Origin of the sequence: Lachnoclostridium sp. An131 (assembly GCF_002160825.1) — a bacterium.
GTDB lineage: Bacteria > Bacillota > Clostridia > Lachnospirales > Lachnospiraceae > Laedolimicola.
The window spans coordinates 57,672-115,342 of sequence record NZ_NFLI01000007.1 but is presented as its reverse complement, the minus strand read 5'-3'; the positions used below and the strand labels follow the sequence as shown (position 1 = coordinate 115,342).

General features: G+C 50.9%; 54 protein-coding genes (2 of these 54 cut by a window edge). 3 read left to right on the top strand and 51 right to left on the bottom strand.

Annotation, left to right across the window (positions count from 1 at the left end):
* The 4 genes from nusB to B5E77_RS07355 all read right to left on the bottom strand — a co-directional run.
* Positions 1-418, bottom strand: partial view of a transcription antitermination factor NusB gene (gene nusB, locus B5E77_RS07370; protein ID WP_087164786.1) — the 5' portion only. Its footprint begins 35 nt before the window's first position; 418 of the gene's 453 nt are visible here — the first part of the coding sequence; its start codon is at positions 416-418; its stop codon lies off the left edge, out of view.
* Between the two features lie 179 nt (positions 419-597).
* A complete protein-coding gene (locus B5E77_RS07365; protein WP_087164712.1) occupies positions 598-984 on the bottom strand; it encodes an Asp23/Gls24 family envelope stress response protein in 387 nt (128 codons plus the stop codon).
* Between the two features lie 117 nt (positions 985-1,101).
* Positions 1,102-2,688: a peptide chain release factor 3 gene (locus B5E77_RS07360; protein ID WP_087164785.1), complete on the bottom strand. Its 1,587-nt coding sequence runs from the start codon at positions 2,686-2,688 to the stop codon at positions 1,102-1,104.
* 108 nt (positions 2,689-2,796) lie between these two features.
* Entirely contained in the window at positions 2,797-3,732 is a 936-nt protein-coding gene (locus tag B5E77_RS07355; RefSeq protein WP_087164711.1) for an AraC family transcriptional regulator, read from the bottom strand.
* Positions 3,733-3,875: 143 nt separating this feature from the next.
* Here B5E77_RS07355 and B5E77_RS17000 point away from each other — a divergent pair, with 143 nt between their 5' ends.
* Positions 3,876-4,052, top strand: a complete 177-nt coding sequence (locus B5E77_RS17000) for a hypothetical protein (protein ID WP_162609668.1) — start codon at positions 3,876-3,878, stop codon at positions 4,050-4,052.
* Between the two features lie 204 nt (positions 4,053-4,256).
* Complete coding sequence (locus B5E77_RS07350) at positions 4,257-5,003, top strand: GTP pyrophosphokinase (protein WP_087164710.1); 747 nt, start codon at positions 4,257-4,259, stop codon at positions 5,001-5,003.
* 154 nt (positions 5,004-5,157) lie between these two features.
* Here B5E77_RS07350 and B5E77_RS07345 read toward each other — a convergent pair whose 3' ends face one another.
* The 37 genes from B5E77_RS07345 to mtaB all read right to left on the bottom strand — a co-directional run bounded on the left by B5E77_RS07345 (position 5,158) and on the right by mtaB (position 45,449).
* Positions 5,158-7,104 carry a PTS beta-glucoside transporter subunit IIBCA gene (locus B5E77_RS07345; RefSeq protein ID WP_087164709.1) on the bottom strand — a complete coding sequence of 649 codons (1,947 nt, stop codon included), beginning with the start codon at positions 7,102-7,104 and terminating at the stop codon, positions 5,158-5,160.
* Between the two features lie 145 nt (positions 7,105-7,249).
* Positions 7,250-8,683, bottom strand: a complete 1,434-nt coding sequence (locus tag B5E77_RS07340) for a glycoside hydrolase family 32 protein (protein WP_087164784.1) — start codon at positions 8,681-8,683, stop codon at positions 7,250-7,252.
* A 29-nt stretch (positions 8,684-8,712) separates the two neighbouring features.
* The gene (locus B5E77_RS07335) at positions 8,713-9,693 is read right to left on the bottom strand and encodes a LacI family DNA-binding transcriptional regulator (protein ID WP_087164708.1); all 981 of its coding nucleotides are present in this window, start codon (positions 9,691-9,693) and stop codon (positions 8,713-8,715) included.
* A gap of 318 nt (positions 9,694-10,011) precedes the next feature.
* Positions 10,012-10,569, bottom strand: coding sequence for a hypothetical protein (locus B5E77_RS07330; protein WP_087164707.1), 558 nt, complete (start codon positions 10,567-10,569; stop codon positions 10,012-10,014).
* A gap of 121 nt (positions 10,570-10,690) precedes the next feature.
* On the bottom strand, positions 10,691-11,074 hold the full coding sequence (locus B5E77_RS07325; RefSeq protein WP_087164706.1) for a DUF6483 family protein: 384 nt from the start codon (positions 11,072-11,074) through the stop codon (positions 10,691-10,693).
* A gap of 5 nt (positions 11,075-11,079) precedes the next feature.
* Entirely contained in the window at positions 11,080-11,676 is a 597-nt protein-coding gene (locus tag B5E77_RS07320) for an HD domain-containing protein (protein ID WP_087164705.1), read from the bottom strand.
* A 67-nt stretch (positions 11,677-11,743) separates the two neighbouring features.
* The gene (locus B5E77_RS07315; RefSeq protein ID WP_087164704.1) at positions 11,744-12,640 is read right to left on the bottom strand and encodes a DNA-methyltransferase; all 897 of its coding nucleotides are present in this window, start codon (positions 12,638-12,640) and stop codon (positions 11,744-11,746) included.
* A 4-nt stretch (positions 12,641-12,644) separates the two neighbouring features.
* Positions 12,645-13,550 (bottom strand): HindIII family type II restriction endonuclease, encoded by a 906-nt coding sequence (locus B5E77_RS07310; RefSeq protein WP_204248028.1) that lies wholly within the window; start codon positions 13,548-13,550, stop codon positions 12,645-12,647.
* A gap of 34 nt (positions 13,551-13,584) precedes the next feature.
* Positions 13,585-15,243: a nucleoside kinase gene (locus B5E77_RS07305; RefSeq protein WP_087164703.1), complete on the bottom strand. Its 1,659-nt coding sequence runs from the start codon at positions 15,241-15,243 to the stop codon at positions 13,585-13,587.
* Between the two features lie 86 nt (positions 15,244-15,329).
* Positions 15,330-16,100, bottom strand: a complete 771-nt coding sequence (locus B5E77_RS07300) for a Nif3-like dinuclear metal center hexameric protein (RefSeq protein ID WP_087164782.1) — start codon at positions 16,098-16,100, stop codon at positions 15,330-15,332.
* Between the two features lie 13 nt (positions 16,101-16,113).
* Positions 16,114-16,845: a tRNA (adenine(22)-N(1))-methyltransferase gene (locus B5E77_RS07295; RefSeq protein WP_087164702.1), complete on the bottom strand. Its 732-nt coding sequence runs from the start codon at positions 16,843-16,845 to the stop codon at positions 16,114-16,116.
* 4 nt (positions 16,846-16,849) lie between these two features.
* Positions 16,850-17,959 (bottom strand): RNA polymerase sigma factor RpoD, encoded by a 1,110-nt coding sequence (rpoD, locus tag B5E77_RS07290; RefSeq protein WP_087164701.1) that lies wholly within the window; start codon positions 17,957-17,959, stop codon positions 16,850-16,852.
* 38 nt (positions 17,960-17,997) lie between these two features.
* Positions 17,998-19,764: a DNA primase gene (dnaG, locus tag B5E77_RS07285; protein ID WP_087164700.1), complete on the bottom strand. Its 1,767-nt coding sequence runs from the start codon at positions 19,762-19,764 to the stop codon at positions 17,998-18,000.
* Positions 19,765-19,779: 15 nt separating this feature from the next.
* Entirely contained in the window at positions 19,780-20,787 is a 1,008-nt protein-coding gene (locus B5E77_RS07280) for a deoxyguanosinetriphosphate triphosphohydrolase (protein ID WP_087164699.1), read from the bottom strand.
* Between the two features lie 127 nt (positions 20,788-20,914).
* Positions 20,915-21,487 carry a DUF5662 family protein gene (locus B5E77_RS07275; RefSeq protein ID WP_087164698.1) on the bottom strand — a complete coding sequence of 191 codons (573 nt, stop codon included), beginning with the start codon at positions 21,485-21,487 and terminating at the stop codon, positions 20,915-20,917.
* On the bottom strand, positions 21,484-23,505 hold the full coding sequence (locus B5E77_RS07270; RefSeq protein ID WP_087164697.1) for an alpha-amylase family glycosyl hydrolase: 2,022 nt from the start codon (positions 23,503-23,505) through the stop codon (positions 21,484-21,486). The genes B5E77_RS07275 and B5E77_RS07270 overlap by 4 nt, the downstream gene beginning before the upstream one ends.
* A gap of 168 nt (positions 23,506-23,673) precedes the next feature.
* The gene (locus B5E77_RS07265) at positions 23,674-24,678 is read right to left on the bottom strand and encodes a DUF4349 domain-containing protein (protein ID WP_162609667.1); all 1,005 of its coding nucleotides are present in this window, start codon (positions 24,676-24,678) and stop codon (positions 23,674-23,676) included.
* A 58-nt stretch (positions 24,679-24,736) separates the two neighbouring features.
* Positions 24,737-25,699 (bottom strand): immunoglobulin-like domain-containing protein, encoded by a 963-nt coding sequence (locus tag B5E77_RS07260; RefSeq protein WP_087164695.1) that lies wholly within the window; start codon positions 25,697-25,699, stop codon positions 24,737-24,739.
* The gene (locus B5E77_RS07255) at positions 25,686-26,240 is read right to left on the bottom strand and encodes an RNA polymerase sigma factor (protein WP_162609666.1); all 555 of its coding nucleotides are present in this window, start codon (positions 26,238-26,240) and stop codon (positions 25,686-25,688) included. Before B5E77_RS07255 ends, B5E77_RS07260 begins: the two co-directional genes overlap by 14 nt.
* Positions 26,241-26,355: 115 nt before the next feature.
* Positions 26,356-26,904, bottom strand: a complete 549-nt coding sequence (locus tag B5E77_RS07250) for a hypothetical protein (RefSeq protein ID WP_087164693.1) — start codon at positions 26,902-26,904, stop codon at positions 26,356-26,358.
* A gap of 194 nt (positions 26,905-27,098) precedes the next feature.
* Positions 27,099-28,553, bottom strand: coding sequence for an IMP dehydrogenase (guaB, locus tag B5E77_RS07245; RefSeq protein ID WP_087164692.1), 1,455 nt, complete (start codon positions 28,551-28,553; stop codon positions 27,099-27,101).
* A 501-nt stretch (positions 28,554-29,054) separates the two neighbouring features.
* Positions 29,055-30,677: a chaperonin GroEL gene (gene groL / locus B5E77_RS07240; RefSeq protein WP_087164691.1), complete on the bottom strand. Its 1,623-nt coding sequence runs from the start codon at positions 30,675-30,677 to the stop codon at positions 29,055-29,057.
* Between the two features lie 32 nt (positions 30,678-30,709).
* Complete coding sequence (locus B5E77_RS07235) at positions 30,710-30,994, bottom strand: co-chaperone GroES (protein ID WP_087164690.1); 285 nt, start codon at positions 30,992-30,994, stop codon at positions 30,710-30,712.
* Positions 30,995-31,379: 385 nt separating this feature from the next.
* Entirely contained in the window at positions 31,380-32,153 is a 774-nt protein-coding gene (gene codY / locus B5E77_RS07230) for a GTP-sensing pleiotropic transcriptional regulator CodY (protein WP_087164689.1), read from the bottom strand.
* Between the two features lie 200 nt (positions 32,154-32,353).
* Complete coding sequence (gene topA, locus B5E77_RS07225; RefSeq protein ID WP_087164781.1) at positions 32,354-34,423, bottom strand: type I DNA topoisomerase; 2,070 nt, start codon at positions 34,421-34,423, stop codon at positions 32,354-32,356.
* A gap of 113 nt (positions 34,424-34,536) precedes the next feature.
* A complete protein-coding gene (gene dprA, locus B5E77_RS07220) occupies positions 34,537-35,655 on the bottom strand; it encodes a DNA-processing protein DprA (RefSeq protein ID WP_087164688.1) in 1,119 nt (372 codons plus the stop codon).
* 3 nt (positions 35,656-35,658) lie between these two features.
* Complete coding sequence (locus tag B5E77_RS07215; protein WP_242963659.1) at positions 35,659-37,200, bottom strand: YifB family Mg chelatase-like AAA ATPase; 1,542 nt, start codon at positions 37,198-37,200, stop codon at positions 35,659-35,661.
* Between the two features lie 581 nt (positions 37,201-37,781).
* Entirely contained in the window at positions 37,782-38,399 is a 618-nt protein-coding gene (gene sigK, locus B5E77_RS07210) for an RNA polymerase sporulation sigma factor SigK (protein WP_087164687.1), read from the bottom strand.
* Between the two features lie 162 nt (positions 38,400-38,561).
* On the bottom strand, positions 38,562-39,797 hold the full coding sequence (locus tag B5E77_RS07205) for a peptidase U32 family protein (protein WP_087164779.1): 1,236 nt from the start codon (positions 39,795-39,797) through the stop codon (positions 38,562-38,564).
* An 8-nt stretch (positions 39,798-39,805) separates the two neighbouring features.
* Positions 39,806-40,462 carry an O-methyltransferase gene (locus B5E77_RS07200; protein WP_087164686.1) on the bottom strand — a complete coding sequence of 219 codons (657 nt, stop codon included), beginning with the start codon at positions 40,460-40,462 and terminating at the stop codon, positions 39,806-39,808.
* Positions 40,463-40,861, bottom strand: a complete 399-nt coding sequence (locus tag B5E77_RS07195) for an endolytic transglycosylase MltG (protein WP_087164685.1) — start codon at positions 40,859-40,861, stop codon at positions 40,463-40,465. It abuts the gene before it with no gap.
* Between the two features lie 10 nt (positions 40,862-40,871).
* Positions 40,872-42,536 carry a ribonuclease J gene (locus tag B5E77_RS07190; protein ID WP_087164684.1) on the bottom strand — a complete coding sequence of 555 codons (1,665 nt, stop codon included), beginning with the start codon at positions 42,534-42,536 and terminating at the stop codon, positions 40,872-40,874.
* Entirely contained in the window at positions 42,533-43,012 is a 480-nt protein-coding gene (locus B5E77_RS07185; protein ID WP_087164683.1) for a Fur family transcriptional regulator, read from the bottom strand. Before B5E77_RS07185 ends, B5E77_RS07190 begins: the two co-directional genes overlap by 4 nt.
* 21 nt (positions 43,013-43,033) lie before the next feature.
* Complete coding sequence (locus tag B5E77_RS07180; protein ID WP_087164682.1) at positions 43,034-43,297, bottom strand: DUF1292 domain-containing protein; 264 nt, start codon at positions 43,295-43,297, stop codon at positions 43,034-43,036.
* 3 nt (positions 43,298-43,300) lie between these two features.
* A complete protein-coding gene (gene ruvX / locus B5E77_RS07175) occupies positions 43,301-43,753 on the bottom strand; it encodes a Holliday junction resolvase RuvX (RefSeq protein WP_087164681.1) in 453 nt (150 codons plus the stop codon).
* Between the two features lie 41 nt (positions 43,754-43,794).
* Positions 43,795-44,052 (bottom strand): IreB family regulatory phosphoprotein, encoded by a 258-nt coding sequence (locus B5E77_RS07170; RefSeq protein WP_087164680.1) that lies wholly within the window; start codon positions 44,050-44,052, stop codon positions 43,795-43,797.
* A 92-nt stretch (positions 44,053-44,144) separates the two neighbouring features.
* Entirely contained in the window at positions 44,145-45,449 is a 1,305-nt protein-coding gene (gene mtaB, locus B5E77_RS07165) for a tRNA (N(6)-L-threonylcarbamoyladenosine(37)-C(2))-methylthiotransferase MtaB (protein ID WP_087164679.1), read from the bottom strand.
* 106 nt (positions 45,450-45,555) lie between these two features.
* Here mtaB and B5E77_RS07160 point away from each other — a divergent pair, with 106 nt between their 5' ends.
* Positions 45,556-45,789 carry an HPr family phosphocarrier protein gene (locus B5E77_RS07160; RefSeq protein WP_087164678.1) on the top strand — a complete coding sequence of 78 codons (234 nt, stop codon included), beginning with the start codon at positions 45,556-45,558 and terminating at the stop codon, positions 45,787-45,789.
* Between the two features lie 278 nt (positions 45,790-46,067).
* Here the strand turns inward: B5E77_RS07160 and B5E77_RS07150 are convergent, their stop codons facing one another.
* The 10 genes from B5E77_RS07150 to plsX all read right to left on the bottom strand — a co-directional run.
* Entirely contained in the window at positions 46,068-47,258 is a 1,191-nt protein-coding gene (locus tag B5E77_RS07150; protein ID WP_087164676.1) for a DUF6688 domain-containing protein, read from the bottom strand.
* Positions 47,259-47,382: 124 nt separating this feature from the next.
* On the bottom strand, positions 47,383-47,964 hold the full coding sequence (locus tag B5E77_RS07145; protein ID WP_087164675.1) for a manganese efflux pump MntP: 582 nt from the start codon (positions 47,962-47,964) through the stop codon (positions 47,383-47,385).
* Between the two features lie 319 nt (positions 47,965-48,283).
* Entirely contained in the window at positions 48,284-48,946 is a 663-nt protein-coding gene (locus tag B5E77_RS07140) for a hypothetical protein (protein ID WP_087164674.1), read from the bottom strand.
* A 276-nt stretch (positions 48,947-49,222) separates the two neighbouring features.
* On the bottom strand, positions 49,223-50,071 hold the full coding sequence (locus B5E77_RS07135) for a tyrosine-type recombinase/integrase (RefSeq protein WP_087164778.1): 849 nt from the start codon (positions 50,069-50,071) through the stop codon (positions 49,223-49,225).
* Between the two features lie 185 nt (positions 50,072-50,256).
* Positions 50,257-51,468 (bottom strand): threonine ammonia-lyase, encoded by a 1,212-nt coding sequence (gene ilvA, locus B5E77_RS07130; protein WP_087164673.1) that lies wholly within the window; start codon positions 51,466-51,468, stop codon positions 50,257-50,259.
* Between the two features lie 15 nt (positions 51,469-51,483).
* The gene (gene ftsY, locus B5E77_RS07125; protein ID WP_087164777.1) at positions 51,484-52,416 is read right to left on the bottom strand and encodes a signal recognition particle-docking protein FtsY; all 933 of its coding nucleotides are present in this window, start codon (positions 52,414-52,416) and stop codon (positions 51,484-51,486) included.
* An 89-nt stretch (positions 52,417-52,505) separates the two neighbouring features.
* Positions 52,506-56,066: a chromosome segregation protein SMC gene (gene smc / locus B5E77_RS07120; RefSeq protein ID WP_087164672.1), complete on the bottom strand. Its 3,561-nt coding sequence runs from the start codon at positions 56,064-56,066 to the stop codon at positions 52,506-52,508.
* 9 nt (positions 56,067-56,075) lie between these two features.
* Positions 56,076-56,765, bottom strand: a complete 690-nt coding sequence (rnc, locus tag B5E77_RS07115) for a ribonuclease III (RefSeq protein ID WP_087164671.1) — start codon at positions 56,763-56,765, stop codon at positions 56,076-56,078.
* A gap of 184 nt (positions 56,766-56,949) precedes the next feature.
* The gene (acpP, locus tag B5E77_RS07110; RefSeq protein WP_087164670.1) at positions 56,950-57,183 is read right to left on the bottom strand and encodes an acyl carrier protein; all 234 of its coding nucleotides are present in this window, start codon (positions 57,181-57,183) and stop codon (positions 56,950-56,952) included.
* Between the two features lie 4 nt (positions 57,184-57,187).
* Positions 57,188-57,671, bottom strand: the final stretch of a protein-coding gene (plsX, locus tag B5E77_RS07105) for a phosphate acyltransferase PlsX (RefSeq protein ID WP_087164776.1). It continues 530 nt past the right edge of the window; the window shows 484 of its 1,014 coding nt (coding positions 531-1,014); the start codon falls outside the window, past its right edge; its stop codon occupies positions 57,188-57,190.

Here is a 57,671-nt window from a genome sequence, read left to right as displayed (position 1 = left end):
CCGCAGACTTCTTTTCTTCCTGCTTTCCGATTTTTCCGAGAACACCGTTCACAAAGGCAGGAGAACCGTCCCCGCCAAATCTCTTCGACAGCTCTACCGCCTCGTTAACCGCCACGCCCACAGGCACATCCTCGTCAAACTCCATCTCATAGACCGCCAGACGGAGAATCGCAAGGTCTGCTTTTCCCATACGCGACACCTTCCATCCCTCCGCAGTCTCTCCGAGAAGCCTGTCGATCTCCGGCAGCTTCTCCATGATCCGCTCATATTTTTCTTCCATATAGGCCTGATCCTCCGGGGAAAGCTCCGGCAGACTCTCAAAAAACAGCCTCATCTGCTCCGGCATCTCTTCTCTGTCATTGAACTCTACCCGAAACAGCAGCTCAAAAATGTGTGTTCTTAACTCTCGTCTTTTCATATTCTTCCGTCCTGATTTTTCCTGATTGTACAACTGGAGCGCCGCCGGAAAGCAGCCAGCCGCGTCCTCCCTGCTGTCCGCGGGAACAAAGAGAGGCAACTAATACTAGCCGCCTCTTCTGTAATATGCCATCCGGCAGGGTATCCTTCACCGCAGGACTGCAAAACTCCCGCGCCTGATTATTTTGCCTTGTCCATACTTACATTGACAATGCTGATATTGACCATGGAAACCTCCAGGCCCGTCATGTTCTCGATGGCGGTTTTCACGCGATCCTGGACCTTTTCAGACACCTTCATAATGCTGTAGCCGTAATCAATATTCAAAGCCAGATCCACGTCCACATTTCTGTCTGTCACCAGAACCTTAACTCCCTTGGACAGATTTTTTACGCCCAGCTTTCCAATCAGCTCGTTCGTAATATTTCCGGCCATGGAGGCCACTCCCTCCACCTCAGTAGCTGCAAGGCCTGCAATCGTAGCCACTACCTCGTCTGCAATCTGCACCTCTCCCAGCTGCCCGTCGGCATGTATCATATGAACGCCTCTTTTTTCTTCCTTTGACATTTCAAAAACCTCCTGCTATTCCGGTAATCATCGATTCTTTTTCTGTCTGGCCTGAGGGCCGGAACATATTTTTTCTATTTTCTCATTCTATCATACTTTCTGAAAAATGGGAATACCTTAACGGCCAAATTCCGAAAGCTCCAGGCCCGGATTGCGCTCCAGAGTCATGCCCACGCTCCAGGCATTTACCCAGATCAGAAGAGGCCTTCCCTTCAGGTCCTTGATCTTCTTCATATCTGAGGTTCCCTTCAGCTTATCCATGTCGATATCCTCATTTTCAATCCAGCGGATATGCTCATAGGGCAGCGGCTCCAGCTTGATCTCCACATTGTATTCATTCTGCAGGCGGTAAACCAGCACGTCAAACTGCAGCACGCCCACGACTCCCACGATGATCTCCTCCATACCGGTATTGAATTCCTGGAAAATCTGGATCGCGCCCTCCTGTGCAATCTGCTCGATTCCCTTCACAAACTGCTTGCGCTTCATCGTGTCCACCTGGCGCACTCTTGCAAAATGCTCCGGCGCAAAGGTAGGGATTCCTTCGTAGCGGATCGTCTTTCCCGGCATGCAGAGCGTATCTCCAATGGAAAAGATGCCCGGATCAAAGACGCCGATAATATCGCCTGCGTAGGCCTCCTCCACAATCTTGCGGTCCTGGGCCATGATCTGCTGGGGCTGGGAAAGACGTTGCTTTCTTCCTCCCTGCACATGATACACCTCCATACCCGCCGTAAACTTTCCGGAGCAGATACGCAGGAACGCAATTCTGTCTCTGTGCGCTTTATTCATGTTGGCCTGAATCTTAAATACAAAGGCTGAAAATTCTTCCTCCATCGGATCGATCAGCCCTGTATCCGACTGCCGCGGCAGCGGAGAGGTCGTCATCTTCAGGAAATGCCGTAGAAAGGTTTCTACACCGAAATTGGTCAGGGCAGAGCCGAAGAATACCGGCGACAGCTCTCCTTTGCTCACCAGCTCCTGATCAAATTCCGCCGACGCCCCGTCCAGAAGCTCGATATCCTCCAGCAGCTTTTCCTTCTGTCCCGGCACAAGAATCTTTTCCAGATCCGGATCCTCGATAGACAGATCCAGCTCCTCGCCTTCCTTTGTTCCTTTCTCTGTGTCAGAAAAAAGCAGCACCTTTCTCTCATTCCGGTCATAGACGCCCTTAAACTCCTTTCCGGAGCCAAGGGGCCAGTTGATCGGACAGGTAGCGATGCCAAGCTCATTTTCAATATCGTCCAGAAGCTCAAAGATATCCATCGCATCCCGGTCCATCTTATTGATAAAGGTAAAGATCGGAATATGACGCATGGCGCATACCTTAAACAGCTTCCGTGTCTGGGGCTCCACGCCCTTGCTTCCGTCGATGACCATGACGGCTGAATCCGCGGCCATCAGCGTCCGGTAGGTATCCTCCGAGAAATCCTGGTGTCCCGGGGTGTCCAGAATGTTGATACAATAATTATCATAATTAAACTGCAGCACGGAAGAGGTCACCGAGATACCTCTCTCTTTCTCAATCTCCATCCAGTCAGACACAGCATGCCGGGCCGTAGCCTTTCCTTTTACAGAGCCGGCCAGGTTGATCGCGCCCCCGTAAAGCAGAAATTTCTCTGTCAGCGTCGTCTTTCCCGCATCAGGGTGGGAAATAATCGCAAAGGTTCTTCTCTTTTCAATCTCTTTCACATAATTCGCCATTTTTTTCATTCATCCTCATTTGATTTCACAGCCCTCATCTGCAGCCGCTTGCGCCCGGACAAGCAGGACACACAAAAAGCAGCCCGCCTTAAGAGGGCGCAGCTATTATCAGTATACACATTTTTCTGCCATTTGCAAGGGCTGTCTTGCCGCCTGCAGCTTTTCCTGTCTCCGGTACGCTCCCGGAGTCATACCGCAGAGACGCCGGAATATCTTTCCATAATATGCGGCGCTGGAAAAGCCTGTCTCCGCCGCCACCTCCATGACGGAAAGCTGCGTATCTCTCAACAGCCTTTTGCTCATTTCCGTCCTGTACTCCAGCAAGTACTCAAAGGGTGTCTTCTGCATACAGCTTTGAAAACAGCGCAGGCACTCCCTGCCTCCCACATGCGCGGCCGCCGCAATCTCGTCCAGAGTAATCCTTCTCTGATAATTCTGCCAGATAAAGGCCAGCATAGTCTGAAGCCGCTCCTGGCGCGCCAAATCCACAGCAGGCCTTTCATATTCTTCTATAGAAGAGAGTTCTCCCAGAAGCAGCAGCCAGATCTCTGAAAACAGGTTCCGCGTCTGGAATTCCGTATCCTTCCCATCCTGCAGACTGGCCGCCTCCCGGAGCCTTGCCAGAATCCTCTGCTGTCCCTCGGTCCTGCCGCGCAGCTCCAGAATCTCCAGGCTGCGGTTTTTCAGCACCGGATCCAGATATTTTGTCTCAAAGACACTTTTAAAATGCCCTCCCAGAAACGTCTTGTGCAGCACATGGGAATCCGTCAGACAGCGGCTTTCATCCTCAGCGCATCCCATGCTGCACATCACATTCGTATTGATAAAAAATCCCTCACCCTTGCCAAACTGCCAGGTGCGCCCGGCAGTCCGAAGCCACATCCTGCCCTCCCGGACATAGAAAAATTCTATCTCCTCGTGCCAGTGCCAGGGAATCCTCGTGGTCTTCAGGTTCACTCGATGAAGCACATATGGATATTCCACTGTAAGTCCTTCTATGCTTTCAAGCAAATCTCTGTTTAATCGGATCGTGCTGATCTCCATATCCGTCTCCTTACTTCTATTTTAATTACTTTTTTGTCAATATAATTATAAAATTTATCGCTATCTATATTTTATTCAGCATTTTAATTCATTATAATTATATCATAAAAAGGCAGTAAGTAAAGCCGGAAGGGGGAACGCTCTTGTATTCCATATGGTTTCATCAAATCAAAACCCTGGCCGGACGGGAGCCTGGAATTCTGGATTCCCTGACGCCGGAGAAGCTGGAAGCAGGCTATTCTGCAAAAAAGGAGGCATACCATGAATTTTATCGTACTGGCGCTTATTTTTCTCAGCCTGACAGGGCTCAGCATTTTTGAGGAAGGGCTGAAAAAGGGATAGAGCAAAAGTAAACTGAAAGTGAATTATTTTAAATGATTCTAAAAAGACCATAAACTCTCTTTTTCTGTTCTCCGGAATGTGCTATACTTGGAAAAGCAGGTTTTCCCGCTGCCGGAAGGCTCCCGCTTTCCCTGCAGCGGGAAAACCTAAAATCAGAAGTATGAAACGAACGGAGAAGCCTTATGGAAAACGAACTTCAGAAAACCTTCCTGGATACCACGAACCTTCCTGATATCCAGACCTATTTTGTCAATCAGGCTTTTGAATTTCAGGAGCTCATGATGCGGTACAGCTGCGCCATCCGCGAGGTCCGGACCAAGCTTGAGGTCTTAAACGATGAGCTGAGCATCCATCACAAACGCAATCCCATCGAATTTATCACCTCACGTATCAAAAGGCCTATCAGCATCGTAGAAAAGCTTCAGCGGTACGGAGAACCTGTCAGCGTGGAGTCCGTAGAAAATGCTTTGAACGATGTGGCAGGCGTGCGGGTAATCTGCTCCTTTATTGACGATATTTATGCAGTAGCCGATATGCTTCTGCGGCAGGATGACGTAACCCTCATCAAAAAGAAGGATTACATTCAGAATCCCAAAGACAACGGCTATCGGAGCCTGCATCTTATCATTGAGATCCCGGTCTTTTTTTCCAACCAGAAAAAGGCTATGCGCGTGGAGGTTCAGATCCGCACGATTGCTATGGATTTCTGGGCCAGTGTCGATCACACGCTGAAATACAAGCAGGATGTGGAAAATCCGGAAGAGGTATCCAAAGAATTAAAGGAATGCGCAGATATCATTGCCCAGACAGATGCCCGGATGCTCGCTATTAAAAACAAAATTTATTCCGACAGTAAGCATACAGAGACGTCAGAGGAAAAGCTGCGAAAGCTGACAATCCCGCTGAACAGCCGGACAAACCACAGCTGACTCCAGAATATTTCTCGATTCTAGCCGTCTCTCTACCCTTACCCTGACATACAGACTTCGCCGCGGACAGAAAAGCTGTGTTCTGCCCGCGGCGTCTCTATTTCAAACTCAGCGTCGGTGTACCAGGGGACAATAAGAACCCTTCCTCCACCTTCTATTCTTCCGCCTTCAGGATCGCCTCCTGCTCTTTCACCACTCCAGTCTTCAGAATCTCTACCTGCTCCGGAGCAGATACCAGGACTGCCGTAGTCAGATCGTAGCCCGCTGCCCTGATGGCATCCATATCAAACTCCAGCAGCTTGTCGCCCTTCTTCACAGCCGCGCCTGATTCCCTCAGGGCGCTGAAGTATTTTCCGCCAAGTTCCACCGTGTTGATTCCTACGTGAATCAAAAGCTCTACCCCTGTCTCGCTCTCCAGGCCGATGGCGTGCTTTGTGTCGAAAAGCATGGCAATGGTTCCGTCAAAGGGAGCTACAACCTCACCCTTTGCAGGGATGATGCCGACACCCTGACCAAGGACTCCGGATGCAAAGGTTGGATCTGCGATTTCTGTATAAGAGACAGCCGTGCCCTCCACGGGAGCGTACACAATGCCTCCCTTTTTAACAGGCTCAGAGTCTGCTCCCTGTTCTCCGGCCGTCTCTTCCACGGCTGCCGTCTCTGTTTTCTCTGCCGCGGCGGCGTCTGGCTTTCCGTCCTCCGTGTTCTTTACATCCCCTTGCGGATCCTTATAGCCGAACAGCCAGGTCAATACAAAGGCAACCGCCGCAGAAATCAGAAACATGATAATGTAGTTAAGCGGATCATGCAGGCAGAGCAGCAGACCAAAGATACCGGTTACACCCGTTCCCGTAGCGCCAAGGCCCACGATGGAGGCATACAGGGCTCCGCAGGCTCCTCCTGCCGCACCGCAGATAAAGGGCTTGAAGAAACGCAGGTTTACACCAAAGATAGCTGGTTCCGTGATTCCCATGAAGCAGGACATCGCAGAGGGAACTGCCATGGATTTTGTCTTCTGGTTCTTTGTCTTTAAGGCTACAGCCAGAGCAGCTGCGCCCTGGGCGATATTGGCTGCAGAAGCCAGCGGCAGCCAGTAGGTCAATCCGTAAAGTCCAAGCTGTCCCACGTCAATGACCGTATACATATGATGCACGCCCGCCACGACTGTCAGGGAGTAAAGACCGCCCATAATGAAGCTTCCAATACCGAAGGGCAGCGTGATAAGCTGCTGCACGCCATTGATAATCGCATTTTCAATGGTTACAAAGATAGGTCCAATGACGGTAAAGGTCAGATATCCTGTCACAAACACGCTGACCAGCGGTGTCACAAAGAGGTCAAACATGGCCGGAACAATCTTATGAAGCCTTTTCTCAATCCAGCACATGACAAATACGGCGATGATAACCGGGATGACATGGCCCTGATAGCCTACCAGGTCTACCTCATACAGGCCAAACCATACGGAAAGAGTCTGCTGTACGCCTTCTGTCGCCACGGTCCAGGCATTCTGCAGATTCGGGTGAATCATCATCATACCGATCACGGCGCCCAGGAAAGGATTTCCGCCAAATACCTTTGCCGCACTGAAGGCAATCAGGATCGGCAGGAAGGTATAGGCCGTATTCGCAAACAGGTTTGCCAGTGTAAAAAGGGAGCCTGACGTGTCGATATTCAGGAAGCCGTTGTTTACCATAAAACTCAGGGCTTCCATGATTCCCATCAGAAATCCGCTGGCTACGATAGCCGGAATGATTGGCACGAAGATATCGCCCAGGGTTTTTATAGCCCGCTTAAACAGCGGCTGCTTCTGAGCGGCGGCCTCTTTCGCTTCCTCCTTTGTCATACCACTCATGCCGGAGACGGTCAGAAATTCATCGTACACCTTGTTGACGGTTCCGGTTCCCAGAATAATCTGGAGCTGGCCGGAAGCGCTGAATACCCCCTTGACTCCGTCGACGTCTTCCACTGCCTTGGCGTCGCACTTTGCGTCATCCGCGAGCACCAAACGCAGACGTGTCGCACAATGAGCCACGGACACGAGATTTTCCCGTTTTCCGACTTTTTCGTAAATCTCTTCTGCTGTCTTTCTGTAATCCATTATTTTACTCCCCTTTTCTTATATTTTGAACTGCCAAGCTCCTTCTCCACGCCCTTCTTACATCTGTCCGCTTTGCAGTCATGTTCTTTCTCTCATTCCCTGCCGGAACCTTAACGCAGGCATTTCACGCTGTCCGCATTATTTTTCATTCTGGCTGTTCTTCATCCTGACGCAGGCGGATCCGTCCTTCTGATCCCGGAGCCTGAAGCTTTACGCTCACGCCCTCTGTGTCCGGGTAAAATCTGGTGGAAAAGACATCCTTTCCTCCGTTTAGATATACCTCCACGCATGAAACATCCACAAGTATCCGCAGATCCGCCAGCTTCTCCACCTTTCTTCCCCGCTTTGTGCGTCCCGCTCCCAGTTTCTGGTCCGTGAACTCCATCCAAAAGATCCCTTCTGCCTTTTCCCAGAAAAGTGCAAGCCCTCCGGCCAGCGTAAGACGGACACTCTCTCCCACTCTTGAGAATTCCAGTTCAAAGCAGTCTCCCAACACATGTGAATACGCATTCTCAAATGAGATAAAAAAATTCCACCACGTATCCAGCTCCCGAACCGGATTTTGGCAGAGAATCCCATCCTTTACGGAAAGCTCTCTTGGAAGCGTCAATATATGCTGCCAGCCGTCCTCGAGGGAACGGTTGGTGTAATATTCATCCACATCCGGCATTCCCATCCAGCCGATTTGAATTCGTCTCCCATCTTCCGCCTCAAAGCTCTGAGGCGCGTAAAAATCAAAACCGGCGTCCAGCTCCCGAAACGCTCCGTTTACCGAAGCTGTCCGAAAATCATCCTCCAGAAAAACCGTCACGCTCTGATATACATTGTTGTACTTCAGCCCGTCCGCCTCCACTCCCTGAGGCGATATACTGAGCACCGTATGTCCGTCCACATGATAGAGATCCGGGCATTCCCACATATATCCAAAGGCTTTTTCTGTCTCCAGCCGGTTCCTGTATTTCCATTCCAGACCATTCTCGGACTCAAAGAGAAGCACTACGCCTTTGTCCTCTGCTGTTCTGGCTCCCTGCACCATATAATAACGGCCGTCCTGTTTCCAGACCTTTGGATCCCTCACATGACAGGTCAGGTCCTCAGGATAATCCCGGTTTGTCATGATAAGCTTCTTTTCTCCGAAATGGATTCCATCCCTGCCTGCCACACGGACAGTATTCGACTCCCTGCCTGTATGAATGTAATCATGCTCCCCTGTCTGCTTCACATTTCCAGTATAATACAGGGAAATCTGGCCATTCTCTACAAGAGCCGAGCCAGAATAGGCTCCATGGCAGTCAAAGGGCTCATCCGGGGCCAAAGCGATTCCCTCAAAGCTCCATCGAAGCATATCGAGGCTGGTACAATGCGCCCAGAATTTTAATCCTCCCTTTGCGTCAAACGGCGAGTACTGATAAAATACATGATACACGCCCTGGTACTGGCATAACCCGTTTGGATCGTTCAGCCAGCCTGCCGGAGGCGAAATGTGAAGCTTTGGCCGCCACCTCTTTTCTTTGTTTTTCCGGCTTCTTTCCAGCTCCTGCGCCACAAGCCGCTCCCATGTGCGATAAAGTACATTCATAAACGTTCTTCCTTTCCCTAAGATTTCCATTATCTGTTTTCCACTGCTGAGCTTCCTCTGACTATCAGCCTGGCCTGCATCGCCTCGTCCATAGCCTCCTGAGCATCCGGATGCGCGATTTTCCAGAGCAGGCGCTGCACCGCTTTCACAGCCATCTCCTGATTCGGCTGTGATACGCTGGAAAGCCCCGGATACAGAAATCCGCACGTATAGGTATTGTCAAAGCCCACCAGGCTCGCACGCTGCGGGATCTCCACTCCCAGCTCCTGCAGAATTCCATGGATCTGAATGGCCCGCCTGTCATTGTAAGCAAAAATGCCGGTTCTTCCGGTGTGTTTCTCAAAATGACTCTTTAAAATTCTCCTGATTTTTTCCGGATCCTTTGTCTCAATGCATGTGAGCCGTGTTTCGCAATCCGGTTCCGCCTTTATCAAAGCATCCAGAAATCCTTCATACTTCCCATCCCCTGCAGTCCCTGCAAAAATATAAGACTCGCAGCCAAGCTCCTGAAGATGGCGACCCACCTGCCCGCCTGCCTCTATGTGATCCACATACACACAGTCCATGCCTTCCGTTCTCCTGGTAACCGCCACTGCCGGTATATCCAGCTTCTGCATTTCCTGCCGGAATCTCTCCGAATTTTCCTCTACCGGAACAAGGATCAGGCCGTCCACACGATAACGCCTCATAACGTCCAGACATTCTTTTTCTTTATTCCAATCGTAATCAGAATTAAACAGAATTACACTGTAGCCGTTTTTCTTCGCTTCCTGCTCCAGATATTTTTCCAAATCTGCAAAGAAGGAATTAGAAATATCTGTAAATACAAGTCCAATCAGCATGGTCCTGCTTCCAGCCAAACTTCTTGCTATGACATTCGGCTGGAAATTATGCTCGCGCGCACACGCCAGTACACGCTCACGCACCTCAGGATTCACCGCCTGATTTCCATTCAGCACTCTGGAAACTGTAGGCTGGGATACTCCTGTCAGCTTCGCTATCTCAGTCATTGTAATCACGCCTCTGTATCCCCCTTCCCGGTTGTTGTAATTTTGCCGGACTATTTTTTGTTTTCTCCCCTTTTCTCGGTCAGAAGTGTCTGTGAATACGTATTCACATCTTGATTCTATAGTAGCATTGCCATTTTTCTCTGTCAATCTGCAGATCAAACAAAGTTTATATTGAATTTTTGGCTATTTTCCACATATCACAGCAGCTCCGGCGTGAAAAGCCGGAGCTACCCTCCTTACAGGCATTATAATACCGCGGGCAGTTCTGCCCGCGGCTTTCTCTTCCGTATGCTCATAGACATTGCATGAATTTCCTGGCTACGCCAGCCTCTTCAGTTTCTCACTGTGTTCCTGAACCACTTTTTTTAATACATCTATGTCCGCCTGCATGGTTTCGATTTGATCTGAGCCCTGCACGTATCTTTTGTAAGTAGAGGTGTAGCATGCCTCGATATTCTGCAGCCTCGGCAGCATATCGTTTTCCATAAAAAGCTCTATCCTTTGTGCTTTTTCTTCCAGAGAAACAGCCCGGACCTCCAGACCTTCCACCTTGCCCTCCAGCACTGACACACGGAATTCCAGCCTCTCGACCTTCGTCTCCAGCCTGGTTACACGCTCTTCCAGTGCCGTCACTCGTTCCTCCAGCCTCGTCATGCGCTCTTCCAGTACCGTCACTCGTTCCTCCAGCCTCGTCATGCGCTCTTCCAGTGCCGTCACTCGTTCCTCCAGCCTCGTCATGCGCTCTTCCAGTGCCGTCATGCGTTCCTCCAGTGCTGTCATGCGCCCTTCCAGTCTCGTTACTGCCTCTTTCAGCGGTTTTAACTGTTCCCCAAAAACCTGGGAAATTGCAAGCAAATCTTCTTTCGTCAGCGTCATAGGCCTCCTCCTCTTCTGAGGCGGCTGCTCGCTCAGTATATGCAACGTCTATTCGTAGTAGTATCCTACTATAAACCGACATATTTTGCAAGATAAAACTGCATATTTATGGAAAAAATATTTACAGCTCTGAGAGAAAGGCCTCTGCCATCTCAGAAAGTCCCTGAGACTGCAGCGCATCCTCCAGTCCTGCCTTGATCTCCTCCCGGCTGAAATCATGTGCTTCCAGGAAATCATTGCTCTTCTCATTCAGATGGGAATAAAAGAGCAGAGCCAGGGCCAGCTCCTCTCCTCCTCCATCCTCCAGAAGCTCAGACAGCCTGTTTTCCGCTTCATTTATTTCGCCGTTATCCATCAGGTTCAGAAGCTCCTCCAGCGCGCAGCGACGCTGGGCGTCCTTTAGCATCTCCACAGAGGGCATGTCCAGATCTGTATGAAAAATCACCTTTAAAAGCGCCCGTATCAATTCTTTGATCAGGCGCATAATATAATCCTGTTCTACCATAAGACTTATTCCTGCAGACCCAGCGCTTTCATCTCCTGCTCCACGGATGCTTCACAGGAGCGCATGGCGAGAATCGTCTGCTCGAAAAGACGGTCAAGCTCCCAGCCAAGCCGTTCAGCCCCGGTGCGGATTACATCTCTGGAGCATCCGGCTGCGAAGCGCTTGTCCTTGAATTTCTTTTTCAAGCTGGAGACCTCCATATCCATTACGCTTTTCGAGGGGCGCATTCTGGCGGCAGCCCCGATAAGACCCGTCAGTTCGTCGGCCGCAAACAGAACCTTTTCCATTTCATGTACAGGCTCCACATCTGAACAGAGTCCATAGCCGTGGCTGCACACTGCATGGATTACCTCTTCCTCTGCTCCGCCGTTTCTCAAAAGCTCCGGAGCCTTTACGCAGTGCTGCTCCGGATAAAGCTCAAAATCAATATCATGCAGCAGTCCCGCAATTCCCCAGAAGTCTTCCTCGTCTCCATAACCAAGCTCCTTTGCGTACCAGCGCATAACACCTTCCACGGTGAGCCCGTGCTGGATATGGAAAGGCTCCTGATTGTATTTCTGAAGAAGCGCAAGAGCCTCTTCTCTTGTCAGTTTCGTCTTCATATTTTTTGCCTCCGCAATAATACTTATTTTCCGGTCAAATCTGGAAAGTTACTCCTATTTTACCATATTAACTTTCTAATCGTTGTATGATGCTTTTATAATACTCCTGATTTATTTCAAATCCAATATATTCTCGATTAAGATTTTTGGCTGCCACAAGCGTCGTTCCACATCCGCAAAATGGATCCATTACAACCTGCCCCTCTATTGTTACCATCGAAATCAATATCTCCATTAACCTCACTGCTTTTTGAGTAGGATGTAATCCTCTGTCCGACTTTTGAGTCCGCACCTTCAAAATATTGGAGCATTTTTCTAATCCATCGTTTAATTCTGTCATTTCTTTAAGTTTCCATTCATTAAAAGCTCCCAAATTGAATTTCAGTATATTATCTGTCAAGGTACTCCCTTGTGGATATGGTTTCATAAACCATAAGACAGGTTCAAACAATGGTCGTAAATTTCCAATTTTCCATCCCTCCCATCTTTTACTGTTTTCTTCATCATTTCTCCTGTCAAAAACACAGCTGACCCTTTGCGCTCTATACGCTGCCGAATCTTTTTCCCATGCAAGCATATCTTTGAAAATAAATCCTTCATCCTCTAAAGCGCAGATACAACGATGTGCCAGCCTTCTTCCAGCAAACACAAAACAGCTTGCTCCCGGTTTTAGGACGCGGTACCAATCGCCAGACCATCTTTTACACCACTCATAATATTCCAACGGTATATTTTTATCTGCTTGCGACCATCCATTTAATGGTTTTCCCCTAGATTTAAATATATTTCCACTTTTCTCCTGAGCCGGGCTTTTCCCCAACAAACCACAATTAGTATTTTTATGTATTACATCCCATGCTTCATAATTGATTCCATATGGAATGTCAGATATTATAAGATGTACTGACTCATCTTCTACATTCTTTATTAATTCAATAGAATCTCCCAGTTCAACTCTATTCATAATATCACTCCTGTGTTTTTAGTTTGCTCAAATACCCCTTTATTGCACCTATCTTTTCATTCAGTTTTTTTGCCGCAATCAATTCTTCTATTGCTTTTTCTCTGCTGTACTCCTTTATTTTTTCAATTTCCTTTTCCCAAAATCCTATTTCGCAACGTCCTCTATATAAAATGAACGTCTTGTATTTTTCCAGATCCTGATGATATCTGGGCATGTCTATGCCTATTTTTTTCGCAATAAGCTCATCCATCTTAGGTAAAAAACACATCTGGGCATTCGCATACGCTAATTTCTTATCTCTTGCCATCATCTGAGAAGCATTCCACAACGATTCCAATGAAAAAATCTCCGTTTCTTTCACATTATATTTTAGTAGAAGAGAAAGATGCTCCCATGTTAACAGGCACACATTATGCTCCAATGCTTTAGAATATATCTGGCTCTTTGTCTGCGGATACTGAAAATAAGGAGCTACCAGAACTGCATACTCATTTTCCGATCCCCTCCAGTCACTCAAATTGCTTACTTTGAAATCTTTCTGATTTTTAGCTGTACGACTTAATCTAAAGCATTTTGCATCAGCAACCAGACTGTAATTATATCCCCGTATGCTTTCAGCTAAAATATCTGCACTATCTGCTCTCTCATCCAATGCACGCGCCGCCAGCCCCAGCTCTCTAAAACAGCGTGCCAGAATTATATCTGAAGCCTTTGAATACATTTTTTCTTCTGACGAATCATGCTCTATATTCTCTGGGATCATCCCTATATTTTTTGTGATTTCACATAAATCGTCATAGTTCACATTATCGACTAGTTCTCTTATTTTTTTAACAGCTTCTTTAAAATCACCCTTGGATATCGTATGAATTAACTGAACCATCTTCAAAAACATGTTGTTTTTCCCCATTTATTCATATCTTGATTATGAAAGTTTCCTAAATTTACAGCCGGAAGCAGCCGCCTCCGATGAATTCGCGCAGCAGCGAATTATCCGGAATCACCGTACTGTCCACACCCAGAAAATAATCCAGGAACTTCAGGAGCCGCTTGGCCTCCAGATACTCCGGCGCATCCCGGTCAATGCCAAACAAAATCGGTTCCGCATACTGCTTGAGCACTGACAGCTCATAGATCAGGGCGGAATTAAACATTACATCCGCATCTTCCTGATACGGGAAAATGTTCTCTTCCTCACCCCGGCGCACAGAAGGCCACATGGCAATCGTTTTTGCAGCACTGGCTCCCCTTGTGCGGGCGTCGCGCACCATGCGGCGGATCAATCGTCCGTCCGTGGTAGGAATCCGGTTGTGCTCATCTACATTCAACTGGGTCAGGGCGCTTATGTAGATTTTGAATTTGCTTTCTTTGGGTAAGCTGTGGGAAAGCGCGTCATTCAGGCAGTGAATTCCCTCGATAACCAGGATATCCTCTTCACCCAGCGTCAGGTAATCGCCATGATACTCTTTCTTTCCTGTCTTGAAATTAAAGTTCGGAATCTCTACAGTCTTTCCTGACAGGAGCTCGCACATCTGCCTGTTAAACAGTTCAATATCGATTGCGCCCAGGCACTCAAAATTGTACTCTCCGTTCTCGTCCCTCGGCGTCATTTCCCGTTCCACGAAATAATTGTCCACCGCAATGGGATGAGGCTTCAAGCCCGCCGCCGAGAGCTGGATAGAAAGCCGGTGGGAAAAGGTCGTCTTTCCGGAAGAGGACGGGCCAGCAATCATAATAAATTTCTTGCCGGGATCGTCTGCAATCCGGCTTGCGATCTCCGCAATTTTGCGCTCCTGCAAGGCTTCCTGCGTCATAATCAGGTGCTGCATGCCGCCTCTGGAAATGCAGTCGTTCAGCTCGCCCACCGTAGAGATGCCCAGCATGTCGCTCCACTGTGTCGCTTCCTTCAGCACCTGAAAAATCTTATGCTGCGGCTTAAACGGCGGCACCTTCTCCGGCTCCGCCATGGCAGGAAACTGCAGTACAAAGCCTTCATCATATAAGTAGAGATCAAAATATTTCAGATATCCCGTATGGGGCACCATGTAGCCATAATAGTAATCCTCAAAGTCTCCGATGCTGTAAAGATTCACGCGGGACGCGCGGCGGTAGCGGAACAGCCGTTCCTTGTCATACATTTTGTGCTCATGAAAAATCCGCAGAGCCTTATCTGTACTGACATTCGTCTTTTTAATTGGAAGCTTTTTCTCCACATATTCCCGCATCTTTGTCTTCACAGCTTCCAGAAATTTCTCATCCACCGTGACGCTTCCTTCTATCGTACAGTAATAGCCGCTGCTGATTGAATGCTGTACCTGGGCTCTGGTAACCGCATCATGTCCGGCCACCTTATAGACAGCCTTCATCAGAAGCATCGTGAGGCTTCTGCGGTAGGCCTGGCAGCCTGCCGAATCCGCCGTAGTATAAAAGGAAAGCTCAGCATCCGCAGCCAGCCGCTTCTCCAGCTCCCGAAGACGTCCGTTCACAGACACCAGTACGATGTCATGATCATACTCCTGCTGCACATCGGCCGCAATTGTCTCAAATAGGGTACCGGCCGGATATTCATAAACCTTCCCGTTGATCGTCGCCTTTACATTCATACTGTCATTCCTTTCTGCCTTGTATTGTACGCTGCCTGCTTTATTCTTCCCAGCTCCGTCCCGGTGCTTTACCGGACCGCGCTTCCTTACAGTACCTGAAAGGGCTGCTTTACAGGCGCCGTATATATTTTCAGAGACGGGAACTCCTTTTCAAGAAGCTTACGCATATCTTCTATATAAATATGCTCAATTCCGTAATGCCCTGCATCAATCACCGCCATTCCGCAGTCCGCCATATCGATTCCTGTATGGTGATCGATATCTCCGCTTATCAATACATCCACTCCGGCCTCAAACGCGGGACGGGCCATGCTCTTTCCGGATCCCGGTGAAACGGCGGCTGTCGTTACCATTTTATTCAGCTCTCCGAAAATTCTGACATTCGGTAGAGAAAAACATGTTTTTACATGCTGTGCGCATTCTTCCAGCGTCATAGCCCTCGGCAGACGGCCGGTGCGGCCAATTCCCTCTCCATTCAGAACCTCCTCCAGCACCTCTGTTTCTGTAAGCTCCAGCATACCGGCAGCCAAATCTGCCATGCCGAGCACATCGTAATTCGTATGCATGGCATAATAGGAAATGCCGCCGCGGATCAGGCGAATCAGGCGCTCACCCGTATAATCATCCTTAGTAACGGATTTCAGTCCGCCAAAAATCATCGGATGATGCGTGAGCAGAAGCTGGGCCCCTGCTGCAGCCGCGGCATCGATCACCTCGTCTGTAGCGTCCAGCGCAATATAGACTGTATCCGTCTCCTGCTCTCTGTCTCCGGCCAGCAGGCCCACGTTATCCCAGCTGCAGGCATATTCACGCGGAAATCTTTTCTCTATTCTTTCAATAATGTCCTGACATCTCATACTGCTCTGCCCTTTATCCTTTCTTTTTCTCCTTCGCCGGCAGCCTGTCCCCTTCATATTCCTGCAGTGTCTCCTTCAGCATATGAATTTCTTCCTCCAGCTCTGCGCTCCTTCTCTGAATTCTTGGATCCTCTGTCTCTCCAGGAAGTCCTTTTCGAATCCTTCCGGCATTTTCCAGGCGCTTTTCCAGAAATTCCGCCATGACTGACGGAGACCGCTGAACCGCTGCCCTTCCAAACAACAGCTCCCTCTCTGAGTACCTGCCAGCCTGTCCCCTGACAGCCCGGAACATAGGATAATACTTTCCTTCGTCCAGCACGATATCCTCGCAGACAATCTCCCATCCATTTTCAAAAAGCCAGCGGCGCACCTTCCAGATCTCCGACTGGGGCTGCAGCACCAGCTCCTGCACCGTCTTCAGGGCCTCCTGTCCGTCCGCCAGAATTCTTTCCATTAAATTTCCACCCATACCGGCGATAAGCACCGTGTCCGCTTCCCCAGGGTTCAGGGCCGACAGTCCGTCGGAAAGCCTTGTCTCTATGTATGTGTCAAGCTCCGCTTCCCGGATATGCTCCTTCGCACGCAGCAACGGGCCTTCATTGACATCCATGGCGATAGCGGAAGGGATCCTTCCCTGCCTGCAAAGACAAAGGGGAACATATCCATGATCTGTCCCCACATCTGTCAGGCGGCTGCCCTCCGTAACCATGCCGGCCAGGCGGTTCAGTCGTTTTGATATATTCATTTTCTCAGTCCAGATAATCCTTCAGCTTTCTGCTGCGGCTCGGGTGACGCAGCTTTCTGAGCGCCTTCGCCTCAATCTGGCGGATACGCTCACGGGTTACATTGAACTCCTTGCCCACCTCCTCCAGGGTACGGGCACGTCCGTCATCGAGGCCAAAACGCAGGCGGAGCACCTTCTGCTCTCTGTCTGTCAGCGTGCTTAAAACCTCCACCAGCTGCTCCTTCAAAAGGGTAAAGGCAGCCGCGTCAGAGGGCACCGGCACGTTGTCATCCTGAATGAAGTCACCCAGATGGCTGTCCTCTTCCTCGCCGATCGGCGTCTCCAGAGATACCGGCTCCTGGGAAATCTTCAGAATCTCCCGCACACGCTCCACCGGAAGCTTCATTTCCTCTGCAATCTCCTCCGGGGTAGGCTCACGCCCCAGCTCCTGCAAAAGCTGCCTGGATACACGGATCAGCTTGTTGATCGTCTCTACCATATGAACCGGAATACGGATCGTACGCGCCTGATCCGCGATGGCTCTCGTGATCGCCTGCCGGATCCACCAGGTCGCATAGGTACTGAACTTGTAGCCCTTCCGGTAATCAAATTTCTCCACAGCCTTGATGAGGCCTAAATTTCCCTCCTGGATCAGATCGAGAAACAGCATGCCGCGGCCCACATAACGCTTTGCGATACTGACCACCAGACGCAGGTTTGCTTCCGCCAGACGCTTTTTCGCATCCTCGTCTCCCTGCTCCATTCTTTTCGCCAGCTCAATCTCCTCATCGGCGCTCAAAAGCGGCACCTTTCCGATCTCCTTTAAGTACATGCGGACCGGGTCCTCAATGCTTACTCCGTCAGGTACGGAAAGATCGATTTGCTCAACATCTACGTCATCCTCATCAGACAGGAGCAGATCGTCGTCTGGCTCATCCCCGTCTCCGGTGATCCGAAGCACGTCAATATTGTTAGCCTCCAGATAATCCAGGATTTTCTCCATCCGATCCGGGTCCAGCTCCATATCTCCGAAGAAATCACTGATCTCCTGATACTCCAGGATATTCTTTTTCTTTTTCGCCATCACCAGGAGCGCTTTCAGTTTTTCTTCAAACTTTGCTACGTTCTCGTCCATGTTGTTCCATCCTTCCATAACTTGTTAGTATTTTATCCTTAATCCAATGAAATATGCAGTTTCTCCAGCTCACGCCTGTCCATCACAAGCCGCTGAAGCCCTTCCATATCAGAAGGGGCAAGCTCCCGGGCTCTTTTGTTCAGAGCCTCCTGCTTCACCTTATATACAGTTTCCTGAAGAGCCTTTTCTATCTCTTCCCTTGTTTCCACTTCTTTGAGCACCGCGTTAAAGACTGCGGCGGCCTCTCTCTGCTCCTCTGCGTTTTCAAACCGGTTTAAAATCCCTGCAGGATTCAGCTGCCCCTTTTCCTGCTGTTCCCAGAGAAGCTCCGCTATTTCCCGGTAAAGGGGAACTGTAAAATCCCCGGGGGTGATATAGCGGCGGATTGCCCGGAAATAATCCGGATCTGAGATCGCCCAGGTAAGCAATAGCTTCTGGGATGCGGCTGTGCCCTCCTCCCTTGGCTTCTTCTGTCCGGAGAGCTCCCTGGGCTTCGGCTTTGGCGCCGTCCCGCCCATCACCATTCCCAGCTGGTTCACCCTTCGCCGCAGCGTTTCATAGGCTACGCCGTATTTTTCCGCTACGGCCTCTATGTAATTGTTCCTCTCCAGCTCGTCAGAAAAAGAAAGAAGCTTTTTGGCTGTCTCATCAAAAAATGCTGTCTTTGCAGCCGGATCCCTCAGGTTGTAGCCGCGCTCCAGCACCTCCACCTCAAAGAGGAAGCTGCTCTGAGCCTGATCGATCCTCTCCTGAAAGGCCTCCGTCCCCAGAGCCTTGATAAATTCATCCGGATCCTTATACGGCTTCATATTGATAACCCGGACGGAAAGCCCCGCCTCCCGGAGAATCGGAATCGCCCGGAGAGCCGCCTTCGTTCCAGCCTCATCGCTGTCATAGGTCACCAGGACCTCATTTGTATAGCGCTTCATCAGCAGGGACTGCTGCACGGTCAGCGCAGTTCCCAGGGATGCTACCGCCTGGTTAAAGCCCGCCTGATGCATGGAAATCACATCCATATAGCCTTCGCAGATGATAAGATTTGGTTTTCTTGAACTCCTGGCAAAGTTCAGCCCATAGAGATTGCGGCTCTTGTCAAAGATCCTTGTCTCCGGTGAATTCAGGTATTTTGGCTTCGCGTCTCCCATGACACGTCCTCCGAAGCCGATGACCCGGTTATTTACATCCATAATCGGGAACATGACCCGGTTCCAGAATTTATCATAAAAGCCGCTTTTCTCATCCATGCTGAACAGTCCGGATTCCTTCAGGAGCGCATCTGAGTATCCCTCATGCTTCAGATACTGGTACATCTCCCGGCTCTGCTGACCGGAATATCCCAGTCCGAACCGCTTGATTGTCTCATCGCTTAAGGCACGCCCCTTCAGGTACTCGTAGGCTGCCCGCCCCTTCTTCTGCCGGAGCTCATAATAGTAGTACCTGGCTGCCTTTTTCTGTATTTCCAGAAGCCGGCTCTTTAGGTCCGCCTGCCTTCTGGCTTCTTCTGAATATTCCACCTCCGGCAGCTCCACGCCGCAGCGGTCTGCCAGTGTCTTGACCGCTTCCGGAAAGGTGTAATTCTCATATTCCATCAAAAAAGTAAACACATTGCCGCCCGCACCGCATCCAAAGCAGTAATACATCTGCTTGCCAGGCGACACCGAAAAGGACGGGGACTTCTCATTGTGGAACGGACAGAGGCCAAAATAGCTGGAGCCTCTTCTCTGAAGCCGTACATAGCCCGAAATCACATCCACAATATCATTCCTGGACCGTACCTCCTCAATCAAATCCTCTGAATAATACATGTCTTAACCGTCACCTTATGCATTCCATGCCTTTGGCACAAAATATTCTTCAAATTTATAGATCGCATACTGATCCGTCATGCCCGATATGTAATCACAGACCACGATCTCCTTCGGATCCGTCTCCTTTTCCAGCATCTCCCGGTATTCCTCCGACATATCCTCCGGGTGGTCCATATAATGGGAAAACAGCCCCTCCAGCATATTCTGGGCCTTTTTTTCCTCGCCCTTGGCCTTCGGATTTGTATACACGCTGTCAAACATAAAGCTTCGGAGCTCCTGCATGGCTCTCTCCACCTCTTCCGACATCCGGATATCCGGCTTGTCCAGACTGTGTGCGATAATATCGTGCACCATGGTATTCAGCCGCTCTTTTGTGGAAAAGCCCAGAACCTCCCGGTATTTCCGCGGGATGTCCTCCTCCTCCAGAATCTCTCCGCGGATCGCGTCGTCAATGTCATGGTTGATGTAGGCTATCTTATCAGAGAGACGCACAATCCTGCCCTCCAGCGTAGAGGGGTGGCCGCTGGTTCTGTGATTCAGGATTCCATCCCGCACCTCCACGGTCAGATTCAGCCCCTTCCCGCCCTTTTCCAGCTTCTCCACGACCCGCACACTCTGGCGGTAATGGGCAAAGCCCTGGCTGCAGAGCTTGTTCAGCGCCCGCTCACCGGCATGTCCAAAGGGCGTATGACCCAAATCATGGCCCAGGGCAATGGCCTCGGTCAAATCCTCGTTCAGCCTCAGCGCCTTTGCAATAGTCCTGGCATTCTGTGAAACCTCCAGCGTATGGGTAAGCCGTGTCCGGTAGTGATCGCCTCTGGGCGTCAGAAATACCTGCGTCTTATGCTTCAGCCGCCGGAAGGATTTGCAGTGCAGAATCCGGTCCCTGTCCCTCTGATAGACAGGCCGGATATCGCAGGGCGCCTCATAGACGTCCCTTCCCCTGGAATCCCTGCTTAAAGCCGCATAAGGACTTAAGTATTCGCTTTCCCATTGTTCCGTACGTTCCCGAATTGTCATGGCTCCTCCTCTTTTTCTCCCCGCCTGCCGCATTTTTGCGGCGCGGGTACGGACAGTAACCCTGAAGCAGCAATCCTCCCTCTATTATATTTATTCTGCGTTTATCTCCGGATTCCTCTTTTTCTTTTCACTTTTCCACATTTTTCTTCCGCGGCAGCTTCGGATATTCCTTTTTCCCTACAATCTCCTTCCTGATAAAAGAAAACAGCGCTTCCTCTCCCTCTTCATCCAGCAGATGAAGAAGGTATTCCAGCAGTTCCCGGGTCTCGTCATGAATCATGTAGGAATCCTTTCCCTTTTCATAATATTCCAGGGGCTGATGCTGGGTATATTTTTCACCCTCGTAAATCTTCGACGCCGCGATCCGGTCCATCATCATCTCCGCTACATAGCGGTTGGGCATCTTCATGCCCGCCATTCCCTTTACCGGTCCCAGGCTGTAATCAATCCAGTATTCGTAATGATGCCTGTTCCTTCCCTTATGATGGAGCCAGGCAGAAGAATAGCCCTTTGCCTCCCGCTCCGCATTGTTCGGGCTCCGGTAGCCCTGATAATACCTGCATCCGGGAATAAACTCCGCCGGCGAATATTTGGACAAATCATGCGTCAGCCCCTGCCAGTAGAGCCCAATCCGGAAGCAATGCTTCATCACCAGAATTTTGTGGTGTGTAATTGTACAGAAATGTTTCCAAGCCTTCATGATGTTTCAATCCTGTTCTGTTCCGTCTTTTCTGTTTTTTCCGTTTTTCCCGGCTTTCCGGAGCTTCCAGACCTTTTCTGTCTTGCCGCTGTCCCGGCTTTTTTCTTCCCTTCCGGCTTGTTTTCTATCCTGCCCCTTCCAGTCAGAACAAGAATCGTCCGCTCCGGCACAACGATCATCCTCTGATCAGAAAGCAGAGGCTCCTTCCCCTCCTCGTAAATGCCTGCCGTCCCTTCGACTCCGGTATCGACAGCGATTTTCCATTTGCCGTTCCCCGGAAGATGGGGGAGTGCAAATTCATGCGGAATCCAATGCATATTGTATGCCACATAAAAGAAGCTGTCTGTTTCCTTTCCTCCGGAATTGGCTTCTATATAATCTCCTCCATAGAAAATGCCCACGCTCCGGCTGTAGTTTTCAAAATCACCAAGCCACGCCCTCTTCCCGTGGTAAGAAAGATCCGGATGGCCGCAGGACAGGTAATCTGTCATACGCAGCTCCTGCTTTTGGTGAAAAACAGGATGCTTCTTCCGGAATGCAATCAGCTTTTTCACATATTCTGTCAGAAAACCAAAGGTCTTTCCCGTCTTCCAGTTTACCCAGGACAGCTCGTTGTCCTGACAATAGACATTGTTATTGCCGGACTGGGAATTTCCCATTTCATCTCCGCCATAAATCAGAGGCGTACCCTGACTCAAAAGCAGCAGTACAAAAGCATTTCGAAGCTGCCGAGCCCGAAGCGACAGCGTCCGCTTTTTCCGGCTTGCTCCTTCTTCGCCGCAGTTCCAGCTGTAATTAAAATCCGTACCGTCGTGATTTTCTTCTCCGTTTGCTTCATTGTGCTTTTCGTCATAGGATACCGCATCCATCAGCGTGAAACCGTTATGGTTCGCCATATAATTGATCACGGCATATTCTGCGGGATTCCTTCTGGCCCGCCAGGTAAACGGAACCAGCTGGCCCTCGTCCCCCTTCAGGAAACGCCGGACGTCCAGCATAAATCCATCGTTGTACTCCGCCAGGTTCCGGAAATTCGGGATGCGGCGTTCCTCATAGATTTCATCCAGACGAAAGCTCTCTGTCATAATTTTCGTGTGGCTCAAAAGCGGATCCTGTGCCAGGGCCTCCACCGGAGCCTGATCCCTGTTTACATGGATCCCATCAATATGATATTCCAGAACCCAGTGGCGGACACAGTCCAGGGCAAGGGCTGTCCGCGTCCCTCTCGGAAAATGGAACTCCAGCACCAGCTCAATTCCATTCTCATGCAGCTTCCTGACCAGATCCTTAAACTCCCGCACCGGATCTCCGGAGGCAGAATAGGAGGCTTTTGGCGCAAAATAATAAGCATCCGCATAGCCCCAGTAGTTCAAAAGCTCTGTCTGCCCGTTCCCGGGCCGGCGCAGAGGCGGACGCTTTTCATCCCACGGCTCCACCTCGGCAAATTCATATACCGGCATCAGCTCCAGCTGATTGATCCCAAGCTCCTTCAGATAGGGAATCTTTTCTGCAATTCCCGCAAAGGTACCCTTTGCCTTTACTCCGGAAGAGGCATGCTTTGTAAAGCCTCTCACATGTGTGGCGTAGACGACTACCTCTGACCAGGGAATCTGAAGAGGCGCGTCGCCCTGCCAGTCATAAGCGTCAAACACCGCTCTTCCCCGAAGCGCCCCTTCGCCCTTCGGAGCTCTTCCCCAGCTTTCCCGTCCGCAAATCATAAGCGCATATGGATCCGTCACAACCTGTCCATCAACCAGATAATTATATTCGTATTCCTCAACCGGAAGCTTTTCAATCATCACAGAACGCAAATCTCCATACCGCGAAGAGCTCCCCATGGGAATCGAAGCCGCTGCCTCTTTTTCTCCCCGTTTATATAACAAAAGGCTGCACCGTTTTCGATCAGGCACTGCAATCGTAAAGCAAATATCATCTCCCAGCTTCTGCACTCCTAGTCCATGATAAGTCCCATCCTTGACGCTGTACTGAAAACCTTCATCCAGTCTTTTCATTCTCATGCCTGCCTTTCCGCTCTGTTCAGCCGTAAAATGTCACTATTCCCCTATTATGAATATAGTGCTATTATAGCAGACATTCTCTTTCATTGGCAAGAAGCCGCTGCAAAAAATCCGGAGATATCTGTATCAAACAGATATCTCCGTTCAAGCCTTCCTTATTTTGCTGTCTCAGCTTTTCAGCTCCGGTTTGTCATCTGCTTTTTCTTCCGCCTTTCCTTCCAAGGCCTCTTTCTTCTTTCTCCGGAAGAAAGGCTTTTTCCAAATCAGCTTTTGCAGCAGGCGCACCACAATCCATACTACCGCACAGATTAGAACCAGATACGGCAGGGAGCTGATGAACCATACGCCAAAATTCCGCAGGCCCTGTCCTATCTCATAGAAATTGTCCGAAAGACGCATGCGAATCTCACCAAAAAAGCCCGGATCCTCTTCAATCACCGTCTCACGGTCCACCTCGTCTATGCTCACTGTCACAGTGCTGTAATCCACCTGGTTGTCATAGGTGCGGAGCCTCGATTCATAGGACTGCAGCTCATACCGGATTTCTGACAGCCGGCTCTCTATCGTGATGATATCCTCCATGCTCTCCGCCTGCTCCATCAGCTCCAGAAGGCGGCTCTCTTCTGTCTCCAGCGCCGCAATATGGCTCTCTACGTCCACGTACTGAAGCGTCACGTCCTGCACGGACTCGTTCTTACTTGTAACATTTCCAAGGCCGCTGACTACAGTGATAAATTCGTCCAGTCTGCCGGCAGGAATCCGCAGCGTCATCCAGGCATACCGGTAGCCGTTCGTATTATAATAGCTGAGTCCCGAAATCTCTGAGGATTCCACATATCCGCCGCATTCTGCCGTCTTTGCCTGAATATTTTCCAGCAGCGTGTCAAATTCCCTGGTCTCCATGGTAAGCGATACGGTCTTGATCAGCTTCTGTTCCGAAGACTCCACGCCATCGATTCCTGTTGAAGCTGTGATCTGCCCGCCGTCCGCAGCCAATTCCGTCGATTCTGCCACTTCTTCCTCTGTCCAGCCCTCCTCCGGCGCTGCCGTATCATATGCCGCACCGTTACCGGACGACTGGCTCACCGCAGATGTCGAATCTCCCGCCCCGCCGCAGCCGGCTGCCAGCAAAACCGCCATGACTGCTGCCAAAATCCCATATCTCCTTTTCATTGCCATCCCTCCCTTGGCGCCAAAGATCCCGCGTACCTTAAGCGCCCTCTTATGGAGCTTACTGCTCCGGTTCGTCCAGGGTGCTTTCCAGAACCTCCTCCAGTCCTTCTTCCAGTGTTTCAAACCAGAATTCTGAGCCAAACGGCATGCCGTCCACATAGGTCACAACACGGTATTTCTCAGCCTCATAATCGAGCGCATAGTCTGCAAGCTGTATTTCTTCATCCTGAGCCATACCAGCCTCCAGCTCAATCTGGCCGTCCTTCTGCCCTTCTTCCTGTTCTCCGGCGCTCTGTCCTGTCTTTGGAACCACGTACCATGCTCCTTCCAGATATACCTGAAGCTCCATCTCCGTACTGTATGAGACTGTATTTTCGCTCAGATTTCCGATTGTGACCTTTACCGTCTCCGCATCCCGGTCAAGCACGGGACTGGAAACCAGCGTCTTGATCTCTTCTGTTCCTGCCGGAAGCTTCTGCTCCTCTGCCAGAAAAACTGTCCCGCCCATAAATTCTGCTTCTTCCGCAGCGGCCCCCGCATCCTCTTCTCCGCTTCCCGCTTCCTGCTCCACAGAGCTGCCGCCCGAGGCTGTCTCCTCCTCCGGCATTGCCATATCCGCCGCCTGCTCTGTCGATTCAGCCACCTCTGCGCTGCTGCTGTCCGCGCCGGCCCCCGGTAATCCATGCTCTGATATCAGGTAACCGCCCACACAGGCTCCTCCCACCACCAGCATCAGCAGGATACAGGCCGCGATCTTATTGAAGCCAAAGACAAACTCTCTTCTGGTCATCTCACGCTTTTTCAGCTTTCCGTTTGTCCGGCAGAGCTCCTCCATGGCCGCCGTAAACCTGTCGGAAAAGGTATGCATGCGGGCGATCTCTCTCTCCGGAGGAATGAAGCTCAGCTGTTCTTCCATGCAGGCGCCGAAAGCTTCCGTCAGAAGTTCCTCCTGCAAGGACTCCTTTCGGATATTCTCTTCTCTTCCGTCCTTGCCTCTGGTGTCCCTTTTATCTCCCTGCACGGCCTGCCACCTCCTTTTCCAGCATTTGCTGCAGACGCTTTCTTGCGCGGAAATAACGCACATTTACCAGCTTGGGCGAGATATCCAGAAGCTCTGCGATCTCTCTGTCTGAAAGCTGATGAACGTACTTGTATTCAAAGATCACCCGGTACGCCTCATCCAGATCCAGAATACAGGAAATCAGATGATTGTAATTTTCCTTTGTAATATACGCGCTCAGGATATCCTGGCCCGGATCTGCAGGCTCGCAGTCCAGCTCGTCCATGTAAAGCTCCCCATGCTGCTTTCGCAGAATGTCCACCGCCTTGCTCTTCACAATCGTCATCAGGAACTTCCTGGTTCTTGGGCTCTCCACATCCTCTATCTTATCCAGATGCCTGGTCAGCGCAAGAAACGCATCCTGAACTGCATCTTCAGCCAGATGTGCGTCTCCAAGAAGCTGATTCGCCACATACCAGCAGAAATGCTGATACTGCTGATAAATCTCTGTAAATTTGTCCTTTTCTTCCTGCGTATCCAGCATGGATAAGTATAACAGCATGATAGGGGCCCCTCCCTGTCCGTTTATCGTTACATATATCATAACGTATCAGATTTGCATTTTACTACACAAATTTCTTAATTTTTTATGAATGAACACTCTGGCAGATTCGTTCTTACATATTAAGTACCACCGGCTCCCCCTCACTTCCCTTCCAGAAGGTAAAATGGCCGCTCTCCTGCATATCCGGATTATCTAAAATATGTTCCGTAACAGAATCCAGCTCCTCCGCCTCAATCTCCTGGCTTCCAGCAGGGCTGTAGGCCCTTCCCGCACCGTAAAAGCTGTAAATATCCAGCATGCGTTCCTCCATGCTTACCTTTGCCTGTATCACACTGATTCTTCCTCCCTCTGCCCTTTCATCAACATACCTGTAAAAAACAAACTCGGCTTCCCTGTAATGCACAGTCTCATCCTCAAGCATATATCTTCCTTCCAGCTGCACCAAAATGTGATCCTTTACATAAGGCCTGCACTTTTCAAAAATCTCTGTATAAAGCTCTGAAAAATTCTGAGAAGCATTCTCAAGCGGGATATCCTCTTCCACAGTTCCCCTGCTATAGCTTTCATACTGGAGCGATTTGATACAAAAAACAAAAACCGCAATCCCCACACCCAGAGCAGTGATTCCCAGAGCGATAGAAACCCGTCTTAAGTATTTCACAGCTCTCCTCCTCTTATCTCTTTTCTTCCTGTCAGTCCGGCAATTCAAGCCTTCCTTTATTTTTCGTTACTGCCTTGCAAATCAGCGGCAGCTGATGACATTCGCTTTTACAGCCAGAGCCCCGGGAAATAAGGGGCCGCCCTGAACTCCAGGACGGCCTCGGAAATCTCTCTAACGCTCTCTAACGTTATCTTTTATTCTTCTACTGTATAGTTCGGCGCTTCCTTTGTAATATGGATATCATGAGGATGGCTTTCCTTAAGGGAAGCGGCAGTGATCTTGATAAATCTGCCCTTCTCCTTCAGCTCCTCAATGGTAGGCGCTCCGCACAGCCCCATACCGGAACGAAGACCGCCCAGCAGCTGGAATACCGTGTCCTCTACGCTTCCCTTGTAAGCCACACGGCCCTCCACGCCTTCCGGAACCAGCTTCTTGGCTCCCTCCTGGAAGTAACGGTCCTTGCTTCCGTTTTCCATCGCCGCGATAGAACCCATACCACGGTAAACCTTGTATTTTCTGCCCTGGAAGAGCTCGTACTCTCCCGGCGCCTCGTCGCAGCCCGCAAACAGGCTTCCCATCATGCAGACATTCGCACCGGCAGCAATCGCCTTTGTAATGTCACCGGAATACTTGATTCCTCCGTCTGCGATAATCGGGATACCATACTCCTTTGCCACTGCATAGCTGTCCATAATCGCGGATACCTGCGGCACTCCAAAGCCGGTGACCACGCGGGTCGTGCAGATAGAGCCAGGTCCGATGCCTACCTTGACCGCATCCGCCCCGGCCTCAATCAGCGCTCTCGTTCCTTCTCCGGTCGCTACGTTTCCGGCAATCAGAGGAAGATCCGGATATGCGTCCTTGATCATTTTCAGAGCACGGATTACGTTTGCAGAATGTCCGTGAGAGGAATCCAGAACAATAACATCTACCTGTGCCTTCACAAGAGCATCCACCCGCTCCAGCACGTTGCTTGTAATACCTACGCCGGCTCCGCAGAGAAGGCGTCCTTTGGCATCCTTGGCGGAATTCGGATATTTAATCTGCTTTTCGATATCTTTAATGGTAATCAGGCCCTTCAGATTGAAGTCATCATCTACGATCGGCAGCTTTTCTTTTCTTGCCTTCGCCAGAATCTTTTTGGCCTCGTCCAGTGTGATTCCCTCCTTCGCCGTAATCAGTCCTTCAGAGGTCATGGACTCCTTGATCTTCTTTGAAAAATCTGTCTCAAACTTCAGGTCGCGGTTTGTAATGATCCCTACCAGCTTCCGGCCTTCCGTGATCGGCACACCGGAAATACGAAACTTCGCCATGAGCTCATTGGCATCTGCCAGTGTATGCTCCGGAGATAAATAAAATGGGTCTGTAATAACTCCGTTTTCCGAACGTTTTACCTTGTCAACCTCGTCAGCCTGTGCTTCCACAGACATATTTTTGTGAATGATTCCGATACCTCCCTGTCTGGCCATCGCAATCGCCATGCGGTGCTCTGTCACCGTATCCATGCTGGCGCTCATCATCGGAATGTTCAGTTTGATAGTCTTTGTCAGCATCGTAGACAGGTCTACCTGGTTCGGAACTACCTCCGAATAAGCCGGTACCAGAAGAACGTCGTCAAACGTAATGCTCTCACCAATAATCTTACCCATTTCATTCTCTCCTCTCTCGTCAAATACAAAATCATCTTGTTATTAATAACCTATCTTAACGAAAAGAGGGGAGCTTGTCAATACGAATCTGGCGGATTTCGGAAGAAAAAAGAGGGCTTCACGACTGCTCTTTTTCTTTGTTTTTTGACCACGTACACCTGTCTTGCGGAGGCGTGCGCGGATTGGTTTCCTTCTATGCTTACACTCCGGAATCCCATCTGCGGCTCCGCCGCATCTGCCGTCTTCCCCTGGCAGACTTCCTGATTCTGTCGTTAAGCCCTCGTCCAAAAGTAAATAAGTCCCGGCAGGAAAATCACCTGCCGGGTTTTGCTTCCTTTTGTTCCTCTATAAACTCCAGAGCCCCAGACGCTAACGCGTCTGACGCCTGCTTCACAGGCGGGCGCTCCGCGCCTGGCTCTGTCGTTAAGCCCTCGTCCAAAAGCAAATAAGTCCCGGCAGGAAAATCACCTGCCGGGACTTGCTTCCTTTTGTTCCTCGGGCTTACATCATTCCGCCCATTCCGCCGCCTGCGGGTGCTGCAGCAACCGGCTCTTTGATGTTGGCTACGCAGCTCTCGGTGGTCAGGAAAGTAGAAGCTACGCTGGTAGCGTTCTGCAGAGCGCTTCTGGTAACCTTTGCCGGGTCCAGAATGCCTTCCTTCACCATGTCTACATACTCCTCGCGCAGAGCGTCAAAGCCGATGCCCGGCTCGCTCTCTTTTACCTTGTTGATGATAACGGAGCCTTCCAGTCCTGCGTTTGCAGCGATGTGATACAGCGGAGCCTCCAGAGCCTTCAGGATAACCTTTACGCCTGTCTTCTCGTCGCCGTCTGTGGTATCAAGCAGCTTCGCAACTTCCTTGGTTGCATGGATATAAGCAGATCCGCCGCCTGCGATGATGCCTTCCTCTACAGCTGCTCTTGTAGCTGCCAGAGCATCCTCCATACGAAGCTTTGCTTCCTTCATCTCGGTCTCGGTAGCAGCGCCTACGCGGATAACTGCCACGCCGCCAGCCAGCTTTGCAAGTCTCTCCTGCAGCTTTTCGCGGTCGAAATCAGAAGTGGTTTCCTCGATCTGAGCGCGGATCTGAGCGATTCTCTTGTCAATCTCTTCCTTGGAGCCTGCGCCCTCTGCGATAATTGTGTTTTCCTTCTGAACCTTCACGGATTTTGCGGTTCCCAGCATATCCAGGGTAGCATCCTTAAGCTCAAGGCCCAGCTCCTCGGAAATCACCTGTCCGCCTGTCAGGATAGCGATGTCACGCAGCATCTCTTTTCTTCTGTCGCCATAGCCCGGAGCCTTTACACCTACTACTACGAAGGTTCCGCGCAGCTTGTTCATTACCAGAGTCGTCAGAGCCTCGCCCTCGATGTCCTCTGCGATAATCAGAAGCTTTCTGCCGCACTGTACGATCTGCTCCAGCAGAGGCAGAATCTCCTGAGTATTGGAAATCTTCTTATCTGTAATCAGGATATACGGATTATCCAGATTTGCTTCCATCTTCTCCATGTCGGTAGCCATGTAAGCGGAAATATATCCACGGTCGAACTGCATACCTTCTACCAGGTCCAGCTCGGTCTTCATGGTCTTGGACTCCTCAATGGTGATAACGCCGTCGTTGGAAACCTTCTCCATAGCGTCTGCTACCATGTTTCCTACTTCCTCGTCTCCGGAAGATACGGCTGCAACTCTTGCGATCTGATGCTTTCCGCTTACCTTGCTGCTCATCTTGGCAATCGCCTCAACAGCTGCGTCGGTAGCTTTCTTCATTCCCTTTCTCAGAACGATCGGGTTTGCTCCTGCTGCCAGGTTCTTCATTCCCTCATGGATCATAGCCTGAGCAAGAACGGTAGCGGTGGTCGTACCGTCTCCGGCTACATCGTTTGTCTTGGTCGCTACTTCCTTTACAAGCTGAGCGCCCATGTTCTCAAAAGCATCCTCAAGCTCGATCTCTTTTGCAATGGTCACACCGTCGTTTGTGATAAGGGGTGCGCCGTACTGCTTGTCAAGAACTACGTTTCTTCCTTTGGGTCCAAGCGTTACTCTTACAGTATCAGCCAGCTTGTCAACGCCAGCCTCCAATGCGGTTCTCGCATCTACGCCATACTTAATTTCCTTTGCCATTTTAAGATTCCTCCAGTCTTATTCTCTCTTTATTACTCTACAATCGCAAGGATATCGTTCTGCTTTACAATGATGTATTCCTCATCGCCCATCTTTACTTCATTTCCGGCATATTTGGAATAGATCACCTTGTCACCCGGCTTTACATGCATGGTAACCTCTTTTCCGTCTACCATTCCGCCAGGTCCTACCGCAATTACTTCTGCCTGCTGCGGCTTCTCCTGAGCCTTGCTTGCCAGGATGATGCCGGACGCTGTGGTCTCCTCTGCCTCAAACTGCTTCAGTACAACTCTGTCACCTAATGGTACTAATTTCATTTCTATTCCTCCTTGGATCAGTTTCGTTCCTTTTATTATTAGCACTCACTTACATCGAGTGCTAACCTACGAGTATTATATTAATGCCGTTTATTTTATTTGTCAACAGATTTTTCAGAATTTATTCTTTTTTTATATTTTTTATTTCTGGTTTGCACAATATCTACATTTCTGTATTCCGCATCTGTTCGGTCCAAACAGCCTTCCACTCTTGAAAACGACAAAGATGCCTTGTATCATCATAATTGTAAGCGGACCTCTGCAGAAAACGGACATCCCTCTGACGAGAGATGCCCGTTTATACATTTCTGCTTATCAATTGTCTCAGCTGTTCATTCAGCTCTGCGCTTTTCCTGAACTGAGATTTAAATTTCTCCGGCGCTTTCTACGCCTTTTTCAGCTTTGCCAGCTCATCGAACACCACATCATTCACTACCTTGATGTAGGTTCCCTTCATGCCAGAAGATCTGGATTCAATCACGCCTGCGCTCTCAAATTTTCGAAGCGCATTTACAATCACAGACCGGGTAATTCCCACGCTGTCCGCAATCCGGCTCGCCACAAGAACACCTTCTGTGCCTTTCAGCTCATCAAAGATATGGGTGATGGCCTCCAGTTCGGAGAAGGACAGCGTACTGATGGCAGATTTTACAATCTGCACCTTGCGCTTTTCTTCCTCATTCTCCTCATTGACAGAACGCATCATTTCCAGGCCTACCACCGTAGTGCCATATTCGCTCAGGATGATATCGTCGATATCGTACTGCTCCTTGTACTTGTACAGGAAAAGCGTTCCCAGCCTTTCCCCGGCAATATCAATAGGCGTAATAATTGCCTGATAATCGCTGACATTTTCCGAGACAAAGCCCAGAGTCTGCAGATTTACATTCTCCTTGGTGGAAAGAATACTAAGAAGACGCTCATTCAGAGCCCCGTCAATATGCTCGCCCACACTGTGTGTAATCAGCTCCTGTATCTCTTCGACACCCTCGCAGCGGCTGGCACCCAGAACCTTTCCTTTCTTGCTAATCACCAGAATGTTTGAATTTAAAATTTCCGTCAATACCTCACAGATGTCGTTAAATACTACCTTGCTGGAGCTGTTGTTATGCAGCAGCTTATTGATTTTTCTTGTCTTGTCTAATAATTGTACACTCACTGTATTCCCTCCGTTGTACCCTCTTAGATTCTCTCCCCTTTTCCCTTTTCCATATAAAGGTTTGATTATAGTAAAACTTTAACACATACTTTCAAATTTTACAATGGCTTTTTTCAAAAAATTCTGAAAATTTTACGGCAAATTCTGCAATAATCCTGCAGCGCGGCTGCCTGGATTCCCAGGTCCAGACGGCCGCAGGCTTATGCCTCCTTCTTCGCAGTCACATGGCCGCAGGTCTCATTGGCGCATACCAGCTTATTTCCCTTCTCGACCATATAGCTTCCGCAGACCGGACATTTTTCCTTTGAGGGCTTCTGCCAGGACATAAAATCACATTCCGGATTATTCTCGCATCCATAATACTTCCGGCCCTTCTTCGTCCTCCGCAGAACCACATCCTTTCCGCATTTGGGACAGGATACGCCGATCTTTTCCAGATAAGGCTTTGTATTCCGGCACTCCGGGAAGCCCGGACAGGCCAGGAACCGTCCGTGAGGTCCATACTTGATGACCATGTGGCGGCCGCACTGCTCACAGACCACATCTGTGACCTCGTCCTCGACCTTAACCTCCTGAAGCTCCTTTTCCGCCGCTTCTACAGCCGCTTCCAGATCCGGGTAAAAATTCTCTACTACCGTCTTCCAGTCTACGGTTCCTTCCTCCACCCGGTCCAGAAGCCCCTCCATGTTCGCCGTGAAATCTGTCTCCACGATGCTCGGGAAGGCCTGCTTCATCATGTGGTTGACTACCTCTCCCAGCTCCGTCAGATACAGATTTTTATTTTCCTTGACTACGTAACGGCGGGCGATAATCGTCGTAATCGTAGGCGCGTAGGTGCTGGGACGTCCGATTCCCAATTCCTCCAGAGTCTTTACGAGGGCTGCCTCCGTATAATGGGCAGGCGGCTGAGTAAAGTGCTGCTTACTTTCAAATTCCTTCAGCGTGAGCGCCGTCTCCGTGCTGAGCCCCTTTAAAATACGGCTGTCCCCTTCCTTTTCATCCTCCTGGACATAGACAGAAAGAAAGCCGTCAAAGGAAACCCGGGACGCCGACATGGTAAAGCGGTACTCTCCTCCGTCTATTTTTACGGACGAGGTTTCATAAACCGCATCTGCCATCTGACTTGCAGCAAAGCGCTTCCATATCAGCTGATAAAGGCGGAACTGCTCCCTTGTCAGAGAATCCTTCAGCGCAGCCGGAGTCCGTGCCAGATCTGTCGGACGGATCGCTTCGTGAGCGTCCTGAATCTTCTTCCCGGATGCCCTGGAGCCCTGTCCTTTCGAAACATAATTTTCTCCATACACAGAACTGATATAGGATTTTGCCGCCTTCTCGGCCTCTTCTGACACACGGGTGGAATCAGTACGCAGATACGTGATCACACCGACTGTGCCATTTCCCTTGATATCAATTCCCTCATACAGCTGCTGAGCTACGCTCATCGTCTTCTGAGTAGAAAAGTTCAGCGCCTTGGACGCCTCCTGCTGCAGGGTACTTGTCGTGAACGGAAGGGGCGCCTTTTTGACTCTCTCGCCCTTCTTCACCTCGCTGATCTGGTAAGAGACACCCTCCAGGCCAGCCAGAACCTTATCCACCTCTTCTTTGGATTTCAGCGCCATCTTTTTGGATTTGGTCCCATAAAAATGCGCCTGTAGCGGTTTCTTCCCGCCTTCTGCCAGAAAATCCGCATCCAGGGTCCAGTACTCCTCCGGAACGAAGGCATTGATCTCTTCCTCGCGATCCGCGATCAGTCTCAGCGCCACAGACTGCACCCGGCCTGCGCTTAAGCCCCGCTTCACCTTTGCCCACAAAATCGGGCTGATCCGGTATCCCACCATACGGTCCAGCATCCGGCGCGCCTGCTGGGCATTTACCAGATTCATGTCAATCTCCCTGGCATGCTTCAGGGACTCCTTTACCGCGTTTTTGGTAATCTCGTTAAAGGTGATCCGGTATACCTTTTTCCCGTCCAGGTTCAGCGCCTGGGACAGATGCCAGGAGATCGCTTCTCCCTCCCGGTCAGGGTCGGTAGCCAGATAAATCTTGTCTGCTTTTTTCGCTTCCTTGCGAAGCTTTGCCAGAATCTCTCCCTTGCCGCGGATAGTGATATATTTGGGCTCATAGCCGTGCTCTGCGTCAAAGCCAAGCTGGCTTTTGGGCAGATCACGCACATGTCCCTGGGAAGCCAGTACCTCGTAGTTCGGTCCAAGGAATTTCTTAATGGTTTTCACCTTTGCCGGAGACTCTACGATAACCAGATTTTTTGCCATATATCCTTCCTCTTTCTCTGATATTTCAAAACAGTCCAGACTGTCTGAACTGTCTGGCATTTCCTGCGGCCTGAGCGCCTTTCCCTTTTTATCCGTCTGCGCGGCCGGCCAGCTTAAGTCTGTCCCTGCGGCCGCACTGCTGCATAATAATTCTTGGAAACCTCCCTGGCGTACCCCTTCAGCTGCAGTTTTGCCAAAACACTTAAGGCCTCCTCCGGTGAAAGCTCTGTCTTCTGACAAATTTCCCCCAGATTCTGGGCCTGTAAACGTAGACAACTATACACCAAATTTTCAGACCTTTCAAGAGTAATTTTATTCTTTTGCATATTTTTCATGTTAAATCCGGGTAAAATCATCAAATCTTCCAGCAGCCTTTCCGGAGATACCGCAAGCCCGGCGCCCTGCCTGATCAGGTTATGGCAGCCAGCACTTAAGGGCTCTCCCAGAGGGCCCGGAACTGCATAGACCTCTCTTCCCTGCTCCAGGGCATAGTCTGCTGTAATCAGTGTTCCGCTCTTCTCTTTTGCTTCTATTATAAGGACAGCGTCCGCAAGACCGCTTAAGATACGGTTGCGGAGGGGGAACAGATAGGTGAAGGGCCGGATTCCGGGAGGGCTTTCTGAAAGCAGTCCGCCCTTTTTCTCCAGCTCCATATAAATATCCCTGTTTTCTTCCGGATAACAGCGGTCCACGCCGCCGGCCAAAATTCCAAAGGTCCTCCCTCCGGCAGCCAGGGCTCCCCTGTGGCTTATCCCATCGATTCCCCGGGCCATGCCGCTTATGATCTGCACATTCCGGGCAGCAAGCTCCTCCGCAAACCAAAGGCAGACATTTCTTCCATATGCACTGCAGCTTCTGGCTCCGACTACCGCTACAGAAGGAAGCGCATCTGAAGGAAGAAGCCCCCGGTAAAACAGACCGCAGGGCGCGTCACCAATCCTCTTTAAGCGCGCCGGATAATCCGGATGGCAGATACTCACAAACTGAATATCCAGACGGGCCAGCCGCTCTGTCTCCCTGCTAAAATCCCATTTTTTTCTGCCGGCACAGAGGGCTGAAAGCCTTCCCTGGTTTCCCGGGAATGATTTCAGGAGCTCCTCCTCCTTTACCTTGAATATTGTTTCAGGTGTCCCAAATCTGTCCAGCAGACGCCGCTCCAGCCCCGGATCGGAAAACAGCTGTGCGCAGAACCAGTGCCAGTACTGCTCCATCGCAGCTTCCCTTTTCACCACTGCCTACACCTCCCTCAGCCATTCACTGCGCTCATAGGGCCGGTATCCCAGCGCCTCCAGAATATGCCCCTCCCGCACCCGCTCCTCCTGCTCCAGATCCGCAATGGTCCTGGCCACACGCAGAAGCCTGTGATAGGCCCGCGCGCTTAAGGAAAAGCGGTCAAAAGCTTCCTTAAGAAGCTGCTTTTCCCTCTGCCCCAGACAGCAGAACCGCTCTGTATCCCGGACGCTCATGCGGGAATTGAAACGGGCCGGAGCCTCCCGGAAACGCTCCTTCTGGATCCGGTGCGCCTCTTCCACCCGCCTCCTGATCGACGCAGAGCTCTCATTTTCTCCCTCTCCCTGCAGCTCCCCATAGGAAAGCCTTGGCGCCTGCATACAGATGTCAATCCGGTCAAGAAGAGGCTGGCTCAGTCTCCCAAGATACCGGGCCGTCTCTCTTGGCGCGCAGGTGCACCGGCTTCTGTCCGGATAATACCCGCAGGCGCATGGATTCATGGCTGCCACCAGCATAAAATCTGCCGGAAATACATAGGTGCCCGCCGTTCTGGAAATACAGACCCTGTGCTCTTCCAGAGGCTGCCTTAATATCTCCAGTGCAGAGCGCCGGAATTCCGGCAGCTCGTCCAAAAACAAAATTCCTCCCGAGCTCAGAGAAATCTCTCCCGGAATCGGAAGCCGTCCGCCTCCCGCCAGGGCCTCCGCCGTCGTCGTATGATGAGGAGCCCGAAAGGGCCTCTTCGTGATGAGAGCCTCGCCCGGCGGCAGGAGCCCTGCCACACTGTAAATCTTTGTGATTTTCAGGCTCTCCTCCAGCTTCAAAGGCGGAAGAATCCCCGGAATTCTCCTGGCAATCATCGTCTTCCCAGAACCAGGCGGCCCGATCATCAAAAAATTGTGCATCCCCGCAGCGGCTACCTCCGCCGCCCTCCGTACCATTTTCTGTCCATGGATCTGTGAAAAATCCTCTGCTTCATTCCCTTCGCTCCGGCCCAGCAGGCTGTCCGGGCTGACAGACGTCCGCACTCCCTTTTCCGGATGGCGCAGAAGCTCTATCAGCTCTGTAAGATCTGAAACTCCTACCACCTCTACCTCCTGTATCAGCGCTCCTTCCCGGGCATTGACAGAAGGAACGATACACCGCTTCACCCCTGCCGCCCTGGCCGCCTCCGCAAGTGCGAGCACGCCGGGAATTCCCAGCACCTGGCCGCTCAGGCTCAGTTCTCCTGCGATCATCAGGCCGCCAAGGCTTTCCGCCGGAATCTTCTGCATAGACGCCAGCACCGCGGCAGCCACTGCCAAATCAAAGCGGGAACCCGCCTTTCGAACACTGGCAGGGGCCAGGTTCACCGTAATCCTCCTGGCCGGCAACGGACATCCTGCATTCCTGAGCGCCGTACGTACCCGATCGCCTGCCTCCTTCACCTCGGACGCCAGATAGCCCACCATCAGAAACTGCGGCAGCCCCTCGCTCACATCCGCCTCCACCCGGACCGGATAGGCGTCTACCCCGCCAATTCCGGCCGACAGCACCTTACTGAACAATATAAATCCTTCCCTTCCATCCCTCCTATATATTTCTTCTCTTTTGTATTTTTTCTCTTCCGGCCCCGTGTCCGTACAGAGATTACTCATTCTAATTTCCTTCTGGGAAAGCTCCCGGCGAACGCCGGATGAAATACCCGCACCGCCATACGCGGTGCGGGATAAGCTTATCTTACTCTATTTCGTTTCAAAAGTCACGCAAAATTCCAGGTTTTAACAATTTTCAGCAATTTGCACAGTACGCTGCCTTTCTCTGCACAAAATAACCTGTGTCAGACGGCTCTCTTCGGGTTTTCTGATTTCCTGATGTCCGGCTTCTCTCTTCACAAAAGGCCTCCAATAACCTGCCGCGGGCTTTCCTTTATCCTAGTGTCCGGCCATATTTCGCAAAAAGAGCCTGTGTCAGACGGCTCTCTTCGGGTTTTCTGATTTCCTGATGTCCGGCTTCTCGCGGACTGATGTATGATTCAGGCGGACTGCTTTTTAGTCCGTCCGGAAGCATACGTCAGTCCGTGAGACGTCCGAACATCGGATACAGAAAATCCCGAAGCTCACGCTCTGATACAGCCTCTTTTGAAATTTTAAAAGTACTCCCGCAGCTTCATCAGCGCATTTTTCTCGATCCTGCTGATATAGGAGCGTGAAATTCCAAGTTCCTCCGCAATCTCCCGCTGCGTATATTCTCTTCCATTATAAAGCCCGTACCGCATGATCAGAACCTTCTGCTCCCGCGGGGTCAGGACCTCTCCCAGCAGCTCATACAGCCTTTTACTGTCCGCCTTCAGGCTTATCTGAGAAAAGGCGTCGCGCTCGCTGCTTTCCATGATGTCCAGCAGATGGATTTCATTTCCTTCCTTGTCTGTTCCGATAGGCTCGTAATAGGACGTCTCCCGTGCAGTCTTTTTCTTCGCCCGGAAATACATCAGAAGCTCATTCTCCACACAGCGGGCCGCATACGTCGCCAGACGGGGCCCCTTTTCACTGTTGAACGTCGTGATGGCTTTGATGAGTCCTATGGTTCCTATGGAAATCAAATCCTCCATCTCCTCCTCGGAGCCCTGGTATTTTTTCACGATGTAGGCCACGAGCCGGAGATTATGCTCCACCAGGATATCGCGTGCGTGAGCGTCGCCCTCTTTCAGCCTCTCCAGATAATACTGCTCCTCTTTCGCCGGTAATGGTTGCGGAAAAGTCTTCAAAAAGGCACCTCTTTGGTGGATTTATATTATCTTATGATAACTCCGCCAAAGAAGTGCCTTTCCTAAATTTCTATTCTTCCGGAAGCAAAATCATACATGCCTTTTTCAGAAAAGCTCCGATATCTGAGCTGCCCTGCCCCAAGCTGGCAAAGACATCCACGGTCAGGCAGGGGACTCTTCCTTCCTGCGCAGAATGTCATACACGTCCGCCCGTTCAGAGAGCTTTACTGCAAGCTTCTGCTGCGGGTGGGGCGCGCTCTCCATCGGACTGCCTTCCTCATCCCAGATTGCTTCCACTGCAGCCTCCGGATTGCTCCCATCAGGCTTCATAATCTCTATTTTCTCGCCCACAGAAAATTTATTTCTCTGCTCTGTCCGGATCAGTCCCTCAGGCGTCACACTGCCCACAATACCAAGATAGGTATAGCCCTTCCGATAGGTATTATTATCGTAGATCTGGGCACTCTCGTCTGGCCGTCCATAGAAAAAGCCTGTCGTAAATTCCCGGTAGGTGCAGGCCGCAATCTGCTCCCTGTACCAGTCCATATGACTGCGGTATAGCTCCTCAGACTCCAGACAGTCGTCGATGGCCTTCCGGTAGGTTCTGGCCACTGCAGCCACATACAGGGCTGTCTTCATGCGCCCTTCTATCTTGAAGCTGTCGATTCCAGCCTCGAGAAGCTCCGGGATATGCTCTATCATACAGAGATCCTTGGAATTAAAGATAAAGGTTCCCCTTTCGTTTTCATAGACTGGCAGATATTCGCCAGGCCTGGATTCCTCCATGACCGCATATTTCCAGCGGCATGGATGCGTACAGGCTCCCTGATTAGCGTCCCGCCCGGTAAAATAATTGCTGAGAAGGCAGCGCCCGGAATAGGAGATGCACATGGCGCCATGGACGAAGGTCTCAATCTCCATGTCCTCCGGAATCTGCGCCCGGATCTCCCTGAGCTCTTCCAGAGAAAGCTCCCGGGCGGAAACCACCCTTTTGGCTCCCTGAGCATGCCAGAACTGCCAGGTCAGATAATTTGTGTTATTGGCCTGGGTACTGATGTGGCGCTCTATCTCCGGACAAATCTCCTTCGCCAGCATAAATACGCCGGGATCCGCGATGATCAGCGCGTCCGGCTTCATCTCCTTCAGCTCCTGGAAATAAGCGCGTATGCCGTCCAAATCCCGATCATGGGCCAGAATATTAGCCGTTACATGCACCCGCACTCCATGCTCATGGGCAAAAGCGATTCCCTCCCGCATATCCTCCGGGGAAAAATTTTTTGCCTTGGCACGAAGCCCAAAGGCCTCTCCGCCGATATAAACCGCATCTGCCCCGAACGCCACTGCTGTCTTCAGAACCTCCAGGCTGCTGGCCGGGATCAGAAGCTCCGGTTTTTTCATTCCTCTTCTCATACGTTCCCCTTTTCCTTCTTTACGCTTAAGGTTACGCCGTCCCCCAGCGGCAGCACAGAAGTCACAAGCTCCGGGTGATGGGTCAGCGTATACAGATATTCCCGCATCCGGCTGTGAATCGTCCTGTTGCGCCGCTCCACCGCGAACCTGGATTCCATGATATCCCCATCCTGGAGTACATTGTCAGACACCAGCAGGCCTCCCGGCTCCAGAAGGCGCAGCACATCCGGCAGGAAATGAATATACTGCCCCTTTGCTGCATCCATGAAAATAAAATCAAAGCTGCCAGTAAGGCCGCGCAAAATCTCTGCTGCGTCTCCCTCCAGGAGGGTGATCTGGGCCTCCCGCCCTGCCCGGCGGAAGTTTTCCCTGGCTGCCGGAATCCGCTTCTCATACTTCTCAATCGTCGTAAGCTGCATGTCCTGCGTCCCATATTCGCACATCAAAAGCGCGGAAAAGCCTACGGCTGTTCCTACCTCCAGGACCGCTTTCGGCTTTTTCGCTGCAAGCAGCGTCTTTAAAAAGCTCTGCATCTCCTGGCGTATAATCGGCACGCAGGCTTCCTTCGCTTCTTTTTCTATCTGATTTAAAAGCTCTGTATTGCCTCTGTCAAGCGAGTTGATAAAGGCTGTCGTTCTCTCTCCTGCAATCACTTATGATTCCTCTTGCTGATCCCACGAAAACTCCACTTCCTCGCCGGACATCACCGCCATCAGCTCTCTGGGCTTCATAGCCGTTGAGAGAACATACTCACCCGGCTGCATGGTATTTGCGTATTTTGAACACAGTATCTGAAAATAGAAGAGCTTCCAGTCCTCCACAAGCCCCTCGTCTTCCAGAAGCATGGCGATATCCTTCGCGGAAGCTCCCTCAGGCACTGTCACGGGGATCGTCCTTCCTGGCGGCTCATCCAGCGCTTCCTCTTCAAAAACCGCATGCCCATATTCATAGGCAAAGCTGCCGACTCTGACGACTACCAGCACCAGTACCGCAAATATGACGATTTTTAATGCAATAGATAAGACTGTAAAAGCTGCTTTTTTTGTATTCATCTTCCGTCCTCTATACTTCCATGATGATAGGCAGGATCATTGGATCTCTTTTCGTCCTTTTCCAGATCAGATCCCGCAGGGCATCCCGGGTCACATTCTTAAGCTTGCCCCAGTCAGATACCCCCCGGTCCAGGCAGTCCGTCACAGCCTCTTCCACAACGGATCTTGCCTCTTCCATCAGATCCTCCGATTCTCTCACATAGACAAAGCCTCTCGACACAATGTCCGGCCCGGCCAGAAGCTGATTGCTGTACTTCTCCAGCGTCATGACCACTATCATAATACCATCCTCGGCAAGGTGCTGTCTATCCCTCAAAACGATATTTCCTACATCTCCCACACCCAGGCCGTCTACCAGAATTCCGCCTGTGTGGACATGATCCACTACCTTCGCGCCATCCTCGCCGAGCTCCAGCACATCACCGGAGGAAAGGATAAACGTATTTTCTTTTGCAATTCCCAGGCTCTGGGCCAAATCAGCCTGCGCCTTCAGATGGCGGTATTCTCCATGCACAGGAATCGCATACTTCGGATGCACCAGAGAATAAATCAGCTTGATCTCCTCCTGGCATGCATGGCCAGACACATGGGCGTCCTGGAAAATTACGTCTGCCCCCTTCATGGAAAGCTCATTGATCACTCTGGAAACTGCCTTTTCATTTCCGGGAATGGCCTTTGAGCTGAAAATAACCGTGTCTCCGGGCTTAATCTGCACCTTTTTATGAATATTAGCCGCCATTCTTGAGAGAGCCGCCATGGATTCTCCCTGGCTGCCTGTCGTAATCAAAACCACCTGATCGTCCGGGTAATTTTTCATCTGCTCAATGTCGATCAGCGTCTTATCCGGAATCGTAAGATAGCCCAGCTCCGCCGCCGTCGTAATCACATTTACCATACTACGGCCTTCGATGACTACCTTCCGGCCATATTTATAAGCAGAGTTGATGATCTGCTGCACGCGGTCCACATTAGACGCAAACGTAGCAATGATGATGCGGGAATTTCTATGCTCCGACATAATATTGTCAAAGACCTTTCCCACGGTCCGCTCCGACATGGTAAAGCCCGGGCGCTCCGCGTTTGTACTGTCGCACATCAGCGCCAGCACACCCTTCTTTCCGATCTCACCAAAGCGCTGCAGATCGATCGCGTCTCCAAACACCGGAGTGTAATCCACCTTAAAGTCCCCGGTGTGCACCACGATACCTGCCGGACAGTAAATCGCCAGCGCAGACGCGTCCACAATGCTGTGATTGGTTTTGATAAACTCAATACGGAAGGCTCCCAGATTGATTGACTGCCCATGCTGAATCACCTTTCTCTTTACCCGGTTCAGCATCTCATGCTCTCTCAGCTTGTTTTCTATCAGGCCGATCGTCAGCTTGGTGGCGTAAATCGGCACGTTGATCTCTTTGAGCACATAAGGAAGCGCACCGATATGATCCTCGTGCCCATGGGTAATCACAAAGCCCTTTACCTTCTGGATATTCTCCTTCAGATAGCTGATATCCGGGATCACAAGGTCGATGCCCAGCATATCATCCTCGGGGAAAGACAGCCCGCAGTCCACAACAACAATACTGTCTTCGAATTCAAAGGCAGTAATATTCATTCCGATCTGCTCCAGTCCGCCCAGAGGAATGATCCGCAATTTTGAATTGTTAATATTTCTCAAATTTTTTCCTCCTGATTCTCTCTTTTTTCTTTTTCCGAACAGTCCCGGCAGTATCCGTAGAGTTTCACCTCATGGTCGGTCACCTGAAATCCCAGCGCCTCCTGAACCCCCGTCTCCAGCGCTTCCAGCATATCCTCCTGAAACGCAGACACCCTTCCGCATTTCAGACAGATCAGATGATGATGCCTGTGATGGCGCCGCTTCTTTTCCATATCCCCAATCTCATAGCGGACAAAGCCATCATCCAGATTGATCCGATCAATCAGCTCCAGCTCTAACAGAAGCTGAACCGTTCTATAAACAGTAGCCAATCCGATGTCCGGATTCGCTGCTTTTATTCTCTCGTAAATCTCTTCCGCCGTCAGATGCTGTTCCGGGCTCTCCGCCAGCACCTCCAGCACGACCAGGCGCTGCCTGGTCATTTTCAAACCTTTTTCCTTCAGCAGCCTTTTAAAGTCTTCTCTGTCAATTTTCAATGATATCACCTGCTTTTCCTGTTATTCCAGGGTAATATCCACATCCTCCAGCAGCTGCTCAAAAATCTCCATCACGCTCTCAAGCTCCCGGTCATCATCCACGATCTCATAGAGCGCCTCGCTGTCCCCATCTGAAGATAAATCCTTCAAAATAAGCGCTTCTCCGTCATCCTCCTGGGAATCTGTCACCAGAATATAATCCGTGCCGTTCAGACGTGTCTCCTCCAGCACATAAAACAGAACCTCTTCTCCGGTTTCATTCAGGGTAAACGAAATCTTTTCCATATTCTATTCCTCGTTCTCTGCATCTGCACTCTTCTGCGTCCCAAGGCTGTCCAGATAGCCCTGCAGGATCAGAGCCGCCGCCAGAGCATCCACATGCTGTCCCCGCTCCTCGCGCCGCACTCCGCCTTCGATCATCGCGCGGTTTGCTGCCACGGTCGTCAGCCGCTCATCCCACATAACAACAGGCAGGCCTGTTCTTCTCTCCAGCATCCTTCCAAATTCCAGAGATTTTTCAGCCCGCTCTCCCAAAGTACTATTCATATTTTTCGGCAGGCCCAGCACAAACAGCTCTGCCTGGTACTCTCCTGCCAGCTCCTCGATGCGCGCCAGCGTCCGCCTCAGCTTGTTTTCCTCTTTTCTGCGAACGATCTCCACAGGCTGAGCCGTAATCCCTAAGGGATCGCTGACTGCCACGCCTACGGTCCTGGAACCATAATCCAGACCAAGAATCCTCATACTCTGCTCCTGACTATCCGTTCTGCCAAGCCGCTCTACTGTCACAGCTTCGCCGAAATATAAACCTTCAGAAGCTCTTCCACCAGCTCGTCACGCTCCACCTTCATGATCAGGCTGCGGGCGTTGTTATGGCTTGTGATATAGGTGGGATCTCCGGACATAATATAACCCACGATCTGATTTACCGGATTGTAACCCTTCTCTGTCATCGCCTGATATACCTGCGCAAGAATATCGCCTACGCGGTTCTCGGACTCTGACACTACCTTGAAGTTCTGTGTGCTATCAATTCTGCTCATAATTTCACGCTCCTGAACACCACTACTTCACTATTGTACTCTAAAATTTCTGAAAATACAAGCTAAAATTCCTGCCAGCACAAACAGCTGCCCTACAGCAGCTCTGCCAGGCACAGCCTTTCCCCAATCATATCCCCTATGCGGATCGGAATGATTTTGTTGGTCAAATCCTGCTCTGAGCGGACCGCAGCCCGGATATATTCCTTTGTATGGCCCACCTGGTACTCTGTTCCATCCAGAATCAGCTTCTCCTCAATCAGAATTTCCGCCCTTCGTCCCTTTTGCTCCAGAAGGTAGGCTGCGGAATTCTCCCTGTCGAGCTCAAGAAGGATCTGGCTCCTCCGGGTCTTAACCGGCTCCGGGATCTGATCCTGCATCACAGCCGCCCTGGTGCCTCTGCGTCTGGAATATTTGAATACATGGGTCTCAAAGAGGCGGATCCTCCTCAAAAACTCCAGCGTTTCCTGAAATTCCTCCTCCGTCTCTCCCGGAAAGCCTGCAATCACGTCAGTCGTCAGAGCCGGGCGGTCAAATTTGCGGCGCAAAAGCTCGCAGGTCCTCTCATACTCCTCCGCTGTATAACGCCGGTTCATCCTCCGAAGCGTCGCGTCGCAGCCGCTCTGCAGGGAGAGATGAAAATGAGGGCAGAACTTTTCCATCCTTGCCAGAGCCGACGCAAACTCTTCCGTCACAATCCGCGGCTCCAGAGAACCCAGGCGGATTCTTTGGATTCCTTCGATCTCATGAACAGCCTGAATCAGGGAAAGCAGGGTTTCTCCTTCCAGATCAAGACCATAGGAGCTCAAATGGATTCCCGTGAGCACTGCCTCCTGGTACCCCGCCTCCGCAAGAGAGCGGACCTCCGCACAGACGTCCGCCACGCTGCGGCTTCTCACACGCCCTCTGGCATAGGGAATAATGCAGTAGCTGCAGAACTGGTTGCAGCCATCCTGAACCTTCACATAGGCCCTTGTGTGTTCCGCTGTCTGCGTCACAGACAGCGCCTCATACTCATTTGTGTGGTTAATGTCGATCACAGCGTCCTCCTGTACGCCTTCCTCATAGGCTTTCAGGATGGAAATCAGATCCTTTTTTCTGTTGTTTCCAATCAGCAGATCGACGGCACTGTCCTCCTTCAGCTCTGCCTCGGCAGCCTGCACATAGCAGCCTGCGGCCACCACAAGAGCTTCCGGATTCTGCTTCTTCGCACGGTGGAGCATCTGCCGGGACTTTCTGTCCGCAATATTCGTAACCGTACAGGTATTTACGATATAAATATCCGCTTTTTCTTCAAAGGGTACAATCTCGTACCCTGCCTGCTCCAGCAGCTGCTGCATGGCTTCCGTCTCATAAGCATTCACCTTGCAGCCAAGATTATGTAAAGCAGCCTTTTTCATCTCCCATTTTCCTTTCGATTTTAAGATTTTGGCATTGACTTTTACCCACCCCGGTATTAAGATCTAGATAAACTTATCAAGTTTATCTGTAGGAGGGTTACACGATATGAAAACAGTTAAGATATGCCTGAATTCCATTGAGAAGGTAAAATCCTTCGTAAATGCGATTACAAGGTTTGATGTAGATTTTGATCTGGTTTCCGGACGGTACGTCATCGACGCCAAGTCCATCATGGGTATCTTCAGCCTGGATCTGTCCAAGCCCATCGACCTGAATATCCATGCCAACGAAGAGATGGACGCGATTCTCGAGGTGCTCAAGCCCTACATCACCGAATAACCACAGAACATCCAAACATACTCCTGTGAGTATCACACATACAAAAATCTGCCTGGAGCTTCCGGGCAGATTTTTACGTTATCCAGGAATTCCGCTGACGGAATTCTTTTTTCATGCGCAGGCAGCCCTGCCCCGCGCACAAAACCTGTCCTCTCAGCCAACCGGCTTCGAAAGTTCTGCTCCGCCTTCTTCTCCTTCAGCCTTTCCGCCATCTGATTCGCGGCCACTCCCATAGGCTCACTCTCTCTGCGCTTTGTATGCCGGATTTCCGCATTTTTTTATTTTACCACAGACCCGTTCACAGGACAACCGATATCAGGCAGATACTGTCTTGCAATCCGATCCTCCGGCTTTGTGTCAAACAGGTAAAGAACCGCCGTAAACAGCCATTCCAGGGGCTTCATAAGCAGATAGACGATATCGGCAGCCAGAGGCGTCCGGATATGCCGTGAAATGGGATATCCGCAGGTATCGTAAAAATTCCGCACTGCCCTGTGAAAACGCGGTGTCCGCTCCTCCAGCAGCTGCTCGAAGGCATTCGCCACGCAGAGCTGCCTGTTCACCACAATTTTCTCGCCTCTGCGCAGGCCCATGCGTACAGGCCTCACCAGCCCCCTGTGGCCGCGCAAAGCCACGGTGCAGAGATAATGCGCGTCCACCATAACCTCCGGCGGAGAAATCTTCGTAGACAGCGTCCAGTCACTGGTCTCTGTAAACACCCTGATCGCACTGTCCGGCCTCTGCCCAAACAGAAGAAGAATCACAGTAATCACGCACAAAAGCGGGAGAGTCAAAAGAAGAGCGTAAAAGGCCCACTGATCACTCTTTTCCAGAATCCTGCTACAATCGTTCAGAAGCCTGCTTTTGTAGGGACCACCGCTGTCTGAAGCGCTTCTCTCCGGACGTTCCTCCTCTTCCCATTCCTGCCTCTCCTCCTTCAGCTGCCGGTTCTGCAGGCGTACAACAGAACCCAGCTCGACAACCGTAAGAATGATGTAGTTCAAAGGCACCAGCATCATCAGAAGCACATCAAAGGGAACCATATTCATAAAAAGCTGATTATGTGGCAAAACCCCAAAAAGCTGGATAAGAATCAGGACATTTACACCGATTCCAATGTACGCGCCAGCCATGGCAAGCACCTTTGCAAGGGGCGCCGCCGTCTCCTTTTTCCTTTTTAAAAATGCATAGGAAACCACTCCGACGGCAAAAAGCACAAGAAGCGTCAGCATATGCTCTCTGGAAAAGGGCTCATGAAGAGAAGACATATCGCCCGGGGACTCAATACTCTCATCCCATGGCCTGGGATGCCAAAGCGCGTAAAGAACCACCATAAAGAAAACTCCCAGAGGAAAGGAAACCGGCTCAAACCATCCGGGACGCTCTCTGCGCAAAACCAGCGAATAAAAATTGTAAATTGTCAGAAGGGGGCCCGGCAGTACAAGTACCAGCAATATAAACAGCCACATTTTCCATTTCCTCCAGTCAATCGCCGCTCTGTACAGGCAGCTCTCTCGCTTTTGCCTTAATCATACTTTCTTTTTTCCCAGAAGTCAATCCGATTTTATCGTTTTACAATATTTTTTTATCGTTTTAGCTAAATACGCCCAAATGCTCCAGCAGAATTTTCAATCCCATACAGATCAGGATCACGCCTCCGGCCAGCTCCGCCTTAGACTTGTACCGCATTCCGAAAATATTGCCTATCCGCACTCCGATCGCCGAAAGCACAAAGGTCGTCACGCCGATAAAGCTTATGGAGGCCGGAAGATTTACATCCAGAAAGGCCAGCGTAACTCCTACGGCAAGAGCGTCGATACTGGTGGCTACCGCCAGGAGAAGCATGCTTTTCACGGCGAAAGGATGCTCCTCCTTTGGACAGACCTCATCGTTTTCATCCGCCCTTTCTCTGGACTCCCGAATCATATTGAAGCCTATCAGTCCAAGCAGAATAAACGCAATCCAGTGGTCAATGCTTGTGATATACTCTTTGAACTGTACGCCCAGAAAATATCCGATGGCCGGCATCAATGCCTGAAAGCCTCCGAAATACAGGCCCACAATACCGCATTCCTTTGCTCCCGCCTTCCGCACACTCAGTCCTTTACAGACAGCGACTGCAAACGCGTCCATCGACAAACCCACTGCCAGTATAAAAAGCTCCAGCAAACTCATAGTTTTTTCTCCTCTCTCCTTCGTAAATCATAAGGGCATTTTCCGTATGCAGAATCACTGCGCCTTTCAGGCGCCCACAGAATTTTCCCGGCCGCAGCTCAGCTTCGAGCCAAATGCGGATAAAAAAAGAGACCTTCCCGCAGATTTTCTCTGCGGATAAGTCTCGTCATTTCATACAAAACCAGGCGTTCGCCAATGTGTTGATTCTGTCACGTCCGAAGACGCCAACTACTCCCTTATGCGCTTCTCTTATTCTACAATATTTTATCAATAAGCGCAAGAAAAATTTCGCCTTTCTTTCACACCCTGCGAATGGAACTCACTGTATCTGCATACCGCTCAATTCCACCGCTGTAAACCCCTGGCGGAACGCATGCAGGGACTCCAGCTCAGGCGCCTCTGTCTCCTCATCCGGGCCCTTTTCCAGAGGCTTGTATGCCATAAGCACCTGTAGCACCTGATCCGGCCTGGGCGTAATCTGAAGACCATCCGGCACGCCTCCCGTTCTCCTGTAGATTGTAATGAGGTTCCAGGGCTGCCTCTCCATTTCCGGAAGGAAGGATATAAGCAGTTCATGATACTCCGAAGGAAAAAGGCCCATTTTTGAAAATATTTCCTGCAGGAAGGCCGCGGTATCCTCTCCCTTTACCACATAGCCTGCCTGCAGCTCTCCAGACAGCGGCTCCTTCGGCAGCCCCTCCAGTACAGACTCTCGAAACAGACAGGAATACTCCTGTCCGTCATCCAGGCCTGCCATGGTTCCGTCCGGCCTTGCTATCACTCTCCACTCCTCCTCACAGGAAGGATAAGCACAGGAAATTTGCTCCTGGACCTCTGGCTGGACGCTGACCTCCAGTGCATTCCGCGGATACAGATAAAGGAAAGAACGAATCCTGTGCCCTGTCTCCTGCTGTCCCATACAGCCGGTAATTGTCAGCGCCGCCGCCAGCAAAAAAAATATCCTAATCTCCCGCCTTCTCATTTGTGTGTATCTCCTCCTGCCTGTACAGCTAACAACATAATCTATATCATGTTGTTATGACTGTGCTTTTGAGAGACGTCTGGAAGGCGGTACAGGGAAATATGTTCAATTTTTCCCTGAATTCTTCTTCTCAGGCTTCTTTTTCCTGCCCTTTTTGATTTCCTTTCTTTTATTTTCTGGCATTTTCCTAAAATACAGGGATTTCAGATTGTATTCCCGGAGGGTCTGTGATAAAATACATCCGAATTCATCTATGTAGTTACAACATGATATAGATTATGTGGTATAGACAATCAGCCTCATCTGTTCAATCATCCTGCGGTGCTCCCGCCCGCTTTCTTTCGTGTAGATTCTCGTCGTATTGATGCTGCTGTGCCCGAGAATATCCGCCAACTTCACAATATCTTTTTCCATCTGATAAAATACCCGTGCAAACAAATGTCTCAGATTATGCGGAAACACCTTTTTCGGATTCACCCCGGAATGCCTGCAGAGCTTCTTCATTTCCCGCCAGATATTGCTTCTGTCCAACGGCTTACCGGATTTTGTCACAAAAAGCGGGCCGGAAGCAATCCTTCTTTCCTTTCCATACCGCCTGAGAGCTCTGCACAGTGCCGCCGGCAGATAAACCTGCCGCTGCTTTCCCTTGCACCTCACCTCTGCCCTGCCCTTCTTCGCGGCCTGAACCGTGATGAAAGGCAGCTCAGAGATACGGATTCCCGTAGAGCCGAGAGTCTGAAGAATCATTTCCATCCGGCGCTTCTTTCTCCGCCTGGTCTCCCGCAGCAGCCTTTCATATTCCTTTCTTGTCAGTTCCTTCTCTTCCTTTTCATATATCTCTTCCTGAATCCGGAACGCCCGGACCCGAAGCTCCTCCCAGCCCATCCACGAAAAGAAATGATTCAGCGAAGCCAGCATGGAATTGGCGCTTCTGGGCCTGTAATTTCCGCTTAAATGCTTTTTCCAGGAAAGAACGGTTTCCTTTCCCGGGAAAAGGCCGCCCGTGAAGCTGCAGAAGCTCTTCACATCGCGGAGGTATTTTTCAATGGTGTGGGGGCTTTTCTCTTCATCGCGAAGCTGCACAAGATAGGCTGACAGATGCTCTGGCATGATTTCATAGGACATATTTTTCTCCTTTTTTGCAATTGATTTTTTCGTATTACCATTATAGTATTGGAAAAAAGTCTGAAAAACATCAAAAGAAAAGAGAACAGCCGCAGCTAAGACATCTGTCTCATTCTGCGGCCTTCTCTCTTTCAAACTGTTATTATACTGTTATACCTATCTGTTTTGCACTTACTGGCCTTCCGTCACATCATAATCTTCACGAGCCTGGGCCGGAAGCCGCCCTCCTCAAGCCGTTTTACAATCCGGTTCTTGTGCTCTGTGCCAAAAGCCTCTATCGTGATGCGCAGCTCCACGCCCTCCTGGCGGTTTGTGCTGACAAACTGGTTGTGGTCTAGCTTGATGACGTTGCCCTGCTCCTCAGCAATCAGCTGGGCTACCTGCACGAGCTGGCCGGGCTTGTCCGGGAGAAGCGTAGATACCGTAAAGATACGGTCTCTCTGTATCAGGCCAAACTGCACCACAGACGACATCGTGATGATGTCCATATTTCCGCCGCTTAAGATAGAAACAATCTTCTTGCCCTTCACATTCATATGGCGCAGAGCGGCTACCGTCAGGAGGCCGGAATTTTCTACGACCATTTTGTGGTTTTCCACCACATCCAGGAAGGCTACAATCAGCTCGTCATCTGTAACGGTGATGATATCGTCTACATTTTTCTGGATATAAGGAAAAATCTTCTCACCGGGAGTCTTGACGGCTGTGCCGTCTGCAATCGTGCTGACACTCGGAAGCGTCGTCACTTTTTTATTTTTCAGGGATACCTGCATGCAGTTGGCTCCTGCCGGCTCCACGCCAATCACCTTGATATTCGGATTCAGCAGCTTCGCGAGGGTGGAGACGCCGGTACACAGGCCGCCTCCGCCGATGGGGACGAGAATATAATCTACGAGAGGCAGCTCCTTTATAATCTCCATGGCAATGGTTCCCTGTCCGGTGGCCACTGCCAGATCATCGAAGGGATGAATAAAGGTATAGCCATATTCCTCCGCCAGCTTATATGCATGCTCACACGCCTCATCATATACGTTTCCATAGAGAACTACCTCTGCGCCATAGCTCTTGGTGCGCTCTACCTTCATAAGAGGCGTCGTGGTGGGCATGACAATGACTGCTTTTACACCATAGGCCTTTGCCGCGTAGGCTACGCCCTGCGCATGGTTTCCGGCGGAGGCTGTGATCAGCCCCTTTGCCCGTTCTTCCTCCGTCAGCGTACTGATCTTATAGTAGGCCCCGCGGATCTTATAGGCGCCTGTCACCTGCATATTCTCCGGCTTCAGGTAAACCTTGTTGCCTGTCTGCTCGCTGAAATACGGGCTGTACAGCAGCTTTGTCTCAATGGCTGCCTTCTTTACCACCTCAGAAGCTTCTTCAAATTTCTCTAATGTAAGCATACTCTCGTCTCTCCTTTATTTCTCCTGATGAAACAGCGCGTTCACAAACTCGTCCGCGTCGAATTTCTGCAAATCCTCAATGCTCTCCCCTACGCCGATGTATTTGACCGGAATGCCCAGCTCTGATTCTATCGCCACGGCAATGCCGCCCTTGGCAGTTCCGTCCAGCTTGGTCAGTATAATGCCTGTGATATCTACGACCTCGCTGAACTGGCGGGCCTGCTCCAGTGCGTTCTGTCCTGTGGTTCCATCCAGCACCACCAGCGTCTCACGGAAGGCCTCCGGATATTCCTTGTCGATGATCCGGTTGATTTTCCGAAGCTCCTCCATCAGATTCTTCTTATTATGAAGCCGTCCCGCCGTATCGCAGAGCAGCACATCCGCATGCCTTGCCCTGGCTGCGCAGACCGCGTCGTAGACGACAGAAGCCGGATCGGCTCCCTCGCATCCGCTGATGATATCCACACCTGCACGGTGCGCCCACTCGGTCAGCTGCTCCCCCGCTGCGGCACGGAACGTATCCGCCGCCGCCAGGATGACCTTTTTCCCCTGATCCTTAAGCTTTCCGGCCAGCTTGCCTACAGACGTCGTCTTTCCCACTCCGTTTACACCGATGACCAGAACCACGGACTTCTCCTGCTCAAAGCGGTAAGCCACCTCGCCTACCTGCATCTGAGCCTTAATGCTGTTAATCAAAAGCTCCTTGCACTCTGCAGGATCCTTGATTTTCTGCTCCTTCACCTTCTGCTTCAGATCCTCCAGGATCGCGTTTGTGGCATTGATGCCGATATCCCCCATAATCAGGGTCTCTTCAATTTCCTCATAAAAATCGTCGTCAATCGCCGAATAGCCGCTGAAAATATTATCGATTCCGGCTGCAATATTTGCGCGTGTCTTGGCAAGCCCAGACACCAGACGGCTGAAAAAGCCTTTCTTTTCTTCCGGCATATACTGATTCCCCCTGTCTATTCTCCCCGCGCCGGGCGGTGAATCAAAGCTCCGGCAGGAAGGACATGGCGCCCGCCTGCCAGAATCCATTATTCATCAAGCTCCTCTTCAATCAGGTTTACAGAGACGAGGGCAGACACGCCCTTCTCCTGCATGGTAATTCCATACAGTCTGTCAGCGGCCTCCATCGTTCCTTTCCTATGTGTAATAATAATAAACTGCGTATTATTTGTCAACTTGTGCAGGTATTTCGCAAAGCGTCCCACATTGGAATCATCCAGAGCCGCTTCAATCTCATCCAAAAGGCAGAACGGAGACGGCTTCAGGTTCTGAATCGCAAAGAGAAGGGAAATGGCTGTCAGCGCCTTCTCTCCTCCGGAAAGCTGCATCATGTTCTGAAGCTTCTTTCCGGGCGGCTGGGCGATAATCCGCACTCCCGCCTCCAGGATATCTTCCTCCTCATCCAGCTCCAGCGTTCCCTTTCCTCCGCCGAACAGCTCCCGGAAGGCCTTGTCAAATTCCACGCGGATCTTTGCAAACTGCTCCTCGAACTGGCGGCGCATGCCGGTATCCAGCTCCTTGATGATCCCAAGCAGGGTTTCCTCGGCTTTTACCAGATCGTTCCGCTGATTGTTCATAAATTCATAGCGCTCGGAAATGTTTTTGTAATCCTCAATCGCATTGACGTTGACGTCTCCCAGCTTCCGGATCTCATCCTTCAGGGCCGCGATCTGCTTTTTCAGGCTGCCGGGATCCGTGTACTCCTCGTTCCGCAGAGGCAGGGCCATATTGTAGGTAAGCTCATATTCCTCCCACATATAGGAAGCCTGCGCGTCGGCTGTCTCCTCCAGCTTCTCCCTCTGGCTGTTCAGGCGGAACACCTCTCTGTCCAGCAGGTTCTTCTGCTCGGAAAGCTCCTCCCTTCTCGTAAAGAACTCCTTCTGGCCGCTAAGCAGCGCTTCCCTTTTGCCAGAAAGGTCTGCCGTCCTTTTTTCCAGCTCCCCGCTTCTGGCTGCCAGCTGTCCAATCTGGCCGGTCAAAGCCAGGATGCTTTCCTCCTTGGCCTTCACATCCTTGCCGCCCTCCAGCACTCCTGCCTTCAGGTCCTCCTCCTCTGAACGCAGGCGGTCCAGCTCGCGGTCAATACGGGCCACGTTTTCAGCGGCAAATTCCGCCTTCTGGGTCAGGTTCGCCACCTCCAGATGTACCTCTTCCGCTTCCCGGATGCAGTCTGCCTCCTGCTTCTTCAGCTCGGAAAGCTCCGACTGCGCTTCCAGGATCCGGCTCTCATTCGTCTTTTCCTGCCGCTCCGACTCAGAAAGCTCCTCTGCAATCGCCTCACGGCTCCTGCTGATGTCCTGGAGCTGCTCATCGATCTGATTCAGCTCTGCCTGAAGTCCCTCATAGCCCTCTTCGATCTCTTTCAGACGCTTTTCTGCCTGGTCTGCATTCAGCTTTGCCGTATTCTGCAGAAGAAACTGCTCCTGCAGGCGGGCATTCAGCTCTTCCGCCTCTCTGCGGCTCACGCGCCGCCTTTCCTTCAGCTCCTCAATCCTTTCCCGGGCATCCTTCATATCCTGATCGAGACGGCGCACATTCTCTTCCAGCTGCTCCAGCTCCCGCCTGCGTCCCAGAAGGTTGCTGGAATTCCGGAAGGCTCCTCCTGTCATAGAACCGCCCGGGCTTAGGTATTCTCCCTCCAGCGTGACAATATGGAGGGAATGGCCGTATTTGCGGGCAATCCGGATCGCATCGTCGATCTGCTCCGCTACCAGCACACGCCCAAGCAGATAATTCACGACGCCTGCATATTTCTCATCCGCCTCCACCAGGGCGCTGGCAAGCCCCACCGCTCCTTTTTCCTTCAAGGCTTCCTTTTTCGGGAAATTGTCCCGGTTTCCCACACTGGTCAGGGGAAGAAAGGTAGCCCGTCCAAAACGGTTCTGCTTCAGATAGGCGATCATTTCCTTGGCGGTCTCCTCGTGATCCGTCACGATATTCTGAATATTGCCGCCCAGAGCCGTCTCTACTGCAGTCTCATATTTCTGATCCACCCGGATCAGATCGGCCACCACGCCGAGGATTCCCGGATTTTTCCCCTTTTGCTCCATGACCCTGCGGATGCTGTTTCCGTAGCCGTCATAGCGTTCCGCCATGTTCCGCAGGGATTCCAGTCTTGAGGACTCCCTGTGAAAGGCGCTCTGGCCAATCTCCAGCTCCTCATTCAATTTTCCCAGCTGCCTGCGGAAGCCTTCCGCTTCCTCCTCCTTTTCTCTCTGGGAAGCAGTCAGCTCCAGAATCCGGGAGCTGACTTCCTCAAGCTCCTTCTGATAGCGTTCAAAGGACTGCCGGTGAGCCTCCTCATTCGTCTTTGCCTCCAGCAGCTTCTGCGAAAGCTCGGACTTTCGCAGCTGGGCCTGCTCCTGCATGGCGTCATAGCGCTGCAGGCGTCCTTTGGTGGACGCGCGGTCATTTAAAAGACTGATGATCTCATTTTTACTCTGCTCTGCCCTCTGGTTCAGGCCGTCAATCTGGGCGCGGAGCTCCCGCAGCCTTTCTCCCGCGGTTCTCGAGACATCGGATACCTCTTTGAGCTGGACGTCCAGCTGCTTCTGCTCCTCCGTAAAGCGCTTTCGCGTCTCCCGGCGCTCCAGAATATCCTCCCCGATGGCTGCCAGACGTCCCTGCTTCTGTTCTTCTCCGGAACGGACAGACTTGATCTGCTCCTTCAGAAGCTCTATCTGATTTTCCATCTGCTGGCGGCTTAGGCTGTTCTGGCTGGCTGCTTCCTTCGCCTCATCCAGGCTTGCGTTCAGCTCCTCCAGCTCCTCCTCGATCCGGGAATGCTCGCTTTTGATCCTTTCGTATTCCAGATTTGTCTCGTTCAGATTTGCCTGGGCGGTTTCCGCCTTCTCTGTAAGCTCGGAAAGCTGCTTCTGCAGACGCTCTGTCTCCAGAAGAAACATATTCACATCATAGTTTTTTAATGTCTCTTTTTTCTTTAAATACTGTCTTGCCGTCTCAGACTGCTTCTCCAGCGGTCCAAGCTGCTTTTCCAGCTCTGCCAGGATATCATTGATGCGTAAGATATTCTGCTTTTCGTCCTCCAGCTTTTTCTGTGCCGTATTCTTTCTGCGCTTGAACTTGACAATTCCGGTAGCCTCATCGAAAAGCTCTCTGGATTCCTCTGGTCTGCTGCTCAAAATCCGGTCGATCTGACCCTGTCCGATAATAGAGTAGCCTTCCTTTCCGATTCCGGTGTCATAAAACAGCTCGTTGACATCCTTGAGACGGCAGACCGACCCGTTGATCAGGTATTCGCTTTCACCGGAGCGGTACAGACGCCTGGATACGGTGACTTCCTCATAATCGATCGCCAGCTGGTGATCCGAATTGTCCAGGGTAATCGCCACATAGGCATAGCTTAAGGGCCGCCGGTTCTCCGTGCCCGCAAAAATGACGTCCTGCATGCTTCCGCCGCGCAGCTGCTTGACCCTCTGCTCTCCCAGCACCCAGCGGACTGCATCCGCCACATTGCTCTTTCCGCTGCCGTTCGGCCCTACGATTCCGGTAATTCCGTTGTGAAATTCAAATACAATTTTATTTGCAAAGGACTTAAAGCCCTGTACTTCTATACTTTTTAAATACATCCTGCGACCTTATCCATTTTTCTGTCTTTTTAGTATTGCGCGGTAAGCAGCCTCCTGCTCCGCAGCCTTCTTTGTCCGTCCGCTGCCTGTTCCGAGGACCTGCCCTCCCAGACAGACCTCGACGGTAAACCGCTTGTTGTGATCCGGCCCCTCTTCCTTTATCAGTTCATAGTGAAGGGGCTCCTCCGTCTCGCTCTGAATCTGCTCCTGAAGGATAGTCTTGCTATCAAAAAAGAGTTTCTTGTGCTCGATGTCATTTAGAATAAAGCGGTGCACAAATTCTTTTGCATTAGCAAAACCACCGTCCAGGTAGATAGCTCCAAGCAGAGCTTCCATGGCATCCGAGGTGATCGAATCCCTCTCCCTGCCGCCAGTCAGCTCCTCTCCCTTTCCAAGGCGCAGCCAGGCTCCAAGGCCCAGATCCCGTGCGCAGAGTGCCAGCGTCTGCTCACAGACAATGCTTGCTCTGGTACGCGTCGCTTCTCCCTCCGGCATTTCCGGATAATTCAGGTACAGATATTCGCTGGTGGCAAGCTCCAGCACCGCATCGCCCAGGAACTCCAGCCTCTCGTTATTCAGAAGCCTGTCCATATGGCGCTCGTTGGCATAGGAGCTGTGGCACAATGCCTGCTCCAGAAGCTTCCGGTCATGAAAACGATAGCCCAGCTTATTTTCCAGTTCTTCCAGTTTCATATGCATTCTCCTGTACAGCAGAAAACAGACCGGCTTTGTACTGCCCGTCTTTGTCTCCCGCATTCTTTCTTTTTTCGGCGCCAGAGCAGTTCGCCGCCCGGCGCTTTCCATAGAACAAGGCTGCCGGAAACATAGAATCAGACTTCCTTTCCTCTACATTTGCAGCAGCCCTTTGATTTCGTTTGCCGGCTTAGTTATTGAGCGCTTTTTTGATCTCCTCTACCGCGTCGCCCACAGACACGATCTTTTCAGCCTCTTCCTGATCAATTTCAACGTCAAACTCTTCCTCGATTCCCATGATAATCTGGAATACATCCAGGGAATCTGCTCCCAAATCGTCCACAAATGTGGTTTCCATCGTAATTTCATTTTCATCAACGTTCAGTACGTCCGCAATAATTCCTTTTAATTTTTCAAATTCCATTGTGTTATCCTTCCTCTCTTAAAATATTCTCTCTGATTTTATCATTAATCCGCTGCTCCTTAAATGTGACGCATTGGATAATGGAATTCCTGATCTCCTTCGCTTTGGAGCTTCCATGAGTCTTTACCACCAGACCGTTCAGTCCCAGAAGCGGAGCTCCGCCATATTCGGACACGTCAAAGGATTTTAGTGTCTGCTTCAGGGCCGGCTTTACAAGAAGCGCTCCGATCTTACTGCGAAGAGTGCTCAGCATCCCTTCCTTAATCTTGCTGACCAGCACCGCAGCCAGTCCCTCATAGAGCTTCAAAATAATATTGCCGGCGAACGCCTCGCAGACAATCACGTCAGCCTGTCCGTGCGGAATCTCCCGGGCCTCGATGCTTCCGGTGAAATTGATATCCTCACACTCCTTCAGAAGCGGGAAGGTCTCCTTCACCAGGGCGTTTCCCTTTTCCTCCTCGGCTCCGATATTTACGATAGCTACCTTC

Bases quoted from the DNA above. Each gene is read 5' to 3' on its own strand.
- B5E77_RS07280 (WP_087164699.1), bottom strand. From the start codon at position 20,787: ATGACAATTCGGGAACGTACGGAACAATGGGAAAGCGAATACTTAAGT.
- groL (WP_087164691.1), bottom strand. From the start codon at position 30,677: ATGGCAAAGGAAATTAAGTATGGCGTAGATGCGAGAACCGCATTGGAG.
- B5E77_RS07355 (WP_087164711.1), bottom strand. From the start codon at position 3,732: ATGGAGATCAGCACGATCCGATTAAACAGAGATTTGCTTGAAAGCATA.
- mtaB (WP_087164679.1), bottom strand. From the start codon at position 45,449: ATGAAAAAGGCTGCTTTACATAATCTTGGCTGCAAGGTGAATGCTTAT.
- B5E77_RS07325 (WP_087164706.1), bottom strand. From the start codon at position 11,074: ATGGTAGAACAGGATTATATTATGCGCCTGATCAAAGAATTGATACGG.
- B5E77_RS07340 (WP_087164784.1), bottom strand. From the start codon at position 8,683: ATGAATGTACTTTATCGCACATGGGAGCGGCTTGTGGCGCAGGAGCTG.
- B5E77_RS07350 (WP_087164710.1), top strand. From the start codon at position 4,257: ATGGAAAACGAACTTCAGAAAACCTTCCTGGATACCACGAACCTTCCT.
- B5E77_RS07140 (WP_087164674.1), bottom strand. From the start codon at position 48,946: ATGAGAAGGCGGGAGATTAGGATATTTTTTTTGCTGGCGGCGGCGCTG.
- B5E77_RS07295 (WP_087164702.1), bottom strand. From the start codon at position 16,845: ATGAATATATCAAAACGACTGAACCGCCTGGCCGGCATGGTTACGGAG.
- B5E77_RS07170 (WP_087164680.1), bottom strand. From the start codon at position 44,052: ATGAGCAGAATTGATAGCACACAGAACTTCAAGGTAGTGTCAGAGTCC.
- B5E77_RS07365 (WP_087164712.1), bottom strand. From the start codon at position 984: ATGTCAAAGGAAGAAAAAAGAGGCGTTCATATGATACATGCCGACGGG.
- topA (WP_087164781.1), bottom strand. From the start codon at position 34,423: ATGGCAAAAAATCTGGTTATCGTAGAGTCTCCGGCAAAGGTGAAAACC.
- B5E77_RS07310 (WP_204248028.1), bottom strand. From the start codon at position 13,550: ATGGGGAAAAACAACATGTTTTTGAAGATGGTTCAGTTAATTCATACG.
- guaB (WP_087164692.1), bottom strand. From the start codon at position 28,553: ATGGGTAAGATTATTGGTGAGAGCATTACGTTTGACGACGTTCTTCTG.
- B5E77_RS07235 (WP_087164690.1), bottom strand. From the start codon at position 30,994: ATGAAATTAGTACCATTAGGTGACAGAGTTGTACTGAAGCAGTTTGAG.
- B5E77_RS07180 (WP_087164682.1), bottom strand. From the start codon at position 43,297: ATGGAAAAGATTTCGTTTACCCTGAATGAAACCGGAGAAGAGGTTCTG.
- B5E77_RS07275 (WP_087164698.1), bottom strand. From the start codon at position 21,487: ATGAAGGCTTGGAAACATTTCTGTACAATTACACACCACAAAATTCTG.
- ruvX (WP_087164681.1), bottom strand. From the start codon at position 43,753: ATGAGGATTCTTGGTCTGGATTATGGTTCCAGGACCGTAGGCGTGGCA.
- B5E77_RS07335 (WP_087164708.1), bottom strand. From the start codon at position 9,693: ATGACTGAGATAGCGAAGCTGACAGGAGTATCCCAGCCTACAGTTTCC.
- B5E77_RS07345 (WP_087164709.1), bottom strand. From the start codon at position 7,104: ATGGATTACAGAAAGACAGCAGAAGAGATTTACGAAAAAGTCGGAAAA.
- acpP (WP_087164670.1), bottom strand. From the start codon at position 57,183: ATGGAATTTGAAAAATTAAAAGGAATTATTGCGGACGTACTGAACGTT.
- ilvA (WP_087164673.1), bottom strand. From the start codon at position 51,468: ATGCTTACATTAGAGAAATTTGAAGAAGCTTCTGAGGTGGTAAAGAAG.
- B5E77_RS07360 (WP_087164785.1), bottom strand. From the start codon at position 2,688: ATGGCGAATTATGTGAAAGAGATTGAAAAGAGAAGAACCTTTGCGATT.
- smc (WP_087164672.1), bottom strand. From the start codon at position 56,066: ATGTATTTAAAAAGTATAGAAGTACAGGGCTTTAAGTCCTTTGCAAAT.
- B5E77_RS07315 (WP_087164704.1), bottom strand. From the start codon at position 12,640: ATGAATAGAGTTGAACTGGGAGATTCTATTGAATTAATAAAGAATGTA.
- dnaG (WP_087164700.1), bottom strand. From the start codon at position 19,764: ATGTATTATTCAGAGGATTTGATTGAGGAGGTACGGTCCAGGAATGAT.
- B5E77_RS07195 (WP_087164685.1), bottom strand. From the start codon at position 40,861: ATGAATACAAAAAAAGCAGCTTTTACAGTCTTATCTATTGCATTAAAA.
- B5E77_RS07320 (WP_087164705.1), bottom strand. From the start codon at position 11,676: ATGAAGACGAAACTGACAAGAGAAGAGGCTCTTGCGCTTCTTCAGAAA.
- B5E77_RS07300 (WP_087164782.1), bottom strand. From the start codon at position 16,100: ATGAGATGTCAGGACATTATTGAAAGAATAGAGAAAAGATTTCCGCGT.
- B5E77_RS07255 (WP_162609666.1), bottom strand. From the start codon at position 26,240: ATGCTGTTATACTTATCCATGCTGGATACGCAGGAAGAAAAGGACAAA.
- B5E77_RS07330 (WP_087164707.1), bottom strand. From the start codon at position 10,569: ATGACGCTGACGAAAGAAGATTTGCTTGCAATTTCCCAGGTTTTTGGG.
- rpoD (WP_087164701.1), bottom strand. From the start codon at position 17,959: ATGGACGAGAACGTAGCAAAGTTTGAAGAAAAACTGAAAGCGCTCCTG.
- B5E77_RS07305 (WP_087164703.1), bottom strand. From the start codon at position 15,243: ATGAATGTAAAGGCGACGATCAACGGGAAGGTTTATGAATATCCGGCC.
- rnc (WP_087164671.1), bottom strand. From the start codon at position 56,765: ATGCATATGAAACTGGAAGAACTGGAAAATAAGCTGGGCTATCGTTTT.
- B5E77_RS07205 (WP_087164779.1), bottom strand. From the start codon at position 39,797: ATGAAAAAACCGGAGCTTCTGATCCCGGCCAGCAGCCTGGAGGTTCTG.
- B5E77_RS07265 (WP_162609667.1), bottom strand. From the start codon at position 24,678: ATGAAAAGGAGATATGGGATTTTGGCAGCAGTCATGGCGGTTTTGCTG.
- B5E77_RS07270 (WP_087164697.1), bottom strand. From the start codon at position 23,505: ATGAGAATGAAAAGACTGGATGAAGGTTTTCAGTACAGCGTCAAGGAT.
- ftsY (WP_087164777.1), bottom strand. From the start codon at position 52,416: ATGCCGGAAGAAAAGAAAGGCTTTTTCAGCCGTCTGGTGTCTGGGCTT.
- B5E77_RS07150 (WP_087164676.1), bottom strand. From the start codon at position 47,258: ATGTGGCTGTTTATATTGCTGGTACTTGTACTGCCGGGCCCCCTTCTG.
- B5E77_RS07135 (WP_087164778.1), bottom strand. From the start codon at position 50,071: ATGTCCTATGAAATCATGCCAGAGCATCTGTCAGCCTATCTTGTGCAG.
- B5E77_RS07145 (WP_087164675.1), bottom strand. From the start codon at position 47,964: ATGAGTTTGCTGGAGCTTTTTATACTGGCAGTGGGTTTGTCGATGGAC.
- B5E77_RS07160 (WP_087164678.1), top strand. From the start codon at position 45,556: ATGAAAACAGTTAAGATATGCCTGAATTCCATTGAGAAGGTAAAATCC.